Origin of the sequence: Fibrobacter sp. UWCM (genome assembly GCF_900129735.1) — a bacterium.
Classification (GTDB): Bacteria; Fibrobacterota; Fibrobacteria; order Fibrobacterales; family Fibrobacteraceae; genus Fibrobacter.
The window spans coordinates 57,672-115,342 of record NZ_FQWR01000006.1; the positions used below are offsets into that span (position 1 = coordinate 57,672).

51 protein-coding genes and 2 pseudogenes (2 of these 53 cut by a window edge) are annotated in these 57,671 nt (G+C 55.3%); 18 read left to right on the forward strand and 35 right to left on the reverse strand.

Going from position 1 to position 57,671, the window contains the following annotated elements; all coding sequences use genetic code 11:
• The 3 genes from BUB22_RS05620 to BUB22_RS05630 all read right to left on the reverse strand — a co-directional run.
• On the reverse strand, nt 1-888 hold the 5' portion of the coding sequence (locus BUB22_RS05620; protein ID WP_139258756.1) for a glycoside hydrolase family 9 protein. 867 nt of this gene lie to the left of the window's left edge; the window shows 888 of its 1,755 coding nt (coding positions 1-888); it begins with the start codon at nt 886-888; the stop codon falls past the left edge of the window.
• A gap of 80 nt (nt 889-968) precedes the next feature.
• Nucleotides 969-1,760 (reverse strand): inositol monophosphatase family protein, encoded by a 792-nt coding sequence (locus BUB22_RS05625; protein ID WP_073114291.1) that lies wholly within the window; start codon nt 1,758-1,760, stop codon nt 969-971.
• 38 nt (nt 1,761-1,798) lie between these two features.
• Nucleotides 1,799-4,123, reverse strand: a complete 2,325-nt coding sequence (locus tag BUB22_RS05630; RefSeq protein ID WP_073114292.1) for a hypothetical protein — start codon at nt 4,121-4,123, stop codon at nt 1,799-1,801.
• Nucleotides 4,124-4,320: 197 nt separating this feature from the next.
• On the opposite strand from BUB22_RS05630, the gene BUB22_RS05635 reads away from it, so the two are divergent.
• Nucleotides 4,321-4,548 (forward strand): hypothetical protein, encoded by a 228-nt coding sequence (locus tag BUB22_RS05635; protein ID WP_139258758.1) that lies wholly within the window; start codon nt 4,321-4,323, stop codon nt 4,546-4,548.
• 78 nt (nt 4,549-4,626) lie between these two features.
• Here the strand turns inward: BUB22_RS05635 and BUB22_RS05640 are convergent, their stop codons facing one another.
• The 8 genes from BUB22_RS05640 to BUB22_RS05675 form a co-directional block, all read right to left on the reverse strand.
• Nucleotides 4,627-5,307 (reverse strand): hypothetical protein, encoded by a 681-nt coding sequence (locus BUB22_RS05640; protein ID WP_073114366.1) that lies wholly within the window; start codon nt 5,305-5,307, stop codon nt 4,627-4,629.
• Nucleotides 5,308-5,456: 149 nt separating this feature from the next.
• Nucleotides 5,457-6,914 (reverse strand): IMP dehydrogenase, encoded by a 1,458-nt coding sequence (guaB, locus tag BUB22_RS05645; protein WP_073114294.1) that lies wholly within the window; start codon nt 6,912-6,914, stop codon nt 5,457-5,459.
• A 125-nt stretch (nt 6,915-7,039) separates the two neighbouring features.
• Nucleotides 7,040-7,594, reverse strand: a complete 555-nt coding sequence (gene pth, locus BUB22_RS05650) for an aminoacyl-tRNA hydrolase (protein WP_073114295.1) — start codon at nt 7,592-7,594, stop codon at nt 7,040-7,042.
• 2 nt (nt 7,595-7,596) lie between these two features.
• On the reverse strand, nt 7,597-7,878 hold the full coding sequence (locus BUB22_RS05655) for a DUF4160 domain-containing protein (RefSeq protein WP_073114296.1): 282 nt from the start codon (nt 7,876-7,878) through the stop codon (nt 7,597-7,599).
• Nucleotides 7,871-8,104 carry a DUF7723 family protein gene (locus BUB22_RS05660; protein WP_073114297.1) on the reverse strand — a complete coding sequence of 78 codons (234 nt, stop codon included), beginning with the start codon at nt 8,102-8,104 and terminating at the stop codon, nt 7,871-7,873. The genes BUB22_RS05655 and BUB22_RS05660 overlap by 8 nt, the downstream gene beginning before the upstream one ends.
• A complete protein-coding gene (locus tag BUB22_RS05665) occupies nt 8,097-8,396 on the reverse strand; it encodes a DUF7724 family protein (RefSeq protein WP_073114298.1) in 300 nt (99 codons plus the stop codon). Before BUB22_RS05665 ends, BUB22_RS05660 begins: the two co-directional genes overlap by 8 nt.
• Before the next feature lie 63 nt (nt 8,397-8,459).
• Nucleotides 8,460-10,046: an FISUMP domain-containing protein gene (locus BUB22_RS05670; protein WP_073114299.1), complete on the reverse strand. Its 1,587-nt coding sequence runs from the start codon at nt 10,044-10,046 to the stop codon at nt 8,460-8,462.
• A 194-nt stretch (nt 10,047-10,240) separates the two neighbouring features.
• Nucleotides 10,241-11,716: a PEGA domain-containing protein gene (locus BUB22_RS05675; protein ID WP_139258760.1), complete on the reverse strand. Its 1,476-nt coding sequence runs from the start codon at nt 11,714-11,716 to the stop codon at nt 10,241-10,243.
• 127 nt (nt 11,717-11,843) lie between these two features.
• Between BUB22_RS05675 and guaA the strand changes: the two genes are divergently transcribed.
• Nucleotides 11,844-13,679 (forward strand): glutamine-hydrolyzing GMP synthase, encoded by a 1,836-nt coding sequence (gene guaA, locus BUB22_RS05680; RefSeq protein WP_073114301.1) that lies wholly within the window; start codon nt 11,844-11,846, stop codon nt 13,677-13,679.
• A 198-nt stretch (nt 13,680-13,877) separates the two neighbouring features.
• Nucleotides 13,878-14,477: a TIGR01440 family protein gene (locus BUB22_RS05685; RefSeq protein WP_073114302.1), complete on the forward strand. Its 600-nt coding sequence runs from the start codon at nt 13,878-13,880 to the stop codon at nt 14,475-14,477.
• 139 nt (nt 14,478-14,616) lie between these two features.
• On the opposite strand, the gene BUB22_RS05690 is transcribed toward BUB22_RS05685, so the two are convergent.
• The 4 genes from BUB22_RS05690 to BUB22_RS05705 all read right to left on the reverse strand — a co-directional run bounded on the left by BUB22_RS05690 (nt 14,617) and on the right by BUB22_RS05705 (nt 21,022).
• The gene (locus BUB22_RS05690) at nt 14,617-15,774 is read right to left on the reverse strand and encodes a fibrobacter succinogenes major paralogous domain-containing protein (RefSeq protein ID WP_083535408.1); all 1,158 of its coding nucleotides are present in this window, start codon (nt 15,772-15,774) and stop codon (nt 14,617-14,619) included.
• Nucleotides 15,775-15,825: 51 nt separating this feature from the next.
• Nucleotides 15,826-19,701 (reverse strand): phosphoribosylformylglycinamidine synthase, encoded by a 3,876-nt coding sequence (gene purL, locus BUB22_RS05695; protein WP_073114304.1) that lies wholly within the window; start codon nt 19,699-19,701, stop codon nt 15,826-15,828.
• A gap of 262 nt (nt 19,702-19,963) precedes the next feature.
• A complete protein-coding gene (locus BUB22_RS05700; RefSeq protein ID WP_073114305.1) occupies nt 19,964-20,455 on the reverse strand; it encodes a hypothetical protein in 492 nt (163 codons plus the stop codon).
• Between the two features lie 12 nt (nt 20,456-20,467).
• Entirely contained in the window at nt 20,468-21,022 is a 555-nt protein-coding gene (locus tag BUB22_RS05705) for a hypothetical protein (RefSeq protein WP_072810893.1), read from the reverse strand.
• Between the two features lie 138 nt (nt 21,023-21,160).
• Between BUB22_RS05705 and BUB22_RS05710 the strand changes: the two genes are divergently transcribed.
• The 3 genes from BUB22_RS05710 to BUB22_RS16655 are packed head-to-tail and all read left to right on the forward strand — an operon-like array spanning nt 21,161 to nt 23,436.
• Nucleotides 21,161-21,661 (forward strand): hypothetical protein, encoded by a 501-nt coding sequence (locus BUB22_RS05710; RefSeq protein ID WP_073114306.1) that lies wholly within the window; start codon nt 21,161-21,163, stop codon nt 21,659-21,661.
• A gap of 6 nt (nt 21,662-21,667) precedes the next feature.
• Complete coding sequence (locus BUB22_RS05715) at nt 21,668-22,693, forward strand: glycosyltransferase family 2 protein (protein ID WP_073114307.1); 1,026 nt, start codon at nt 21,668-21,670, stop codon at nt 22,691-22,693.
• Nucleotides 22,690-23,436 (forward strand): glycosyltransferase family 32 protein, encoded by a 747-nt coding sequence (locus BUB22_RS16655; RefSeq protein ID WP_175547247.1) that lies wholly within the window; start codon nt 22,690-22,692, stop codon nt 23,434-23,436. The genes BUB22_RS05715 and BUB22_RS16655 overlap by 4 nt, the downstream gene beginning before the upstream one ends.
• Here BUB22_RS16655 and BUB22_RS05725 read toward each other — a convergent pair.
• Genes BUB22_RS05725 through BUB22_RS05750 form a run of 6 tightly spaced genes read right to left on the reverse strand, consistent with a single transcriptional unit; the run spans nt 23,433 to nt 28,250 of the window.
• Nucleotides 23,433-24,398, reverse strand: a complete 966-nt coding sequence (locus BUB22_RS05725) for a glycosyltransferase family 2 protein (protein WP_254794652.1) — start codon at nt 24,396-24,398, stop codon at nt 23,433-23,435. The genes BUB22_RS16655 and BUB22_RS05725 overlap by 4 nt on opposite strands.
• Nucleotides 24,383-25,651 (reverse strand): O-antigen translocase, encoded by a 1,269-nt coding sequence (locus BUB22_RS05730; protein ID WP_254794653.1) that lies wholly within the window; start codon nt 25,649-25,651, stop codon nt 24,383-24,385. The genes BUB22_RS05725 and BUB22_RS05730 overlap by 16 nt, the downstream gene beginning before the upstream one ends.
• Before the next feature lie 2 nt (nt 25,652-25,653).
• Nucleotides 25,654-26,229: an acyltransferase gene (locus BUB22_RS05735; protein WP_073114310.1), complete on the reverse strand. Its 576-nt coding sequence runs from the start codon at nt 26,227-26,229 to the stop codon at nt 25,654-25,656.
• Nucleotides 26,213-27,406, reverse strand: a complete 1,194-nt coding sequence (locus tag BUB22_RS05740; protein ID WP_073114311.1) for a DegT/DnrJ/EryC1/StrS family aminotransferase — start codon at nt 27,404-27,406, stop codon at nt 26,213-26,215. Before BUB22_RS05740 ends, BUB22_RS05735 begins: the two co-directional genes overlap by 17 nt.
• Nucleotides 27,406-27,840 (reverse strand): sugar 3,4-ketoisomerase, encoded by a 435-nt coding sequence (locus BUB22_RS05745; protein ID WP_073114312.1) that lies wholly within the window; start codon nt 27,838-27,840, stop codon nt 27,406-27,408. The genes BUB22_RS05740 and BUB22_RS05745 overlap by 1 nt, the downstream gene beginning before the upstream one ends.
• Complete coding sequence (locus BUB22_RS05750; RefSeq protein WP_072810907.1) at nt 27,837-28,250, reverse strand: sugar 3,4-ketoisomerase; 414 nt, start codon at nt 28,248-28,250, stop codon at nt 27,837-27,839. The genes BUB22_RS05745 and BUB22_RS05750 overlap by 4 nt, the downstream gene beginning before the upstream one ends.
• 61 nt (nt 28,251-28,311) lie before the next feature.
• Between BUB22_RS05750 and BUB22_RS05755 the strand changes: the two genes are divergently transcribed.
• Together BUB22_RS05755 and lexA are read left to right on the forward strand one after the other, a co-directional pair.
• Entirely contained in the window at nt 28,312-29,310 is a 999-nt protein-coding gene (locus BUB22_RS05755; protein ID WP_073114313.1) for a GNAT family N-acetyltransferase, read from the forward strand.
• A gap of 286 nt (nt 29,311-29,596) precedes the next feature.
• Nucleotides 29,597-30,244, forward strand: a complete 648-nt coding sequence (lexA, locus tag BUB22_RS05760; protein ID WP_072810912.1) for a transcriptional repressor LexA — start codon at nt 29,597-29,599, stop codon at nt 30,242-30,244.
• A gap of 114 nt (nt 30,245-30,358) precedes the next feature.
• Here the strand turns inward: lexA and BUB22_RS05765 are convergent, their stop codons facing one another.
• Together BUB22_RS05765 and BUB22_RS17290 are read right to left on the reverse strand one after the other, a co-directional pair.
• The gene (locus BUB22_RS05765) at nt 30,359-31,603 is read right to left on the reverse strand and encodes a DUF1015 domain-containing protein (RefSeq protein ID WP_366868209.1); all 1,245 of its coding nucleotides are present in this window, start codon (nt 31,601-31,603) and stop codon (nt 30,359-30,361) included.
• A 99-nt stretch (nt 31,604-31,702) separates the two neighbouring features.
• Nucleotides 31,703-32,200 (reverse strand): annotated as a pseudogene (locus BUB22_RS17290) (DUF2062 domain-containing protein); the annotation flags it as partial.
• A gap of 82 nt (nt 32,201-32,282) precedes the next feature.
• Here BUB22_RS17290 and greA point away from each other — a divergent pair.
• Both greA and BUB22_RS05775 read left to right on the forward strand, forming a co-directional pair.
• The gene (gene greA / locus BUB22_RS05770) at nt 32,283-32,750 is read left to right on the forward strand and encodes a transcription elongation factor GreA (protein WP_072810917.1); all 468 of its coding nucleotides are present in this window, start codon (nt 32,283-32,285) and stop codon (nt 32,748-32,750) included.
• A gap of 75 nt (nt 32,751-32,825) precedes the next feature.
• Entirely contained in the window at nt 32,826-33,620 is a 795-nt protein-coding gene (locus tag BUB22_RS05775; protein WP_073114314.1) for a TatD family hydrolase, read from the forward strand.
• Here the strand turns inward: BUB22_RS05775 and BUB22_RS05780 are convergent.
• The 8 genes from BUB22_RS05780 to BUB22_RS05815 form a co-directional block, all read right to left on the reverse strand.
• Nucleotides 33,617-35,611 (reverse strand): sensor domain-containing protein, encoded by a 1,995-nt coding sequence (locus BUB22_RS05780; RefSeq protein WP_073114315.1) that lies wholly within the window; start codon nt 35,609-35,611, stop codon nt 33,617-33,619. The two genes, BUB22_RS05775 and BUB22_RS05780, sit on opposite strands and share 4 nt — an antisense overlap.
• A 378-nt stretch (nt 35,612-35,989) precedes the next feature.
• Nucleotides 35,990-37,339: an NADP-specific glutamate dehydrogenase gene (gdhA, locus tag BUB22_RS05785; protein WP_073114316.1), complete on the reverse strand. Its 1,350-nt coding sequence runs from the start codon at nt 37,337-37,339 to the stop codon at nt 35,990-35,992.
• Nucleotides 37,340-37,586: 247 nt separating this feature from the next.
• Entirely contained in the window at nt 37,587-38,432 is an 846-nt protein-coding gene (locus BUB22_RS05790) for a patatin-like phospholipase family protein (protein ID WP_073114317.1), read from the reverse strand.
• Nucleotides 38,429-39,175, reverse strand: coding sequence for a lysophospholipid acyltransferase family protein (locus tag BUB22_RS05795; protein ID WP_083535410.1), 747 nt, complete (start codon nt 39,173-39,175; stop codon nt 38,429-38,431). The genes BUB22_RS05790 and BUB22_RS05795 overlap by 4 nt, the downstream gene beginning before the upstream one ends.
• Before the next feature lie 99 nt (nt 39,176-39,274).
• Entirely contained in the window at nt 39,275-39,721 is a 447-nt protein-coding gene (gene fabZ / locus BUB22_RS05800; protein ID WP_073114318.1) for a 3-hydroxyacyl-ACP dehydratase FabZ, read from the reverse strand.
• The gene (locus BUB22_RS05805; RefSeq protein WP_072810930.1) at nt 39,718-40,449 is read right to left on the reverse strand and encodes an SDR family NAD(P)-dependent oxidoreductase; all 732 of its coding nucleotides are present in this window, start codon (nt 40,447-40,449) and stop codon (nt 39,718-39,720) included. The genes fabZ and BUB22_RS05805 overlap by 4 nt, the downstream gene beginning before the upstream one ends.
• Nucleotides 40,450-40,465: 16 nt before the next feature.
• The gene (locus BUB22_RS05810) at nt 40,466-42,874 is read right to left on the reverse strand and encodes a beta-ketoacyl-[acyl-carrier-protein] synthase family protein (RefSeq protein WP_254794654.1); all 2,409 of its coding nucleotides are present in this window, start codon (nt 42,872-42,874) and stop codon (nt 40,466-40,468) included.
• Between the two features lie 121 nt (nt 42,875-42,995).
• Nucleotides 42,996-43,241 carry an acyl carrier protein gene (locus BUB22_RS05815; RefSeq protein ID WP_072810935.1) on the reverse strand — a complete coding sequence of 82 codons (246 nt, stop codon included), beginning with the start codon at nt 43,239-43,241 and terminating at the stop codon, nt 42,996-42,998.
• 229 nt (nt 43,242-43,470) lie between these two features.
• Between BUB22_RS05815 and BUB22_RS05820 the strand changes: the two genes are divergently transcribed.
• Complete coding sequence (locus BUB22_RS05820; protein ID WP_072810937.1) at nt 43,471-45,015, forward strand: acyl-CoA carboxylase subunit beta; 1,545 nt, start codon at nt 43,471-43,473, stop codon at nt 45,013-45,015.
• Nucleotides 45,016-45,170: 155 nt separating this feature from the next.
• Here the strand turns inward: BUB22_RS05820 and BUB22_RS05825 are convergent, their stop codons facing one another.
• The 3 genes from BUB22_RS05825 to BUB22_RS05835 form a co-directional block, all read right to left on the reverse strand.
• Nucleotides 45,171-46,736: a peptide chain release factor 3 gene (locus BUB22_RS05825; protein ID WP_073114319.1), complete on the reverse strand. Its 1,566-nt coding sequence runs from the start codon at nt 46,734-46,736 to the stop codon at nt 45,171-45,173.
• Nucleotides 46,737-47,124: 388 nt separating this feature from the next.
• Nucleotides 47,125-47,937, reverse strand: a complete 813-nt coding sequence (locus BUB22_RS05830) for a hypothetical protein (RefSeq protein WP_254794655.1) — start codon at nt 47,935-47,937, stop codon at nt 47,125-47,127.
• Complete coding sequence (locus BUB22_RS05835) at nt 47,934-48,686, reverse strand: YkgJ family cysteine cluster protein (protein WP_072810941.1); 753 nt, start codon at nt 48,684-48,686, stop codon at nt 47,934-47,936. The genes BUB22_RS05830 and BUB22_RS05835 overlap by 4 nt, the downstream gene beginning before the upstream one ends.
• Nucleotides 48,687-48,842: 156 nt before the next feature.
• On the opposite strand from BUB22_RS05835, the gene BUB22_RS05840 reads away from it, so the two are divergent.
• The 4 genes from BUB22_RS05840 to BUB22_RS05855 are packed head-to-tail and all read left to right on the forward strand — an operon-like array spanning nt 48,843 to nt 53,571.
• Entirely contained in the window at nt 48,843-50,129 is a 1,287-nt protein-coding gene (locus BUB22_RS05840; protein ID WP_073114320.1) for a tetratricopeptide repeat protein, read from the forward strand.
• The gene (locus tag BUB22_RS05845; protein ID WP_073114321.1) at nt 50,129-51,382 is read left to right on the forward strand and encodes a hypothetical protein; all 1,254 of its coding nucleotides are present in this window, start codon (nt 50,129-50,131) and stop codon (nt 51,380-51,382) included. The genes BUB22_RS05840 and BUB22_RS05845 overlap by 1 nt, the downstream gene beginning before the upstream one ends.
• A gap of 21 nt (nt 51,383-51,403) precedes the next feature.
• On the forward strand, nt 51,404-52,264 hold the full coding sequence (locus tag BUB22_RS05850; RefSeq protein ID WP_139258762.1) for a hypothetical protein: 861 nt from the start codon (nt 51,404-51,406) through the stop codon (nt 52,262-52,264).
• Nucleotides 52,261-53,571, forward strand: a complete 1,311-nt coding sequence (locus BUB22_RS05855) for a hypothetical protein (protein WP_073114323.1) — start codon at nt 52,261-52,263, stop codon at nt 53,569-53,571. Before BUB22_RS05850 ends, BUB22_RS05855 begins: the two co-directional genes overlap by 4 nt.
• Here the strand turns inward: BUB22_RS05855 and BUB22_RS05860 are convergent.
• Nucleotides 53,551-53,793: a hypothetical protein gene (locus BUB22_RS05860; RefSeq protein WP_139258764.1), complete on the reverse strand. Its 243-nt coding sequence runs from the start codon at nt 53,791-53,793 to the stop codon at nt 53,551-53,553. The two genes, BUB22_RS05855 and BUB22_RS05860, sit on opposite strands and share 21 nt — an antisense overlap.
• A 65-nt stretch (nt 53,794-53,858) precedes the next feature.
• Here BUB22_RS05860 and tilS point away from each other — a divergent pair, with 65 nt between their 5' ends.
• The 3 genes and pseudogenes from tilS to folP all read left to right on the forward strand — a co-directional run.
• Nucleotides 53,859-55,025, forward strand: coding sequence for a tRNA lysidine(34) synthetase TilS (gene tilS / locus BUB22_RS05865; RefSeq protein WP_073114325.1), 1,167 nt, complete (start codon nt 53,859-53,861; stop codon nt 55,023-55,025).
• 17 nt (nt 55,026-55,042) lie between these two features.
• A pseudogene (ftsH, locus tag BUB22_RS17225) lies at nt 55,043-57,166 on the forward strand (ATP-dependent zinc metalloprotease FtsH); the annotation flags it as partial.
• Between the two features lie 129 nt (nt 57,167-57,295).
• Nucleotides 57,296-57,671, forward strand: the 5' end (the start) of a protein-coding gene (gene folP, locus BUB22_RS17295; RefSeq protein ID WP_254794658.1) for a dihydropteroate synthase. It continues 452 nt past the right edge of the window; 376 of the gene's 828 nt are visible here — the first part of the coding sequence; the start codon lies at nt 57,296-57,298; the stop codon falls past the right edge of the window.

Genomic DNA, 57,671 nt, shown 5'->3' on the forward strand with positions numbered 1-57,671 from the left:
GCTGCCCGAACTAAAATCGAGGTCGAAGAACCATTCGTCGGCTTCGGTCTTGTATTTCTCATCTTCCGTCGTGCGGTACAGTTCGAGCGCGGCGAGGAACGGACCATCCTTCCAGCGACCATCCCACCAGCTGGATTCATAGAATCCGCCGGAGTTCGTGACACCCTTGTGCGACTTGGCGTAGGAATAGGCTGTCTTTGCCGCCTCAAGATACTTTTTCTTGTTGGCTTCGTCGGGGTCGACGCGCGCCATCACGGCAAGCATTGCTGCCGCCATACCCGGAGTAAAGCCGTCGTTGGCATCGCCCTTGACATAGCGGGGTTCACCGCCCTCGCCCTGGCCAAGCGTGCTCATCTTGCCCGCAGTGACCCACTTGGTGTGGTCGGCATTGCCGTCGCCCTTCACCGTAACAAAAGCAGAGCTGCTGATAGCGGCCTTCACCCAGAAGTCAGCCTCGTAGCGGAGTTCCTCGAGCAGGTCACGGACCTCGTTGGGCTTGCCGCCCTTGCGCGTGTAGTCCTTGCTTTCCTTGTAGTCGGAATAGTCGCCTGTATAAAGGTCGTAAAAGCCCTTGGTGAATTCGGCATAGCTGAGTGCCAGAATGTAGGAGGCATAGCCCTGCGACTGGCCATACATCACGTGGTCGCCACAGTCGAACCAGCCACCCGAAACATCCTTGCCGTTGTAGCTGTCCTTCGTGAAACTCTTCGTATAATTGGTGCCGTCGAGGATCCAGTTCGGGCCCTCACCAGAACGCTGTGCGCCAAAGAAACGCGTAGTCATCCAGGCCGCTTCGATGTAATCGTCTGTGCTGAGCGCCGCAAGACCGGCAGAGGGTATAAAGGCCATCAGGGAGAGGGCCGAAACAATAACTTTTCTACAATTCATGTGTTCTCCGGTAAGGTACACCCACACCCACCGGGCAACAATATAAGATTTTTTAGCGAAAAATCACACGAAAAGATTGTTTACACGGCCAAAGTCGTGACCAGCGTCTCATGAAGCAGGCCATTCGTGAAAATCGCCTGCTCGGCATCCACGAATTCAAGCGGTTTGCCGTCAATGCGGGTAGATTTCCCGCCCGCTTCCTCTACCAGCAGGGCAATCGCCCCGATATCCCACGGGTAACTCATGGTCATCACGAAGCAGTCTATGCGCCCGCAGGCCGTAAAACAGCCCTCGATGACGGCAGAACCCAGGCACTTGACGCGCTCGAAGGCAACCGCCTCGCGGGCAAAGTTGCGGGAATTCTGCTCGTTTATCTTTTGCACATCGCCCACATTGAAATCGCCGTTGCTCACGATTGCGTGAACGGAATCGCTCTCGCGACTCACGTGAATCGCCTTCCCGTTCATGAAGGCACCCCCGCCCTTGCTGGCCGTATAGAGCTCGCCCAGCTTGGGGAGGTTTACCGCCGCCACCAGAGGCTTGCCCTCAAAATGGAGCGCGATGGAGATACCCCAGAGCGGAATCCCGCGGCTAAAATTCACAGTGCCGTCCACCGGGTCGATAATCCACAGGTAGCGCGGGTCCGAGCCCTCGATGACGCCCGCCTCTTCCGTGCGAATAGAATGCGTGGGGAAAGCCTTCCGGATTCCCTCGACAATCAGCTTTTCGCTTGCAATATCGGCGCGGGTAACAACATCTTTCTTGGACTTGTAGTGAATTTCGCCCAAATCCTGCTGGATTTCAAGGCAGAGGTCGCCGGCGCGCCTGGCAAGCGTTTCGGCAACGGAAAGGAAATTTTGGGATTCTTGCATTTTAGTGGGCAAAACTTAGTTGGCTGTCGGCAGGCGCTCTACTCCGGGTAGGCGCAGCAGCGGAAGCCGATAGTCGGGGACTTGTAGAATGCAGCGGCCTCGCGGTAACGCACCTTCTCGCCCGTGAGGAACACCACCTTGACTTCGGAGGGAACATACTTCAGGCCGTTGCCCAGCGTGTCGAGCCACGCGTCGCCACCCTTCTTGTACTCGGAGTACAGCGCGTAGTCCTCGCCGATGGTATTGCCCGAAGAATCCTGCACGGTAAAGAACTGCAGGCTGTCCGTGAAATCCTTCTGCGAAAGCACCTTGTAGAGCGTGCGCGATGTATCGGCAGCAAACACGGTATCGACCTTCGAGCCCTCGCGGTACAGGTACACGGAATCGGTAGTGAAGGCGGGCCTCGTGAAATACGGGTACGAACGGTTCGTGCACAGCGCAAGCGATTCTCGGTCAAGCCCACTATAAATCTTGTAGCTAGAACCCTTCGCTACGGCAACCGTATCTTCGGACCTGCCAATGACCCATTCCTGGTACTGGCCCGGCATGTCGCGTACACCCATCGGGTTTACGCACCGGTAATCGCGCTTCGAGACATCCGCCGCAGAAGCAGAATCGTTCGTGCCCACGTTGCAGTAGCTGAACAGGTATTCGCTCGCATCTATGTCGAGTTCGTTCAGCACGCCGTACGAAAGCGAACCGCCCGAAAGGCAAACCAGTTCCCAGTCGCGTTCCTTGCACAGGCTGACGGTGAACCCGCTTGCCGAAACGCCCTCGCACGCGGCAACTGCCTCGGAATGGAGCACGTTGTAGACGAACTCGCCCGAATCGTTCCTGTGTTCAAACTTCTCCATGCAGAAGCTGGCCGAATCGCCCGTAGAAACAGGCACAAAGCCTTCGGGGCATTCCATCTCGGATGCAAGCTTGCCGGGAGAAACCGCAATGGTGTCGATAAGCGCCGTCGAGTAATACCCGGACTTGTCCTTCGCACGGATGCGGAAAATAATCGTATCGCCCGGGGAAACCCAGCGGATAGTATCGGTCACGAAAGTTCCCGTCGCGGACACCGTCATGGTATCGCCATCGACCGCGTAAAGCTTGTTGAAGCGGCCCGAACCACCCGCATAGCCATATTCCTTCCACTCCTTCAAGTTCACGTCGTAATGTTCCACGACATAGACCGCGACCGTATCGTAACACAGCGTGAACAGGCACGTATCCGGAATCAGCACGACCGTATCGGATTCAATCGGGTGGTCCACCTTGTAGGGGTCCACTCCCCTGCTCCAGAAAATACGCAGGCGGTTGTTGCTATCGAGCCGTGCCATTCCCGGGAACAGAGAATCCTCCATAAAGTAGAGGCGCGTAGGCATTACGGGCGCAACGGAATCCGTAGTCAGGAACAGCTGGTTCGTCTCGACCGTAGAAAGGCCTTCCGTTCCCGAGGAATTGCCCACGGAATCCCAGGCCGAAATGCCAATCGTGTATTCCGACATGGACTTGAGCCCCTCGATCACCATGCGGAACCGGTTCAGCGAATCGGCATCGAAATCAAAGCCCTTCCCGTCGGTAATGGAAATGCGCAGGTAGTTCTTCACGTTATCGCCGTGCGAAACGGAATCGAACCACACGGAATCAGAGCTTGCACGAATCCTGGAATGCCGCGTGTAGTAGGTCGAACCGGTAGAATCCACCCCGTCGGGGCCGGTCAGCGTAATCTTCAGGTCGCGCAGGTCCTCGTCCTTGTCCGAAGACCAGATAACCACGTTGTAACCGACAATCATCCCCGAAAGGAACATCGGCTTGTAGAAGTTGGTCTGGTCAGTCGGGCGGTACCATTCAAAAAGAGCGCCTGTCGTCCACACGGAATCGTACACCGTCACCCGCGAAGGCGGAATGTCGTCACCAAAATGCAGGAACACGCGCTGTACGGAACCGGGGTCGCCATCGGTGTACTCGCAGAACAGGGCCACCTGCACGCTATCGTACCCCTGGTCCACATAGTCCTTGACCAGCTCAGTCAAGTCAAGCGTATCGTAAACACGCTCGGTACCCGAAGAATAGTCTATGGACTTGGTCGCCTTGTCAATCTGCTTCGAAGAAACCGCCTTCGAGGTATCGTCCACGACGGTCGTATCTATCCAAACATGAATGTAGGCAAAGTCTTCCCTGTCGATGGGCAAACGGTAACGGACGCTAAAACACGCAGAAGTGTCGTTTTCGTCGGCACACCCCTGGATTACGCTCAGTTCCATGATTTCGCGGTCAAACAGGAATTCGGTCCCTTCATCCTCGTCGGAACACGACACCGCCAAAATACAGAACGCAAAAAGCAGGAGCAGTCTTGAAAAATACTGTTTCATCGTATATGAATTTAGCAAAATGCGCTTGATGAGCCCCAAAAGCACGCCAAGAAACGCGCCGAAAACCTCAGAAAAAAGGAATTTCTCGCATTATATGCTCCTAAAAGACGCTTTTTGAAGAATAAAGTAAATTTTTTCAGGAAAAAATGTACGCTACGTCACAATAAAATGTAAATTAGAGAAAAAAGAGGATGTTTATGAAGAGACTTATGATACCCGCACTCGCCATCGCAGCGCTCATGCTCGCCGCATGCGGTGACAGCAATTCCGCCAAGGCCTGCCAGAAACCCGCCTACTGCTATAGGACGACAGAAGACACCCAGAGGCATTGCGACCTCGACAAGGAAGTTACCGAAGTCAAGGTGCAGCAGGCGAAGGACGCAGGAATCTTCAAGGAAGAATTCGAGGACTGCTGGGACATGTAACCCGCACCTTCCCGTGTATTTGCAAAAAGGCCCGTCCGAATGGACAGGCCTTTTTTTGTTAATCCCGGAGCGCCCTTTTTACCAACTTACAATCGGAGTATTCCAGGCAAGGTTCACAACCATACTGCGCACCGCACCTTCCCAATCACCCTTAGAAACGGCAAACGTATACCCCATAGAGCCTTCGGCATGGCCATAGCCCAGAAGTTTCTTCGTCTTGGCATCGTAGAAGGCATACTTACATTTTGACATAAACACGTTGGTGGAATACGAGCCTCCCATTGGATTCATTCCCAAGGGGTCCATCGACCTCGCCTGCACAGTACCCGCCTCGTAGCGGTGTACCTCGGTATCGCGACCAAGCCAGATATCGGACACGACGATGTACAAATCGACATTGTCCTCCATATTCGCGAACGCAGGCGTATCGAAGTCCTCGTTACCCAATTTTTGCTTTGTGTAAGAGATATCCCCCGGCTGCACCTGCTTCATGGAGAACTTGATTTGATTTCGTGTTTCCGCATTCAGGTAATCTTTCATCTGCGGGCCGAACCACTTGGCAAAGTTATCCACGTATTCGGGCAAATCGTCTTTCAAGTCGTCGGGATTGGCAACCGTAGGCTTTGCAAATACAACCTTTGCCGTAGTGGCTTTCGGCATGCTTTTCCACTCCGCATCAATGTAATAGCGCGGGGCAGCACACGCCGTAAAGAGTACCCCCGCAAGTATAGACAAGAAAGCAAGCTTAATAAACCCCATAAAAATCTCCTTTTCGTTTATCCTCAATATAAAATTCGAACTATAGTTTGTCTACAAAAGTAATGCCCCCGGATATTTTCTGGAGGCCATTTTTAAAGGAGATCCATTCACTTCGGCTTACGCCTCCGTTCAGGATGACACAAGACAATTTAGTCGCCCGTATGGTAGTTCGGGGCTTCCTTCGTGATGGTCACATCGTGCGGATGAGATTCGCGGAGACCTGCGCCCGTAATACGGACAAACGTTGCCTTCTTGTAGAGTTCTTCGAGGTTAGCAGCACCGGCATAACCCATGGCAGAGTGGATACCGCCAATCAGCTGGTAAACGGTGTCGCGGAGCGGTCCCTTGTACGGAACACGGCCTTCGATGCCTTCCGGAACGAACTTGCGCGGTTCCTGGACGCCACCCTGGAAGTAACGGTCAGCAGAGCCAGCCTTCATGGCGCCGAGAGAGCCCATGCCACGGTAGCTCTTGTAGCTACGGCCATCAGCGAGGATGACTTCGCCCGGAGCTTCTTCGGTACCGGCAAAGAGAGAGCCCACCATCACAGCGTGACCGCCAGCAGCGAGAGCCTTCACGATGTCGCCAGAGAACTTGAGGCCACCGTCAGCGATAATCTTCACGCCGACCTTGCGGGCCATCTTGCCGCATTCCACGACAGCGGAGAACTGCGGGTAACCGACACCGGCCACGATACGAGTCGTGCAAATAGAACCAGGACCGATACCCACCTTGACGATGTTCGCACCGCACTTGGCGAGTTCTTCGACAGCTTCCGGCGTACAAACGTTACCGGCGCAAATCGTGAGCTTCGGATATTTCTTGCGAACGGTCTTTACCATGTTGCGCACACCGATGTGGTGGCCGTGAGCCGTATCGATAATCAACAGGTCAACGCCGGCATCCACGAGGGCGGCGACGCGTTCAAGCGTATTGGCGGAAGTGCTGACAGCGGCACCGACGAGCAACTGGCCGTTCTTGTCAAGGCTAGCGTTCGGGTTGTTTTCGCGCTTCAAGATGTCCGTCATCGTAATGAGGCCCTTCAAGGCACCGGAAGCGTCCACCAGCGGGAGCTTTTCGATACGCTTTTCGGCGAGGATTTCCTTCGCCTTGGCAAGGCTCACCTTCGGGCTAGCCGTCACCGGGTTCTTCGTCATCACGGAACTGATCTTCACGTTCATGTCGCTCACGGTACGGAGGTCGCGGCTCGTGAGCATGCCCACAAGCTTGCCCTTCGAAAGAATCGGGAAGCCGCTCACCTTGTTGCGGGCGCGGAGTTCAAAAGCAGCGGAGACCGGCTGGTCGGCATCGAGCGTCACCGGGTTCACAACGATACCGGACTGCCACCGCTTGACCTTGCGAACTTCTTCGGCCTGGTCTTCAATAGACATGTTCTTGTGGATGATGCCAAGACCACCCTGCAGGGCGAGCGAAATAGCCAAGGGAGCCGTCGTCACGGTATCCATGGCGGCACTGATGATAGGAATGTTCAGCTTGATATTCGGAGCGAGCTGTGTGCTCACGTCGGTCTGGGCCGGCAAGACAGAAGATTCAGCGGGAACAAGGAGGACGTCGTCAAACGTCAAAGCTTCTGGCAAAAGTTTCATAAATTACCTCTTTTGCGCATAGAATATAGCAAAAATGTCACGGGTCCGACAAAAAAAAGACGCATTTTGTAGCAAGAAAACGCCATTGGATCCCTCGGCTTTCAGCCTCAGGATGACTCTACGAGTCATTTCCCATTGTAGCGTTCCATGCACTTTTCGATGCCGAACTTGAAGTAGCATTCCACGAGAGCCGGAACTTTCGCGATAGCCTCTTCAAAGACCGGGCGGTCCTCGGGCGAGAACTTCGCCAAGACCCAGTTGGAGAGGTCAAATTTCGGGGGGCACTTGCCCACGCCAAAGCGGATGCGCGGGAACTTGTCGCCCACGTGCTCGATGATGTTCCTAAGCCCGTTCTGGCCTCCGTGACTGCCATCCTTGCGGCAACGGATGCGGCCTACGTCCAAATTAATGTCGTCGCTGAAAACCAGCAGGTGGTCCACTTTTACCTTGTACCAGGTCATCAGGGCCTGCACGGCCTCGCCAGAGAGGTTCATGTAGGTCTGCGGTTTAGCAAGCAGGCATTCCTCGCCCGCAATGTTCACCTTCATGGTGAGCGCCTTGTGTTCGCTCTTCCAGTCCTTGTTCGGGTCAGCAAGCTTTTCGACCGCCATAAAGCCCGCGTTGTGATGCGTATTAGAGTACTGAGTACCAGGATTTCCGAGACCTACGATAATGTACATGGCTAATTGCCTTTATAAAAATCTTCCCCGCCAAACTGTTTCCAAAGTAAATACATCTCTTTGTAATGTTCTTTGATAAACTTCTGTATTTTCAAAACGTCTCGATCATTCAAAACACCTTTATTCTGAACGATAGTATCTCCGTTCTCTCTAACAAAAAATTTTGCAGAGCCCGCTTCAGTGAGCTTACCGTCACTAGCATGTGCATGCATGCACTCAACAATACACATCGATGTAAAATAAAGAAAATATCCGGCTACCTTAAAGTTAAAGAATTTAGGCATAAGCCGCCTCATTCATATACTCAAGAGCATTTGACAGATAGCCACGCGCAATATTAAGTTCAATCGCATCCATATTCGTTTCAATCAAGGAGCCATCCTTTTTTAATACGGCAACTCCATGAGCATTATTCAAATCAACAATTTTAATAAACTCATCCTTCTTTAAAAAGGCGAATCCACAAATTATCACTTCAGCATCATTGGCAATAGATTCGACATCAACCATACTTCACCTCCACTTTCTTTATTGGCGCAAGAAACTTATCAGGGTCAATATACAAATCTTTTAACACAGGGACAAGGTCAATGTATTCCTCTATCAGATCTTCGCTATGTTTATACCTAGTCATAACAACTATGTAGCCATTATCCCAGGTGGTAACCTTTTCATATTTTACAAGCGAATAAGGCGCAATAAACTTGATTGTCTCAGAACCGAAACTAAACAAGGTATAAGCGCCCTCGTTATAGAGAAACGCTACATTGTTTAGAGATTTGTTTTCACATTGAGTATTCATCAAATGCTTCCGAGACCGACGATAATGTACATGGCTCAAAATTAGGAAATGTTTTTCCCAAAATCATCTATCAAAAACACAACGAACCGAGAATCCTGAATTTTTATCACTCAAATTCAAGTACGCATTTTCTTCCCCTAACAATGCCATCGAGTAGGCAACAGAAGAATTGTATTCTGTAGAAGTCCAAAAGTAAGCCCTCTCGCCTGCAAAAGAAAATGCGCCACCATCAAATAAACCGCCAGGTAACATAGTTAAGCCATATTCATCGGTACCATTGCCGTTTTTCCAGCCCTCTTGGGCCATCAATTTTGCTCCCGCAACATCAATTCCCCCGATTGATGACATAAGAGATTCAAAATCTTCCTTTGTCGGAAGACGCCATCCGGTGGGGCAACTCGTTACTGCATTTTTCCACGAATAAAGACTGCCGTACTCATCACACATTGAAGCGTTTTCACCGTAGCATCCCCCCGTTTTTTCGTACCTGAGGTTTTCTGCCATCCAAAGAGTTTTGCCAACAAGAACCATTTTATACGTTTGTCCATCGCGTTCATCAGTAAACGAATCATATAAGCACGAATCTTCTGTACCCGTTTTGCATGGGTCAATCAACACAGTTTCTGTGTTTTCTGAACTTTCTGATTCAAAGAATTTAATATCAAACGAGCCCGTTCTATCCATTTTTGAAGGATTAAGATACGAATAGACATTTATGAAAGGTTTATCAGCACTCGTTGCTTCAGTAGTCCAAACACCATATGAAGCATCAAGAACAACATCATAAACATTGCACGTTTTACCATCAGTAACAGCGGATGCAACATTCCCATCAAGCAAGTCGACCTTCTTTAAGCCATCTGAAGAACGAAGTTCAATACCGAAACCTCCTTTCAAATCGGAGCCGAAAACAACCGAGACAACTTCGCCTAATGCAAACGTCTCGCCGCCTTCGGGGTAAACAACCTTTACGCCGTCGGTCACGGAACAATCAAAGTCTTTTTCTACAGCATTTTGCTCCGAACTGGAAGGCACCACATTCGCTTCATCTGCATCCAGCACACAGCGCACGGCGAGTTTCCACTGTTCGTGGCAAGGTCCTGCAATTTGGAACGAGCCACTCTCCGGAGTGAACGAAACGCATTTCCTATAATGATTGCCGTCTTCCTCGTCATTGGTCCAGAAATAGGCTGCTTCTCCATCCTTGTTCAAGGACCGGTCTCCACTCATATACCCCTTATACACGTCATTGACAAGCGAATAGTTCCTAAAAGCCGAGGAATTGTAGAACTCTTCCCATTCTTCGTAGCTAGGCAAACGCCAGCCGTTCGGGCACACGTAATCCAGTTTTGTGCCAGGGTAAAGGAATCCCGTTTCAACGCAAGTCCTCTCGCTAGGTCTCGGGCAATCCGCCTTGTCCTCTTCGTCATGGTTGCGGTAGAACTTGTAGGCAACGTTGTCTAACATCCAGTAGAGGTTCCCTACCTTGACAACATTGTAGGTATGTTCATCGCGTAGATCCGTCAACGTCGTGCCGTTGAATTCATAGCCCTTGCTGCTCTTGCCGTAGCCATATTCATCCTCGAATTCCTCGTAGTAACTGGTACAGGCCGAGAGGAGGAATGCGACGAGAGCGAATACGAAAGGCATAGATCCTCGCCTACGCGAGGATGACGACGCGGGGATGGATCCTATCGTCGCGACGTTCCTCCAGGATGACGATGCAGGGGTAAATCCTCGCCTTGCTTCGGCAAAGCTCACTTCGACATAGCTCAGTGCAGGCAGCACAAGTCGCGAGGATGACGATGCGAAGTTTCTTCTATCAAACATCATATATCCCTCCCCTAGAACACGAACGTGAGGCCAAAGGCGACAAGTCCAACACCACCGAGAATCAAACCAGCACCACGCATTTTTTCAAACCCATCAATGGTATCAAGGCGATTTTTATACGATGTCTCGCCATCGGGTTCCTTGTCCCTGAAATGTTTCGCGCCGATTTCACCAGCGATAGCGGCGCCGAACCCCAACAGCGAGGCTACACCGAACGTAATCTTGAGCCCCAGATGCGAACTCTTCTCGGGCTGTTCCACGTTCGTGGGAACGCTTTCACCCGGCTGCGGAGAGTCTACTTCCGGCTGGGTCGCAACGGCATCCGCGACCGCAGTTTCCTTTGCGGGTTCCACATATTCAAACTGAGCTACCTGCCCCTGCTCGATTTTCACATCAAGGGGATGTTCGCCCGCATCGTCAACGACCGCAATCTTCGCGCAGACCGGGACGCTCCCCGTAAACGGAGTCATGCCGACCTTCTCGCCGTTCACGAGTACAGACAAACTATGTCCCTCGCCCGAGGCAGAACGCGCCTTGAGCGAAAGCCCGCCCATCAAGGGCTTCAGCGATTCCTTGAACACCTCTTCCTTGTCACGGAACACGCCTACCTTGAAAGACACCGGATTGTAGCAGCGGTGCGCAATTTCCACCGAGCGTGTTCCCGGGTCCATCAAAACCTTATTTGCCGCAGGCACCAGTTCACCGTCGACCTTGATTTTCAGTTCTTCGTAGGTACCGCCCGCCGGGAACGCGAGGTCAAGCGTGAGCGTACCATAACGCGGCACGAGGTCGAGCGAAACTTCCTGACCGTCCCCGCTAATCGAGAACAAGCCTTCCGCATCTTCGTGATGGTCCAAGACCGCAACAAAGCGGTGTTCGCCCGCATCTACCATGACCTGGCACGGAGTCGCCGTGCACTGCCGCACCGGACGGCCGTCTATACTCAAAGCCGCGCCTTGCGGGTTCGTCGTTACGTTCACGACAAACGTCTGGTTGCCCGCGCCGTCAAAACCCGTACGCACAATACCTGTCGCGCCGCCGCGCGCCTTGCGGAAAAATTCCGGAGACTTCGTCTTGATAACTTCCATAAGCGCATTCACGTCGGCACCGAGCCCGTTGAAACTCGCGACCAACTTGCTGCCCGCAGTCTCGTACAGTTCTGCGCTGATGGAAATATTCGAGCCCACCTTGCCGATGCGTGCCTGCGCCACATAGTCGGCGGCAATGTTCTTGCCCGTTTCGGCAAGGCAACTGCCCTCACAATCCTCGATGGACTTGCCCGGAGGGAGCATCATCATGATGTTCTCGCGGGTCATGATGGTAAAGTTGAGTTCGGCAGGGAGTTCCTGCACCGCCTGCTCGCGAAGCATGTTGGTGAGGTACTGGCGCTCCGAAAGGGTCAGGATATCCTTGCTGTCGGCCACGGTCTCAAGAACAGCGACAAACTTCGCAAAAGAAACGCCCGTCAGCAACAGAGCGAGAAACAAAATTTTTAAGACCCGGTTCACGATGTTAGGCTCCTGGCAAAAGGCGACACGGATAATATAAGCATATAAATAACTTTTTTTTACATCAAAAACAATACCCCCCTGCATTTTTCTATCTTTGCGGTGTATGAAGAACGTCGATACTATTGCAGTTTTGGACTTTGGCGGGCAGTACGCCCACCTGATTGCTAACCGCGTGCGCCGCCTGGGCGTGTTTACCGAAATCCATTCCCCCGCCGCTCCCGTCAGCGAACTCGAAGGCGTGAAGGGAATCATCTACAGTGGCGGCCCCAGTAGCGTGTACGCTGCCGACGCACCGGAATACAATCCCGAAATCTTGAACCTCCCGGTACCGAAGCTCGGCATCTGCTACGGTCACCAGCTCATCGCCCAGCAGCTGGGCGGTCACGTGGAACCGGGCAAGGTGAAGGAATACGGCATCGCCGACCTCATCGTGGGCGACGAGAACTGCCCGATTCTGAAGGGTCTCCCGAAGGCCAGCCCCATGTGGATGAGCCACGGCGACCAGGTCACCAAGCTCCCCGAAGGTTACAAGATTGTGGCCAGCACCAAGGACTGCGAAATAGCCGCCGTCGCCTTCGACAGCGACAAGCCCGAACGCCAGATTTTCGGCATCCAGTTCCACCCCGAAGTCACGCACAGCAAGTTCGGCATGAAGTTGCTCGAAAACTTCGTGGACTTCACCGGCGCAAAGAAGACTTGGAACATGAAGAGCTATTTGCCGCTCATCACGCAGAGAATCAAAGACCAGGTCAAGGACCGCAAGGTCTTCTTGCTCGTGTCTGGCGGCGTGGATTCCACCGTCGCATTCGTGCTCTTGAACCGCGTGCTCGGACCGGAAAAGGTCTTGGGCCTGCACGTGGATAACGGCATGATGCGCCTCGGCGAATCCCAGAAGATTATGGAATTCTTGAAGGCCGAGGGGATGAACAACCTCAAGGTCCGCGACGCCAGCGAACACTTCCTCGCTAAGCTCAAGGGCGTGACCGCGCCCGAAACCAAGCGCGGAATCATCGGTAAGGAATTCTTGACGGTGAAGGACGAGGAAATGGCGAAGCTCAACCTCGATCCGAACCAGTGGATGATGGCTCAGGGCACCATCTACCCCGACACCATCGAAAGCGGCGGCACCAAGAACGCTGACAAGATCAAGACGCACCACAACCGCGTGCAAGAAGTTTTGGACCTCATGGAAAAGGGCCTCGTCTTGGAACCCCTCGCCGACCTGTACAAGGACGAAGTCCGCGCCCTCGGCGAAGAACTGGGCATTCCCCACAACTTAGTGTGGCGTCACCCGTTCCCGGGTCCGGGCCTCGGCGTTCGCCTGCTCTGCAGCGAAGGCAAGCTCACCGACGATATGGTGAAGTTCGATGATGTTCGCGACACATCAGGCCAGTCCCTCGCCGACTACCTGAAGGCGAACAACATCGCTGGCCGCCTGCTCCCCATCAAGAGCGTGGGCGTGCAGGGCGACGGCCGTACCTACGCGCAGCCGTTCCTCATTACCACTCCGGGTCTCTCCTGGAAGGACTGCGAAAAGTTCTCCACCGAACTTGCGAACCGCTTCAAGGCCATCAACCGCGTGATTTACCAGATTGGTAGCGTGGCCGACGATGATCCGAAGCTCGTCGAGCAGTTCGCCACTCGCGAAAACTTCGATACGCTCCGCAAGTTCGACAACATCTGCACCGAATTCCTGCAGGCAAACGACCTGTACGAAAAGATTTGGCAGATGCCCGTGGTGCTCGTTCCGCTCCGCACGGCGGGCAAGCCCTGCATCGTGATGCGCCCGGTGAATTCCACCGAAGCCATGACGGCAAACTTCGCCGAAATCGACCAGGGAATGCTGGCCGGACTCTGGCGCAAGTTCGAAGCAGAAGGCGCCGGCTCGCTGTGGTACGACGTGACCCACAAGCCTCCTGGAACTATTGAGTGGGAATAAGGCGAGAGTCGCGACAAAAAGCTTGCTTTTTGTCATGACCGAGCCGCGTGAACACGCGCTTGAACAACGTGAAAGCGCCGTGGGAGTAAGCCCAACAGTCACCCTGGAGCGAGGCTGCAGGCCGATGCGATAGGGTCCATGGATTCTATCGCGCTACGCGCTCCAGAATGACAGATGGTAATGACAATGAGGTAAGATATGGCAGGCATTACATACGAGATAGACGACAAGAACGTTGTCGAACAGATTCGTAACGACGCGATGAACGCCGCCAAGGAACTTGTAGAAAAGGCTCACCTCACGGCGGGCAATATTGTGGTTATCGGTTGCAGCACGAGTTCCACGCTCGGAAACGACATCGGTAGCCATTCCGTGCCCGAAGTCGGCAAGGCGATTTTCGAAGGTTTACAGTCCGTTTTCAAGCCGCAGGGCATCTTCATCGCGGCGCAGTGCTGCGAACACCTGAACCGCGCCATCATCGTCGAGCACGCAGCTGTCCCGTTTGCCGAAATCGTGAACGTTGTTCCGCAACCCAAGGCGGGCGGTTCTTTTGCTACGGCCTGCTACAGCGCATTCGAGCATCCGGTCGCCATCGAGCATATCAAGGCCGACGCTGGCCTCGATATCGGCGGAACGCTCATCGGTATGCACCTGAAGGAAGTCGCCGTTCCTGTACACATGCAGCAGACGCATATCGGCAAGGCAATCCTGATTGCAGCACGCACGCGCCCGAAATTTATCGGCGGCGAACGCGCGCATTACGATGAGAGCCTAAAAGACGGGTATCCGAAATTTTAAAAGATCCCCGGTCATCCCCGTCAAGCGAGGACAGGCGCCGGGGATGACATACAGAGTGGACCCTATCGCCTCTTCGAGGCTCCAGGGTGACAGATTTCAAAATGACTATAAGGATCCCCGACTAAACCGGGGATGACAATTACTCGTCGGAGACGCAGCGGACGCTGAGTTCGTTCACCTTGTAATCTTCGTGATAGGTCATGCCGGCGTTGTTGAAATCGTCCGTCACTTCCCAGCTGACGGCCTCGACTGCGCCCAGGTCGGCAGTGGACCAGAAGCGAGCAGTTTTACCCAGATCCATGAAGTTGCCACTACCGAAACGATAGCCGGCAGGAACGGCATTGAACCTGGATTCGTTCGTGCCGTTATTCTTTTTCCAGCCGTAATCAGACTTGAGCACCAGCGAAGCGTTGCCCTTCGCCTTACCCTGTACATACTTGGAAAGGTTCTGCCATTCGATAATCGAGGGAATGTGCCACCCTGCCGGGCAAATGCCTTTGATAAACATGCTCTTCTTTACAGCGCACGTCTTGGAATTGCAATTCGGATCAATATTGAGCGCCTGGGCCCACGTGTAATAGCGGCCATACAGCCTGCAGGCTGCATCGTCGGAACTGTGACATTCGCTCCCGGGAGCATCGTAGCGGAGGTTTTCGGCCATCCACGCCTTCTTACCGATAACGACAACTTTGTACGTTCTCCCGTCGCGAGGATCCTTGATGTACTTCTTGACGAAAGGTTTCGAAGGGTCGCGCGGTTCAACGTCGCCGTTCTTCAGCGGGGACGTTTCCCATTCCGACTGGGGCTTTTCGGCGGCAGCAGCCGGCGCAGGCATAACGTTCTGCACCTTGGCAAACATCGACTTTGCATCAGCCTTGATGCTGTTCCACAGGTCAACTGCGGTAGTCTGCATGGCGGTAAAACTGCCGATGAGGTTGCCCGTACCCGTCGCGTAGAGTTCCACCGTGAGCGTAAGGCGGTCCTCGAACCTCCCCACGCGTGCCTGAGCCACATAGTCTGCAGCGATGTTCCTGCCCGTCTCCGCAATGCAGCTCCCTTCGCAATCCTCGATGGACTTGCCCGGAGGCAACATCACGTTGATGTTCTCGCGCGTCATGATGGTGTAGTTCATGTACGACGGCAGGGCAGCACCCGCCTGAGCGCGCAATTCATCGGTCAAGAAGCGGCATTCCGCGGGCGTAATCGCCTTGTCGATAGATACCGTCTCGAGGACGGCGACAAACGCCGCAAACGAATGAATGCTCAACAACAGGACAAATGATACTATCGCTCTCATAACGTCACAAATATAAGCACAAATTATCCGAAAAGGGCGCTTTGGGACAAATTAGCCGACAAAAATGCGTCCATTGCGGAACAACTGCATCCACGGGCCGTCTTCGCCCCATTCTGCCGGGTGCCAGGAGTACTGGCAGGTACGGAACACGCGTTCGGGGTGCGGCATCATCACGAGGGCGCGGCCGTCTTCGGAGCAGAGGCCGTTGATGCCGAACGGAGAGCCGTTGGGGTTCAGCGGATAGCGTTCGGTGTATTCGTGCTTGCCGTCCACGTAACGGAGCGCCACGAGACCGGTCTTCAGGCAGGCTTCGGCGGCTTCGCGGCTAGCGAATTCCGCGCGGCCTTCGCCGTGTGCGACCGCAATCGGGAGCACGGAGCCTGCCATGCCCTTGAGGAGCACGGCCGGAGTGTCTTCGACCTTGAGCGTGCAGAAGCGGGCCTCGAAGCGTTCGGAGAGGTTCTGCACAAAGCGCGGCCAGTGCTTGGCGCCCGGAATCAAGTCCTTGAGGTTAGAGACCATCTGGCAACCGTTGCAGACGCCGAGCGTGAAGGTGTCCTTGCGGTTGAAGTAAGCCTCGAATTCGGCACGGGCCTTCGGGTTGAAGAGGATGCTCTTGGCCCAGCCTTCGCCGGCACCGAGAACGTCACCGTAGCTGAAGCCACCGCAAGCCACGAGACCGTTGAAGTCCTTGAGGCTTACACGACCTTCGAGAATGTCGGTCATGTGGACGTCGATGGATTCGAAGCCGGCCTTCTGGAAGGCAGCAGCCATTTCAAGTTCGCCGTTGACGCCCTGTTCACGGAGGATTGCCATCTTCGGGCGGCTTGCGTAGTCCTTCACAATCTTGGCGGACGCCGCCACGTCGAAGGTGACCTTCGGCGTGATACCCGGATTGTCCTGTTCCAGCTTGAGCTTGTATTCGCTTTCGGCGCAATCCGGGTTATCGCGGAGGGCCGCGATGCGGCGGGTCGTGTCGCTCCAGATGGCGCGGAGATCCGAGAGGCCTTCGGCGTAGTCGCCGATGACCAGGTTGTAAGTATCGTTGAGCGTTGCAATTTCAGAAATCATGTCGCCCAGGCCGACGGCTTCGAAAGCAGCCTTAACAGCAGCGAGGTCGGCATTCTTCACCTGGAGCACGGCACCGAGTTCTTCGTTGAAGAGGGCGTCGATGAGGTTGCCCTTGAGGGCGTCGGCCTTCACCGTCACGCCCACGTGGCCTGCAAATGCCATTTCGGCAAGCGTCGTGTAGAGACCGCCATCGCTCTTGTCGTGGTAGGCCATAATCTTGCCTGCCGCATTGAGCTTCTGGATTGTTTCGAAGAAGGCGCGGAGTTCCTTAGCGGAATCAACATCCGGAGCCTTCTCACCGAGGTTGCAGTAAACCTGAGCGGCAATGGAAGCACCCATGCGGTTCTTACCGCGAGCGAGGTCCACGAGAACGAGGGTCGAATCCTTGCATTGCAAGAGCTGCGGGGTGAGCGTCTTGCGCACGTCAGCGCACGGAGCAAATGCACTAATCACCAGAGAAATCGGAGCGGTCACGCGGTGGCTACCCTGAGCATCTGACCACACGGTGCTCATGCTCATAGAGTCCTTGCCCACCGGAATCGTAATGCCGAGATCCGGGCAGAGTTCCATACCGATAGACTTCACGGCTTCGTAAAGGTCAGCGCCGTCGCCTTCGTAGTTCGGCGTAGCCATCCAGTTAGCAGACAAGTTCACGCGACCCATATCAGGCACGCAAGCGGCAGCCATGTTGGTGAGGGATTCAGCCACCGTCATGCGGGCAGCGGCAGCCGGAGAAATCAAGGCAACCGGAGCGCGTTCGCCCATGCTCATGACTTCACCTTCGTAAGTATCGAGCGTTGCACTGGTCACGGCGCAGTCGGCGACAGGCACCTGCCACGGGCCAACCATCTGGTCGCGGCAAATCATACCCGTCACGCTACGGTCACCGATAGAAATGAGGAACGTCTTGTCGGCGACGGTCGGGTTCGCAAGCACGCGGTGAGCCACGTCCTTGATAGTTGCATCGGCCGGAACCACCGTGGAATTGAGCGGACGCTTCTGGCTCTTTTCGTTACGGATCATGCGGGGCGGCTTGCCGAGGAGCACGCCGAGCGGCATGTCAATCGGAGTCGTACCGAAGTGCTTGTCGGTAAGGGTCAGGTGCTTTTCAGGGATAGCCTCGCCCACCACAGCGTACGGGCAGCGTTCACGCTTACAGATTGCATCGAACACATCGAGCTTGTCGCCGGCGATTGCAATCACATAGCGTTCCTGAGATTCGTTACTCCAGATTTCGAACGGGCTCATGCCCGGTTCGTCGTTGGGAACATTGCGCAGTTCAAACTTACCGCCGAGGCCGCCATCGTTCACCAGTTCCGGGAAGGCATTGGAAAGTCCACCTGCACCCACGTCGTGAATAAAGGTAATCGGGTTTTCTTCGTCCATCGCCCAGCAGCGGTCGATGACTTCCTGGCAGCGGCGTTCCATTTCGGGGTTTTCGCGCTGCACAGACGCGAAGTCCAAAGATTCATTACCGGCACCATTCTGCACGGAGCTGGCTGCACCGCCACCGAGACCAATGAGCATCGCCGGACCGCCGAGCACAATCAGGTGGTCACCCGGATCGATGTGGCCCTTTTCGATATGTTCATGCTTGATGTTGCCGAGACCGCCAGCCAACATAATCGGCTTATGGTAACCGCGGACTTCCTTGCCGTTCTGGGCATCGACTTCCTGTTCGAAAGTGCGGAAGTAACCGAGGATGTTCGGACGGCCGTATTCGTTGTTGAACGCAGCGCCACCGAGCGGGCCTTCGATCATGATGTCGAGGGCAGACGCAATGCGGGACGGGCTTCCGAAGTCCTTTTCCCAAGGTTGGACTGCACCCGGCAGTTTCAAGTTCGAAACGCTAAAGCCCGTGAGGCCGGCCTTCGGCTTACTACCCTTACCCGTGGCACCTTCGTCGCGGATTTCGCCACCACTACCAGTAGCGGCTCCCGGGAACGGAGAAATCGCCGTCGGGTGGTTGTGGGTCTCGACCTTCATCAGGATATCGACTTCTTCATTGTGGAAGTCGTACTTGTTCGTACGCGGGTCGGCGTAGTAGCGGCCAGCGACAGCGCCCTTCATCACGGCGGCGTTGTCCTTGTACGCGCTAAAAATGTTCGAGTTGTGGAGCTGGTAGGTGTTCTTGATCATCTGGAACAGGGACTTGTCCTGCTTCACGCCGTCGATGGTCCATTCGGCACCAAACACCTTGTGGCGGCAGTGCTCCGAGTTGGCCTGCGCGAACATGTAGAGTTCCACGTCGGTCGGGTTGCGCTTGAGCTCGGTGAAGTTCTTCACCAGGTAATCGATTTCATCCGGAGAGAGAGCGAGGCCCATTTCCTTGTCGGCCTTCACGAGGGCGTCGCGGCCCTGGTCGAGCACCGGAATCACGTTCAGCGGACGCGGTTCTTCCTTGCTAAAGAGGACTTCCAAGGAGGCGGTGTCGGCAAACACGGCCTGGGTCATGCGGTCGTGAATCTTGGCGGAGATTTTCTCACGGGCGCCAGCCGGAGCAGCACCTTCAAACTTTACATAGTAGGCAATAGCGCGTTCGATGCGCTTGATGGCCGGGAGGCCGCAGATGTGAGCGATATCGGTCGCCTTGGAGCTCCACGGGCTGATGGTACCCGGACGCGGGCACACCACAAAGAGTTCGCCTTCGAGAGCCTTGGGTTCGCGGGCCGGACCGTAGTGAAGCACCTTCTTGAGCGTTTCAGTTTCTGCATCGGTCAGGTCGGCGGACAGGTCCACCACATGCAGGAATTCAGCGTAAACGGAAGCGACAAAAAGGCCTGCGCTCTTGAAATCGGAAGAAAGTTTCTGGAGACGGAAATCCGACAGAGCCGGCGTACCACGAAGAATGAGCATTATAAACCTCGGTTTAAATTTTTACGCCGTAAAGATAGAAATTTCATGCGGGACGAACCCCGTGATTCTATCCTATCGCTTCGCTCCAGGACGGCTTCGCCCTCCAGAATGACACGCAAGGTTACGAAGCAGCAAAACTCGTTTTGATATTTCGTAACCGCAGCTGTCTTGCGCTTAGTGCAATGACAACAAGAAAAAAACGGCCCGGAGAGCGGGTCGTTTTAAGCTTTTTTCTAACTCGTTGAAAGTCAAAGAGTTAAGGTTATTCCTCGACTTCTTCCTCTTCTTCGCCTTCGGGCATTTCTTCGGCAGCGACAGCTTCACCGAGGAGCGCACTCACGTCAATAGACTTGAGGCCCGAAAGAGTCTTGAGGTCAGTCTTCTTGTCCACATCCACCTTGTCGAAGGAAGAGACAATGAAGTAGGCGCTGGTAGCCTCGAAACGGCGGGTCTTGTTCGCGATGCTGTTCGAGCCCTTCGTCGTCGGGAAGTACTTGGCTTCGAGCTTGGCCAAGTCCGGCGAAGTTTTGGCCGTCTGGCTTGCCTCGCAGGCCATCGCCCACACGAGCTTGTTCACGTCGGCCGAGTTGTTCACGTACTCGAGAATCTTCTTGCCACCGTTGAACGAGGCTTCGGTAGTCTTGGTGTAGTGTTCCGTCGCCTGGCTTACGTAGTTGCCCTTCTGCATAAGGACAGTCGCGGCGATAGCCACAAGGAGAATGGTGAGGACAATCGAAATGTTCTTGATATTCATTTTCACTTCTCCTTATTCAAACTTGAACGCCTTGGGGGCTTCGATGCTGAAGTTTTCGGCAAACTTGTATTCGACAAGAGCCTTGTAGTCGGAATCCTTGAGCTTGCCCTTCACGAACTTGAAGGTCGCCACGCAGTTCTTGCCGCAGGCAATTTCCTTCACGCCACCCTCGTTCTTGAGGAGGAACTGTTCGGCAAGGCCGACAGCGGCGATATCGTTCTGCACCTGGGCCGGAATGCTTGCGGCGGTGTACATGTACGAAATCTGCTTGAAGCGGGCATCCTTGTCGTCAAAAATCTTCTGGACGTTGGCATCGAAAGCGGCTTCGGTCTTGGGGCCGGTGAGCGTCGCATAAACGAGCTTCCACGCCATGCCGTACTGGTCCATGGACTTCCACTGGTCCTGCAGGGCAGCGTTCACAGTAGCCTTGTAGTTACCGACCTGTTCCTTGACGGATGCCTGCGCCTGGTCGTTGTACTTACCCTTGAGCGTAAACATCAAGACGACAAGAGCCACGATGAGCACAGCATCGACAATGGCCAAAATCTTGAATTTTTTCATGTTCATATAAAATCCTTCGAATGGAATGGTTTTAACAAGAAAATAATACTTAATTTGAAAAAAGCAAGCAAATTTATAGAAAAATTTGCACCTAAAACGGCAAAAAAAGGCAAAGAACGCGGTTTTTTGTATATTTTTTGCAGAATGAGTGATACAAACGAACAAAAAAAGCTGCCATCGCAGATTATTTTCGAAAACCTGAAGGAATTCCTGCGGGCAAAGAACGCCGCGCACGAATCCATTTTCAAGTTTCACTGGAAAAAGATGTGGCCGTTCAACCGCATTTGGCCGCAGGTCGACTACGAACGCATCGTGCGCCTGATGAGCGAAATCCGCAAGAACATCATCGCGCAGCAGAACCTGGTTATAGTGGCAAAGGAAAAGGCCGAAAGTTTCGAGAAATCTTTCCTGGATGCAGTACCCGCCTACCTCGAGGCGCTGGACAAGAGCTGCGTAGGGCTTGCAGACATCGCGCAGTGGAAGCAGGACATGCTCTACAAGAAAATCCACCACGAGGCAAAACTGGTGCGCGATTCGAAGGGCTACAACGAACTTTTGAAAACCTACGAGAAAGAACAAGCGGACTTGGTCCGGGCCGGAGCGTTCGTGCAGGCCGGCTGGATGGAAATTGCCAGTAAGGTCTAAGGCCATATGCCCGCAATCAGTGTAGTCATCCCGGTCTATAACACGGAGTCGTATATCGCGGACTGCCTTGCGAGCATTCACGGGCAGACCTGCCGGGATTTCGAGGCCATCATTGTCGATGACGGCTCTACGGACGGGAGTGCAGGCATTGCCAAGGAATTCGCCAGGGATGATTCTCGTTTCCGCATCGTAAGCCAGGAGAACAAGGGCCTTTCGGAAGCAAGGAACGCAGGAATCGATGTCGCCCAGGGCGACTGGATTACTTTCGTGGACAGCGACGACATGCTCGCCCCGAATTTTCTGCAGGCATTGCTCGATGCCGCAAGGTCAACAGGCGCAGACATCGTATGCTGTGCCAAGCATTTCTTTGGAGAAGGCAATCTAGTCGCAGGCAACGGGAAGTTCGCGGATTCCGGTATCGGGATGCCCGCCGGAAGCAAGATGCCCGCCGGAAGCGAGATGTCCGCCGGTATTAAACGGTGCGCGACGCTCTCCCCCGCCGAAGCGCTCGCGAACGCGCTGTACCAGAACGACAGGCCAGACTATTCTGCATGGAACAAGCTCTATGCGACACGCCTCTGGAAAACGCGCCGATTCCCCGCAGGCAAGTATTTCGAGGATATGGCAACCATCCCGCAGGTATTCCTGGATGCGGGGCGCATCGCATTCGTGCCCGAGCCGCTCTACATGAACCGCAGGCATTCCGCAAGCATTCTCGCAACCGCATACAGCCGCAAGAAGGCAGAACTTTTGGACATTGCAGAAGCGGTATGCAGCCTGGTCGCAGGCAAGGGCGCTCTGCTCGAAAGGGCGGCACGGAGCAACCTCTTCAGCGCAAGCTGCAGCATCTTGATGCGCACGGGCGATACGCCCGAATTCGCAGACTACCGCGACCGCGCGTGGAAGCACATCCGGGAATTACGACTGGGTGCATTGCTCAACCCGCGGACACGCTGCCGGAACAAGGCGGCCGCCCTAATTTCTTTTGCCGGCAGGGCAACGCTCGTGAAGGCGCTACGGAGGCACGGATGATCCCGAAGAAGATACACTTCTGCTGGTTTTCGGGAGAGCCCTTCCCGGAGAACATACAACGTTGTATAGACAGCTGGCGCAAGTACCTTCCCGACTTTGAGCTTGTCCACTGGGATGCAGAGAAGGCTCGCGCCACGGGAATCCCGTGGGTTACCGGAGCGCTCGAGCAAAAGCGCTGGGCATTTGCCGCCGATGCGGTACGACTGCACGCGCTCTACACGGAAGGCGGGTTCTACCTCGATACCGACGTAGAAGTCCTGCGCCCGATTGAACCGCTGTTGAACCGCCCGAACGCATTCGGGTACGAGAACGGTTCCCGCAGGATTGAAGCCGCCGTCATGGGATGCGAGGCAGGTTTTGCACCCGTAAAGGCGGCGCTGGATTACTACAGGTCACGCGAATTCACGTACTCGGAGAGCGACGTAGATGACATGGTGCTCCCGAAAATCCTTGCAGACGCTTTCGCGCCGTTTACCGGAATCGAGATTCTGCCCGAGAGCGCGTTCTCGCCCAAGAGCTACATCGACGGGAAGGTGAGCGCGACAGAAGAAACCTACTGCATCCACCACTTCGATAGCGCCTGGCGACCTGAATCCGTGCGCAAGGGAATCCGCCGCAGGCAATGGCTATTCGCCACCTTCCCCCGCCCGCTGGCAAAAGCACTCGCGTACCCACTTTCGCTGTGGACGAACCTCACGACACTCGGGTTAGCAGGAACCCTGAAAAAAATTTTTAGGCGCTAGCGCTTAAGCAAAAAGCGCGGGATAAACAGTTTGGGGAACCGCTTCAGGAACGGCAACGAGAACGACCATAGCTGCGGGAGCTTGCGGAGGGCATCCTTCTTGTCGCGATAGGCTAGCATCGAGAACCAGTGCGATTTCCAGATGTTCACCGCCTCCTTGTAGCGCGGGTGGTCGCTATAGCGGGCCAGCACCTTCAAGAAGGTTCCGTACATGAGCGTGTTGTCGAGCGACATGTTGTTGCCGTGCTGGCGATAATAGCAGCACTTTACGGGCAAGACGGGCAGCAAACCGCAAATCTTGAAGAATTTTAACCACTGCGGAAAGTCCTCGAACGGGAATTCCGCATCGTAAGCCCCGTGCTCGCGGAAAAAGTCGAGCCGAATCATCTCGGAACAGCCGTGCACCTCTTTCTTGCCCATAAAAAATTCGTCGAAGGTCACCCGCGGAATGGAGCGCGTGTACCGCGGGTCGCATTCCTCTCCGTGATTGCCGTCTTTGTCCATCAGCACAATCTGGCCAAAGCACAGCGGGTCTTCGGGGTGCGATTCCAGGTAGGCGCTCTGTTTCTCGAGCCTGCCTGCGGGCATCATGTCGTCGGAGGCAAACGAGCAGAAATACTTGCCCCGCGCCATCGAGACAAGTTCGTTCATCGTTGCCACCACGCCCTTGTTGGGGCGGTGCACGTAGGTAAAATGCAGTTCATCGCGCAGGCGTTCCAGAATCTCGGGAGAACTGTCCGTACTGCCGTCATCGACCACGATGAGTTCAAAAGCGACACCCTTCTGCGCCATCACCGAACGCACGGCCGCTTCCACGAACTTCTCGTGATTGTAACTAGCCATCAGCACCGACACGAGCGGCGGGAGTTCGCGCTGTTCTGTTTCGGAGCCCTGCACAAAGGCCTTCACGTACACGTTCTCGTCTATCTTTTCGGCAAACATGTTCGTTATGGAGTATTCCACTTGAGCCTCCTGACAGATACGGCAAGCGCGACAAAGGTCACGAAGTTTTCGAACGCGTAGGCAAACATCGGGCCGTGCATTTCGAACAGGCGAATACCCACAAAGGTACCGCCCGCAAACAGCAGGTTCGCGCCAACTTCAATTACAAGAAACAGTTTTGTTTCGCGGCGGGCAATCAGAACCATCCCGAGGCACCACGCGCCCGAGCGGAAGAAATCGCCCAGCAACTGCACCGGCATGTAGTCGGCCGCAGGGGCGTACGTGCCCGAAAGGAGAATCGCCACCACGAGGCCGCGCCCGAAGTAGAGCGCAATGCAGAACAACAGCGTAAAGCCCACCATGCGGGCAAATATCGGGTAGAATTCCTTGCGGAACGCTTCGCGCGTCATTTCCCGGCTGATGCGCGGCAGTATGAGCACCCCGAGGATAGCCGAAAAAATGGAGGCAAAGAAGTCCGAAATCTTGTAGACGCCCTGCCAAATGCCCGCAGCGTTCCAGCCGAGTTCCGCCCCAACGAGCGAACGCACGAACATGAGTACCAGCGGGGCAATTATCATCGGCACGAGGCCCATCACAGCATAAGACATCCACGGCCCGCGCGTATCGAGAACGGACTGCCGGAACTTTGCCAGGCTAAAGCCTGCATGCGACGCCACGCGGGCGGCAAAGACTCCCGCAACAATCGACTGCGTCGCGATGATGCTCAGCACCGAAAGGCGACCCGTGTACAAGAAGAACGCGACCCACAGCATCTGGAAAAGCGAGGCGGCAATCTGGATTAAAGCCCAGCGTTTCACTAGTCCGAGGCCGTTCATTACCGCAGAGCAGATAGTGACGATGTTGGCGGCAAGCATTCCCGGGAGCGCAAAGAGTATGGCCGCTTGGGCCAGGCGCGGATGTACCCCCGGCAGTAGCTTCTCGAGCGGGGCGGCGAAACAAAATATTGCCGCCAGAGCGCAGGTTATCACGGTAGCGAAAGTCGTGAGTCGAAAACCGCCACGCCAAATGCCGTGCAAGTTTTTGAGATTATCCTTGTTCTGTGCGGTAAGGCTTACCCAACCGTTCTGCATGGCAAGGCTCGATGTCGCCTGCCCGATGCTCATCCAGTTCATGAACTGGCCCACGCACGCGAATGCAGTAGGCGGCAAGAAAACGGCAAGCAACTTGTTGATAACGAAGGCACGGAGCGTGTTGAAGAGCGTCACCGAACCCGAGCCGAAAAACAGCCGCCAAATTTTAGAGGAGCGATCCACCGTCAGCCACCTATCTCACGTATTACGCGCGCGGGCACACCGCCAATGACGACATTCGCCGGGAACTCGCCCGATACCACGGCACCAGCCGCGACAACGGAATTCTTGCCGATGGCAGTACCCTTCAGAATCATCACGCGGTCACCAATCCAGGCATTATCTCCAATAACGACCTTCCCCGTTTTCGGGTTTCCATCGATGCGTCTCGACGGGTCAATCTCGTGGAAATCGCTATCGAGGACAGTCACCGAGGAACCTACAAGCACGTTGTCGCCAATCTCGATTCCCTCGCCTTCAGATACGGCGGTGAACCGGTTGCAAATCTGGCAGTTCTTGCCGATAGAAATTCTCGAATCTGCGTTGCGCGGGTTCAAAAACTCGTACGATGTCCAGAAACCAGCATCTTCCATAAAGCCGAATACCGTGCCCTCGCCCACAGACACACGGCCCTTGCCTTCGCAGAGCACAGGCGCAACGGAACGGAACTTTCCTTCGGGTTTCGCGGTCGAGATGCACTTATAGAAGCTCACGCGCGAGGTTCGCACCAGCTTGCGGATGATTCTAGCAAACAAACTCATTCAGCGCTCCTATAATTTCGGTGACTTCCTCATCCGTAAGCACCTGCGACACGGGGATGCTCAACACGGTCTCGGCCATCGCCTCTGCAATCGGGAACTTGGGATTCGCGGGCAAAAGAACGTCCATTGCGCCGTTTATTGCGCCGCCCTCCGGCCCTGCCGCATAGGCCTGCTGCAAATGCGGAGGAATCGGGTAAAAGATGAGCGTCCCGATACCGCGTGCCTCGAGATACTTTTGCAGAGCATCGCGCACCCGCCGGTCAGGCGTGCGCACCGTAAACACGTGCCACACGTGCTCCCGCGGGTCTGCCGGGATTTCGGGCAATCGCACCAGCGGGTTATGCACCTCGCGCACGTAGCGGGCAGCAATCGCTCTGCGGCGCTCATTCCACGCATCGAGATGCGGGAGTTTCGCAAGCAAGAAGGCCGCCTGAATTTCGTCCAGGCGGGAATTCACACCGCGGTAACGGTTCACGTACTTCTGTTCAGAACCGTAGTTGCCGAGCATCCGCACCACGCGGGCAAGTTCGGCATCGTCAGTCAGGACCATGCCCGCATCGCCGAGCGCCCCGAGGTTTTTCGTCGGATAGAAACTGTAAGCGACCGCAGCGCTTTTCATACCCGCTTCAGCGCTTTTCGAACCGGCGGGCATCTCCACGCAGGCATTAAACCGCGCACCGTGCGACTGCGCAGCATCCTCGAAAACAAGGAGGTCGCGCGTCTTGGCAAACTCGCCAATAGCCTTCATGTCAGCCAGGCGCCCATACAGGTGCACCGCAAGAATCCCGCGCGTCTTTTCCGTGCAGGCATCCGCAAGCCGTTGCGGGTCGATATTAAAAGTCCTTTCGTCAGGTTCCACGAGCACGGGCACGAGCCCCGCCGCATTTACCGCAAGCACCGTCGCGATGTATGTATTCGCGGGCACAAGAATTTCGCTACCCGGAGCCAGGCGGCCAAGTTCAATGGATGCACGAAGCATCAGTGTGAGGGCATCGAGCCCGTTCCCGACACCTACCCCATGCGCAAAACCGGAGTAGGCGGCAAATTCCTTCTCGAAGCGTTCGCAATAGGAACCGCGGATGTACCAGCCCGATTCCACGACCGCCGAGGCAGCGTCCTTCAAAGCGTCCATGTAGGGAGCATTCACCTGTTTCAGGTCAAGGAAAGGAATCTTCATTACCGCTCCTTCTTGAACTTGAGGTATTCGCCGTAATCGCGCCAGTAGTCGCTCTCGTCAAACTCGTGCGAAGTGAGCACCAGGCAAATGGAACCCGAAGAGAACCCGAGTTCCTCGGCCCACACTCCGGGCGGAATATGCAGCCCAAAATACGGGCGGTCCAGGCGATAAACTTTCTCGCTCTCGCCGTCAGAAACCTTGATATCGAAAGCACCGCTCGCCGCGACCAGCAGCTGGTGGCATTCCTTGTGGGCATGCCCACCGCGCGTCACGCCGCCGGGAATATCGTACAGGTAAAAAACACGCTTGATATCGAAGGGAATCTCCTTCGAATTCTGGATAGGCGTAAGGCTACCCGAACGCTCACTTATCCTCGGGAGTTCAATGAGCGAGCACATGTCGATGCGGGCATTCTTCAAATCCTGCTCGTTCATTTGCGTACCTCGCGGATAAACTCGTCAAAGTCGCGGATGTAGTCCTCCTCGGAAAAATCCGCCGAAGAGACGACCAGCGCAAGCGAATTGGTCGAGAAGTTATCGAGGGTCCTGAAGTGCATCGGGGGCAGGTAGAGCCCGTAGTACGAGCGCGAAAGGGAATAGCGCTTTTCTTCTACACCGTCGTGCACCACCACATCGAAGCTGCCCGAAAGCGCGACGATGAATTCCTTCTCCGTCCTGAAAGCATGGCTCCCGCGCAGGCAGCCACCTGGCACATCGTAAATCCAGTAGGTGCGCCGGATTTCGAACGGGACATGCTTCCCCGATTCCAAAAAGCTCAAGTTCCCGCGTTCGTCGAGGAACTTGGGCAACTGGATTATCTGCGCTTTTTCTTCAAAATTCGGCATATTACGAAAGTAATATACAAATTTTGGTGTTTTGGAGGCGGTAGATTTGTATCTTTAAGGCATGTTCAGCGTTTTGCCATACGATTCGCACCTCGAGGCGCGATGGGACCGGTTCGTGATGAGCGAATCGGTGAACGGCACCTTTTTGCAGACAAGGCGATTCCTGAACTACCACCCGCAGGGGCGATTCAAGGACGCCTCCTTCATGCTGGAATCGAGCGGCACGATTGTCGCCGCATTTCCCGGGATTCTTACCGATGCAGGGCAGTGGATTTCGCACCAGGGTTCCACCTTCGGCGGGCCCGTAATTTCCAGGAACTTCTATACCGCAGAGCGCGTCATGCACATCATGGAATGTGCGGAAAATTACCTGAAGGGCTTCTGCAGGAGCGTGAAGATGCGGCCCACATCGAGCCTGTTCTCGCAGGAACCGACAGCACTCCTAGAATACGTGCTGGAGCACCGCGGGTACACGCGCAATTCCGAACTGAGCGCCGTGTGCACGCTGGAGGCAGGCAAGGACCCGCTCGAGAACTGTGAAAAGACATGCCGCTCGGTATTCCGCAAGTCGCAAAACTTCAATCTCGAATACCGCGAAATGACCGACGCGGAACTGCCCGAATTCTACAGGCACCTGAACAACCTGGAATCAAAGTTCGGCACGAAGCCCGTGCACACGCTTGAGGAACTGCTTGACCTGCGCCACAACCGCATTGCAGACGAAGTAAAGTTCCGAGCCCTGTGGATGCGCGACAAGGACCATGCAAATGGAGAAAAGTTCGTTGCTGGCATGATGCTATTTGACTTTAAACAAACTAACGTACGCCACGCGCAGTACATCGCCCCGAACGAGGAAATCCGCGAGTTCCAGCCCACGACCGCCATGTACATAAACGTAATGCGCGAGGCAGCCCAAGACGGCATCAGCAAGTTTTCGTGGGGAACATCCAACGGCATGGCCGGGGGCGCTTTGAACCTGCCCCTGTTCAAGTTCAAGGAATCCCTCGGTGCAAAGCCCTCGCTGAACCTGATTTACAGCAAGGAAGAACTGCTGGGATAACCCCCAAATCGTCATCCCCGCGACCTTAGTTGTCATCCTGGAGGGAGCAACGCGACCGATAGGATCCAAAAGCATCAAACGCCGAGTGATGCTCGGCGTTTTTCATAACTAAGCGCTAGTTGTCTTGAACACAGCGGACTCTCGCGCAGACAGCGCGAAGAACCCGAAAAACAAGCCCAAAAGGCAAATATTTGTAAAAAGTTGCATTTTTGTGCAGTGAACCTATTGACAATTGCCCAATTGTGCATTATATTTAGGAATATAAATTCATAATGCGAGGTTTATCATGGATAACAGCAAACGCAAGGAACTGACCACCCGTCAGGAAGAAATCTACGAATACATCAAGAAGTATTCCCGCGAAAACCACATGCCGCCCACCGTCCGCGAAATCGGCAACCATTTTGAGATTTCCTCGACAAACGGCGTGCGCTCTATCCTCGCCGCCCTCATCAAGAAGGGCTACATCAACCGCTCCCCGCGCCTCAGCCGCGGCATCGAGATTGTGGACACCGACGGTTCCGCCGCCGATTCCGCACCGAGCAACACCATCGAGATTCCCATTATCGGCCGTGTGGCCGCGGGTACGCCCATCCTCGCCGTACAAAACCTCGAAGGAACGGTCACCATCGACCGCGACTTCCTCGCCTGCCGTTCCGACGTATTTGCCCTGCGCGTCAAGGGCGATTCCATGATCAATGCCGGCATCTTCGACGGCGACCTCATCTTCGCCCGCCAGCAGCGCTCTGCCGAACGCGGCGAAATCATCGTGGCGCAGGTCAACAACGAGGCCACCGTCAAATACTACCAGCCGCAGCACGACCACATCGAGCTCAAGCCTGCCAACCCGAAGTACCGCCCCATCATCGTGAACAAGGGCAGCGACTTCTCCATCGCGGGCCGCGTCATCGGCGTGATGCGCAAGGTGAACTAAGCGCGAAATTCATTTATACAGAAAACCCTGCCGGTGCGGCAGGGTTTTTCGCTTTTTAAGACCCTCGCCTTTGCGAGGGTGACGAAATAGGCTTTGCGAGGGTGACGAAGCGGGCTAGTCGAGGGTATGGACCAGCAAGCCGTCACGCAGCTTGGGTTCGAACCAGGTGCTCTTCGGCGGCATGATTTCGCCTGCATCGGCGATGTTCATGAGCTGGTCGAGCGTAGTCGGGTACATCGCGAACGCGCAGGCGCATTCACCGCTGTCGACGCGCTTCACCAGTTCGCCGAGACCGCGGATGCCACCGACGAAGTCGATGCGCTTGGAGGTACGCGGGTCGTCGATGTCGAAAATCGGCTTCAGCACGAGCTTCTGGAGCAAGGCCACGTCGAGGCTGTCGACCGGGCCCAGGTTCTTGAGGAACTTGTCCTTGAACGTGCAGGCGTACCATTTGCCCTGCAGGTACATATTCACCTGGTTCTGCTTTGCCGGGTGCTGCATCTCAGCGAGCGGCTCGATATCGAACACCTGCTTCAGCTCTTCCATGAGCTGCTCCGGCGTGCGGCCGTTCAGGTCCTTCAGCACGCGGTTGTAGTCCAGAATCTTGAGCTGCGTGCTCGGGAACAGGATGGCCAGGTAGCGGTTGTATTCTTCCTCGCCCGTGTTCTTCGGGTTCTGTTCCGCGCGGTAGCTTGCAGCGCGGGCTCCGGCGGCACTGCGGTGGTGACCGTCGGCAATGTAGCTCACCGGAATCTGTTCAAAGCTCTTGCGGATGGCGGCAATCTCGGCATCGTCATCGATAATCCAGACCGTGTGGCCAAAGCCGTCGCCGTCGCTCACGAAGTCATAGACGGGCTTGCGCTTGGTAACGGCACCGAAAAGGTCGAACTGGCCGTTGTCGCGATAAGTGAGGAACACCGGACCGGTATTGGCGTTGGTGTCGAGCACGTGGCGCAGGCGGTCTTCTTCCTTGTCGGCGCGGGTAAGTTCGTGTTTCTTGATAATGCCGTTGAAGTAGTCGGCGGCGGGCACGGTGCACACCAGGCCGTACTGTTCGCGGCCGTTCATCGTCTGGCGGTAAACGTACAGGCAGTCCTTCTTGTCGTGCGCAATGACGCCATCGGCAATCATCTTGTCGAGGTTCGCACGGGCATGCGCATAGACCTTCGGGTCGTACGGGTCGACGCTGTCGTCAAGTTCGATTTCGGCACGGGTCACGCGCAGGTAGGAATGCGGGAGCCCTTCGGCCATGGCCTTGGCTTCGGCGCGGTTCATCACGTCGTAAGGGAGAGCGGAAATGTCCTTGGCCTCGGCGGGGTTCACCGGGCGAAGGGCCTTGAACGGATAGATGTGCATCATGGGCTTCTTTCCTTTGTGAGATTCCTTGATTAAAACTTCGTCCTCGGAAATGAGGTTGTGGATATAGCCGGTCTTGCCTTCAATCCACTTCTTCTTGCGGTAACTGACAACGAAATACGCAATGAAGAAGAAAATGAATCCGGTGATAGCGGCAACGATGGTAATGCCTATCATGAACGCAAGCAGGTGCCCCGCGGCGTTTTCCCAGAGGTTCTTGACAATATCCAGGCAGTTGCGGATGGACATGCGCTCGAACTCGCCCAGAAAATCGAACTTGATCGGGTCGGGGTCGACAATCTTGCAACCGATGTAATAGCCCGAGGGATAGAATATGCCGAACTGGGTCACGGGGTTTGCCACGAAGTCGGCCACGACACCCGGAACCTTCGGCAGGCGGAACAGCGCACAGATAGCCACGGTAAGGATGATGGCAAAACCGATGGTAGGCCACACGCCAATAAACACGCCAATAAATACAGACCACGCGACCTTCAAGGAATCCTGGCGACGAGGAAACATGCGATTGTAGTAAATACGGCTCAACCGCTTGTACTTGGATTCCTGCTTGCGCGCAGGTTGATGGTGACGAAGTTTCATAAGCGCGCACAAAGATAGAAATTAGACGAAAGATGCGAGGCGAAAGACGAAAGAAAATCACGGAAATTCTATTTTTTATGGTATGAAGCACGTTATTTCAAAGGAAGGATTCGAAAAGTACAAGGCAGAATGGGAACAGCTCAAGTACGTGGAGCGCCCCGCCATGATAAATCAGGTACAGGCGGCCGCCGCAGAAGGCGACCGGAGCGAAAATGCGGCCTATACCTATGGGCGCATGCGCGTACGCGAAATCGACCGCAGGCTGCGCGAACTTGACCGCATCCTCGACGGAGCAAAAATCGTGGAAATTTCTGCACCCGAGGACGGCTCCATCCGGTTCGGCGCGACAGTGAAGCTGCTCGACAAGAAGACCAAGCGCGAAAAGGCGTACAGCATCGTCGGCGAAAAGGAAATCGACCCGCTGCAGGGCAGAATCAGCCTCAAGTCACCCATCGGTGAAGCCCTCGTCGGCAAAAAAAAGGGCGAAACCGTGCAGGTTCAGGCCCCCCGCGGAACCATCACGTACGAGATACTTGAGGTAACCTACTAACAATGTGAAATGTGGAGTGTGTAATGTGAAATGATTAGTCACTCACCACTCACTCACCACTCCACACTTGTCATTATGTTCGTCGACACGCATTGCCACATAGATTCCTACGAGCGCCACGCCGGAGAAAGTTTCGACGCGCTACTCGCCCGCCTGCGCGACGACGGCGACCCGAATATCGAGCTGCCCGAGGCGTTTATCCACGTGGCATGCGACCCGGCAGACTTCGAACGTGCACGCGAGCTCTCCGAAAAACACCCGAACGTCTACGCCGCATACGGAATCCACCCGGAATACGTCGACACCGAAACTCCCGATGACGAAGCACGCATGCTCGAATACCTGAAGCACCCCAAGTGTGTCGCCTGCGGGGAGTTCGGGCTCGACTACCATTACGACCCGGAATCACGCCCGCGGCAGATAGCCCTCTTCGAGCGCCACCTGCAACTGGCGCTCACAAGCGGAAAACCCATCGTGCTTCACCTGCGCGAAGCGGACGACGACGCGCTCGCCGTACTGCGCGGCGCCGACATCCGCAACAAGAACATTCACGTGCACTGCTTTACCGGCACACCCGGATTCGCGGAAGCGCTACTCGCCCTCGACGCGAACATCTACATCGGGTTTACCGGCATCATCACGTTCAAGAACGCACAGAACGTGCGCGACGCCGCGGCCATCGTACCCGATAGCCGCATGCTCCTCGAAACGGACTCCCCCTACATGGCGCCCATCCCTTACCGGGGCAAGCCCTGCCATTCAGGCTACATTCCCTACATTGCAAACAAACTTGCAGAAGTAAAAGAAAAGCCCGTAGAAGAAATCTACAGGCAAGTCCGCGAAAATACTCGCTGCTGTTACGGAATCTAGGCTATCTGCGCAGCCGCACCTGCAGGCACTGCACCGCCCGCGTAGTGCGCCTCCATGTACTTAAGCGCATCTTCGGGCGAAAGCGGAACGCTAAAGTAGAATCCCTGAATGTTACGGCAGCCCTCGCTCCGCAGGAATTCCAGCTGTTCCTCAGTTTCTACGCCCTCGGCAATCAGTTCCAGATTTAGGGACTTCGCAATCCCGATAACCATCTTCGCGAATGCCGCATCTTCCTCGTCGTCGGCGACGTGGTCCACGAACGACTTGTCCATCTTGAGCGTATGCACCGGCAAGTGCTTGAGGTAAGAAAGGCTGCTGTAGCCCGTGCCGAAGTCGTCGATAGAAATCTGCACGCCCATGCACGAAAGTTTGCGCATGATGTCCGCCGCCTTCTCCACCTCGCAGGTCGCCGTGTACTCGGTAATCTCGAGTTTCAGGTTACGCGGGTTCAGGTTCGTCTCGGCGAGCACGCGCTTCACGTCGTCGACCATCGATTCCATCGCAAACTGCTTCGCGGAGAAGTTCACCGCAACGCGGATGTCCTTGAACCCCAGGTCCACCCACTTCTTGGTCTGGATGCACGCCATCTTCAGGATAAGCGCGCCCATCGGCACAATGAGCCCGGTCTCTTCGGCCAGCGGGATGAATTCTGCCGGAGAAACAATCCCGTGCTCGGAATTGTTCCAGCGGACAAGCGCCTCGAAACCGACAATCCGGTCCCCGCTAGCGATATCTATAATGGGCTGGTACATCAGCACGAATTCCTGCGCCTGGATGGCTCGGCGAATCTCGTACTCGAGCTTGTATAGCTTCATCGCCTTCTCGCGGATGCCGCCCGTCACGAACTGGATTCCGCCATGCTGCCCGCTCTTCTTCAGGTTGCGAAGCACTGCATTCGCACTCGCGAGTATATCCTCGACACAGTCCACATCACTATTCAAGACAACCGCCATCGACGCACTCACAAACAATTCGCTACCGTCCAGCTGGATAGGCGCCTTGATTTTCGTGTGAATCTGCTTCACCTTCGCAAGCAGGTCCTCGCGCACTTCGCTACCCTGGATATCGTGCAAAATGACCGCGAAAACATCGGGCCCGATACGCGCCAGAACGTCGTTCTTGCCGCAGGTCGCCTTGATGCGCTCGGCAACCACGCGCAACACGTTATCGCCAAAGTTGATGGAATAGGATGCGTTTATCGCCCCGAAACTGTCGATGTCGAGGAGCGCCACGCCAAAGGTGTATCCCGTTTTCTGGGCGGCCATGTCCACGTCGACCTTGAGCTTTTCAAGGAAGAACTTGCGATTATAAACACCCGTAAGCGCATCCTGGTAGGCGTAGTAGTACTTTTCGCGGGCAATAGCAGAGGTGTCACTTGCGGTTATGGAGCCAATAACGCGGATGGGCCTGTTCTCGGAATCCATCTGCAGGCGCCCCGCAATCATAATCTCTTCGGGCTTGCCCTTCATCGGCGAAGAAAGCCGGAGCACCTCGGAAAAGTCCTCGCCCGTCTCGAGCGCCTTCATGAACTTTTCCCTGAACGCGACCCAGTCACTCTCCATCACGTAAGACTCGAGCGCCGAGAACGAGTCCTCGAGAAGTTCCTTCGCGCCAATCAGTTCCGCCACGCGGTTGGACCAGTACACCTTCCCCGTCGAAACGTTAAATGTCCAGAAGCCCTCGTGCGACACGTCGATCATCATCTGGTGGAGTTCGCTCTGCTCGTGCAGGTCCTTCTGGAAATCGCGAACGGGCTCGGTATCCACCTTCGTCGGGATTTCCACGTCGGTACGCATCTTCTTGCGGTTACCTACCGTCGGGAACGAGTAGAACAGGGACAGATACGCAATAAAGATAATTGCAACAAAATAGGGGACAAACGCCATCACATGCCCCGAAAAATGCAGAATATCGGGAACAAACGCCGCGAACATAAAGCACGCGAACAGGAGCGCAAAACGGAGGATTTTGTGTTCGTCAAAAAGTTTCATCTATATGACACCCAATGTGCATAAAATAACTCAAAAACCGCAATTTAGATTATTCCCAATTGAATTAAAGCAATTTTGTAAGTAAAAAACCGCTCCAAAAGCGAGTATTCCACTTTGGAATAAGCCTTTCTTTTATTCCATAAAGAGATATTTCTGGTATAAAAGACATGCGGGAGGGGCCCCAGCTCAGAGTTGCGAAGGCCGCACGGGCCCCTCCCTGCACCCTCCCCATCCTTGGCCGACGCAGCAAAGGCATAATCGACATAGGAACAACATCCCAATTTTATTAGTTATCCCCTTATAACCATCGCAGTTATGAAATGCAAAAAGCGACTGGTACAACCAGTCGCTTTTTAAAGTGGTAATTTTCTTCGAAAATTACACTGCGCCCTGCCACTTCATGGCATCGGCAACCTTGAGGAAGCCAGCGATGTTTGCACCCATGACGAGGTTGCCCTTCTGGCCGTACTTGACAGCGGCAGAGGAAGCAGCGGCGTAGATGCTCTTCATGATGCCTTCGAGCTTCTTGTCCACTTCTTCGAAGGTCCAGGAGAGACGTTCGGAGTTCTGAGACATTTCGAGGCCGGAGGTAGCAACGCCACCAGCGTTAGCAGCCTTGGCAGGTCCAAAGAGAACGCCAGCCTTCTGGAAGGCTTCGATAGCTTCCGGAGTAGAAGGCATGTTAGCACCTTCGGCAACGGCCTTCACGCCGTTAGCGATAAGGGCCTTGGCACCGTCGAGGTCGAGTTCGTTCTGGGTAGCGCACGGAAGAGCGATGTCGCACTTGACCGTCCAAACACCCTTAGAACCTTCGTGGTATTCAGAACCCGGAACGAGCTTGGCGTATTCGCTAATGCGGGCGCGCTTCACATTCTTGAGGTCGAGAACGATGTCGAGGTTGATGCCGTTCGGGTCGTAGACGTAGCCGTTGGAGTCGGACATGGTCACGACCTTGCCACCGAGCTGAGTAGCCTTCTGGCATGCGAACTGAGCGACGTTACCGGAACCGGAAATCACGACGGTCTTGCCTTCGAAGGAGTCGTTAGCGAGGTCCTTGAGCATTTCGCGAGTGAAGTAGCAGAGGCCGTAACCGGTAGCTTCGGTACGGGCGAGAGAACCACCGTAGGAGAGGCCCTTACCGGTGAGAACGCCCACAAATTCGTTGCGGATGCGCTTGTACTGACCGAACATGTAACCGATTTCGCGAGCGCCAGTACCCTGGTCACCAGCCGGAACGTCCGTGTCGGCACCGACGTGCTTGCAGAGCTCAGTCATGAAGGACTGGCAGAAACGCATCACTTCGTTGTCGCTCTTGCCCTTGGGGTCGAAGTCGGAACCGCCCTTGCCGCCGCCCATGGGGAGCGTGGTGAGGCTGTTCTTGAAGATCTGTTCGAAGCCGAGGAACTTCAGCATGGAAAGCGTAACTTCGTTACGGAGACGGATACCGCCCTTGTACGGGCCGATGGCGGAGTTGAACTGCACGCGGTAGCCACGGTTCACCTGAACGTTACCCTTGTCATCGAGCCAAGGCACGCGGAAGGTAATCACGCGTTCCGGTTCGACGAGGCGGTCGATCACGCCGTTGGTTTCCCAGGACTTGTCCTGTTCGAGGACGGGGTCGAGGGATTCGAGGAATTCACGGACAGCCTGATGGAAGAGGGCCTGGTCCGGATCGCGGGCGACGACCTTGTCATAGACTTTCTGAAGGTAAGCATTCTTGATTGCCATTTTATATATCTCCGTTGAGAGTTTTGATTGTTAAAGTTTTTAACGTCTGTAAAGATAGCAAAGGGGCATGACAAATAGTGAAAAACGGGCAAAAATCTTCAAAAACTTACATTTTTGTAAGTTAGTTTTTTATCAGTTTTAAAAAGTTTGAATTTTCGTTAAATTTCACGGCATAGAAATACAAAAACCTACATTTTTGTAAGTTTCCACTTTTCGTTACCATTTGTAAGTAAAATTTTACAAGAAGCTACAGTTCCAGAAAAGCCTTCAGGTCGTCCATGCGGCGCTTCGCCATCTCGACTCCGTGCTCGTAGGACTCGTTCATCTTGTCCATGTCGGTATCGAACTGGTCGCACAGTTCTATGAGGGGGCGAACCAGGAACAGCCTCCCCTCCTTCTCGAGTTTCTCCATCTGCACGAACATCTTCTCGTAACGCTTGAGACGCACCATCAGGGCGCGGAAAAGTTCGGGGAACTTGCGCTTGTACATCGGGTTGAGGATTGCGCGGTACTTGCGGAAATCCGTCACGGCCTCGCCCGGGTAATGCGTCGAAACAGCCACCACCTTGTCGCAGCCCTTCTCGAAGGCACGCTCATACGGGATAGGGACCGTAATGCAGCCGTCGGCGTAGTGCTTGCCGTCGAGAGATGCCATCGGGAAAATCATCGGGAGGGCGCAGCTCGCGCTAATCAGGTCCAGAAGGCGCTTCTTGTCTTGCCTTTCGGACTTGAACTCGGCGCGGCCGGTCTCACAGCAGGTGAGACCGATTTCGAATTCAATCTTGGAATTCCGGTAGGCCTCGAAATCGAGCGGCATCTTGCCGTCGGCCGCGAGGTAATTCAATGCGTGAAATTCCTTCTGGATTCCGATAAACTTGCTCGCCCATTTTTTGCCCTCTTGCAGGCGGGTCGGGAGAACGATAAACTTGAGCCTTCCCTGCTGGCGGGTAATGAAGTTCACCGCCGCGTGCGCACCGGCGGAAACGCCCGCAACGTAATTGAAGTCTATACCCTCGTCGAACCAGGTGTCCAGCACTCCTGCGCTGAACATCGTCTGGCGCGAGCCTCCTTCTAGCACCAACCCCGTCTTCACGCATTCCCCCTATTGTCATCCCCGGCCTGACCGGGCGGACAGCACTTAGAGCTTTGCTCTTTAGTGCGCATGGCCACCAAGGTGGGGATCTGTTCGGACGGAGTTTCTGCCGCAATGGGCAAAACCGGCGGTTCGGCAACGCCGAGCGCACGCTGCTTGAGCGTCCAAACCTTCTGGCGGAAATACTCACTGCGTTCGGCCAGATGCTTCGAAGAAGGTATGCCCTTCACGCGCTCGATTTTTTCGGGCTCGCCCACGACTATGCGGGTGCGGCGCCCTATCTTGTACACACCTTCAAGGCCCACCGAAAGCACGGGAGCGCCCGTACTGCGCGCAAGGAAAGCAAAGCCCGTCTTGAATTCGTTCAGCAGACCATCGTAACGGCACTTGCCCTCGGGGAAAATAATGACGTTGTTCCCCTTTTCGAGTTCGCGCTTCGCTAGCAAGGCCCATTCGGTATCCAGGTTAAAACGGTCGCAGGGAATCACGCACTTGACGCGCGTCAAAGCCCAGCTAAAATGCGGGTCTTCCACCTGGTCCTTCGCCACCACGATGCTCTTCTTGTGGAAAAAGATGGCAAGCATCATGAGGGGGTCCCACATGCTGGTATGGTTCGCGATAATAACCGAGGGCGTCTTGAGCCGCGGGGACTTTACCGAACCCGCAAAAGTAATCTTCGGGCGGTACGCCACCAGCAGGTAAACGCGCACGGTGTATATCACGACCACCATGACGAACTGCATAAAAAGTTCAAACAGAAAATTTTTCTTCTTTACTTTCACTTTACTTACAGATCCTTCGACTACGGGCTTCGCCCTGCGCTCAGAATGACAGCGGGAAAACTACTTACCCAAAGATTCCTTGGGAATGCTCGTAAACGTCAGCGCACCCTTCGCATGCACGTTGCCGTTCACCTTCACGATGCAGTCAAAACCGACGAGAACGCCACCGCCCTTCGTCTTGTTCACGGTAATTTCGAGCTGGTCGCCGGGAATTACCGGCTTCACAAACTTGAACCCGTCTATCTTCAAAAGCACGTAGAGGTTCTTTTCCAAATCCTCTGCGGGCTTCTCGATAACGAGGGAGCAGAGCTGCGCGCAACTTTCCACAATAAGCACGCCCGGCATAATGGGCGTCTGCGGGAAGTGCCCCATGAAGTACGGCTCGTTCACGCTCACGTTCTTGATGCCGGTCGCAGATTCGTTCGGCACGAGTTCCGTGACCTTCTCAATCATCTGGAACGGCGGGCGCTGTGCAATCTTTTCGCTGATTTCAAAAATGTTCATCATAGAGAAAGGCCTCCATCGAGCACGAACACCTGGCCCGTCACGTAGGCGAACTGGTCAGACGCGAGCGCAGACACGATGTTCGCGACTTCGTCTGCGGTACCGAAGCGCTTGAGAGGAATCTTTTCCACATAGCCCTTGCGGGTCTCTTCGGGAATGGCCTCGATCATCTCGGTCGCAATAAAGCCGGGAGCCACGGCATTCACGCGGATACCGAAACCGCCGAGTTCCTTCGCGAGGGTCTGCGTGAGGGAGTTTACCGCACCCTTCGTGGCGCTATAGACAGCCTGACCGGCGAGCGCGAACTTGGAGGAGACGGAGCTCATGTTGATAATCACACCGGACTTCTGCTTGTACATCTTCACCGCAACCTGCTGGGCGCAGTAGAAGTAGCCCTTCACGTTCAGGTCGAAGCACTTGTCGAGCGTTTCGGGGTTCATCATCATCAGGTATTCGTCGCGCACGATGCCCGCATTGTTCACGAGCACGTCGATGCGGCCGTAGGCCTTGAACACCTCGCGCACCATGACCTTCACCTGCGAGAGGTCGGCCACGTTCGCCTTGTAAATCATGCCGTCACCACCCTCGGCCTTAATCTGGTCGAGCGTCTGCTGCGCGGCCTCGTCGGAACTGGAGTAGTTCACCACGACCGTGTAGCCGTCACGGGCAAGGCGCAAAGCACAAGCCTTGCCGATTCCCTTCGAAGCACCTGTAACGAGAGCAACTTTCATTTTTGAGCCTCCCTATTTAAGGATTTTTTCCAAACACGACTGCGCTGTAAGAGCCACCCGCCGCAAAAGAGATGATTAGAATTTTCTTGAGGTTCGTCGCATCGGCAGACTTGCTTGTCACGGAACCATCGCCCGCAATAAAATAGGCGTTGTCGCAAGCAAGTTCGCCGTTCAACAGGAGCGCAGCTTCTGCGGCGGCGAGCGCGGCAGACCCCGCACGGCCTTCGCCGACACGTTCCTTGACCTCGAACAGCGGCATCGTAGCGAGCTTGTCGCCGAACACACGCTGGAGGGCACCCTTCTCGATATCGTCGATACGCTTGCAGCCGTTCGCGAATCCGCAGACCGCATCGATATCGGCGGCAGAGAGACCCGCATCGGCGAGGGCGTCGTTGATAGCCTTGTCGAGCGCCTCGTCAGAACCAGCGAGCTTGCCGAACTTCACGTTCTTGCGGCCATGGCCAAACCCGAGCGCATAGCAATAGACCTTCGCACCGCGGGCCTTCGCGTAATCCTCTTCCTCGAGCATTATCGACACAGAGCCGTCGCCCACCACGAAGCCTTCGTTTTCGGCAAAGGGTGCGACCACATCGCCTGCGGCAACACCGAGCTTCTGGGCGAATTCGGTAATAATCGGCAAATTCTCGTCGGTACCGGTCGCCATCATCGCCTTTTCCTGGCCGTCGTGGATGACGTTCATGGAGTAGCCGATGCTGTCGAGACCGGAAAGCGGGCCCGTCGTAATCGTGACGCCGTAACCCTTGATGCCGGAGCAAATCGAGAGGTAACCACCGGCGGCGTTGTAAACCGTGTGCGGGAACTTGAACGCGGAACCGCCCGCGTTGCCCGCCTCGGCAATCAGTTCCTCGAAATCGTAGGTGGCACCGAGACCGCCCTCGCTGGTCCCCACGATAATGCCGATATCCTTCGCGTTATCGTCGGTCACCTGGAATGCGGAATCCTGCAGGGCGCGCATGCCCGAAACCGTCTGGAGCTGGCCCAGGTTATCGAGCTTGCGGTAGAACGCCATCTTGATGCCGAGTTCCTTGTAATCCTCGAGCGCGATGGTCGAATGCACCGAAGCGCTCTCGGGCTTCTTGCCCGCCTTTACGGCATCCAAGTAGGCGGCCTTGCTGTTGCCGAGCGGAGACACGATTCCAAGACCGGTCACCGCAATTTTCTTCGCCTTGGCGGACTGGGCGGAAACTTCGCCCGGCACCTTCGAGAACACGATGGCGGCGTTCGTGCCGCCGAATGCCACGTTGTTGCTCAAGACGCACTTGAGTTCCTTGTGGCGGGCCTTGTTCTGCACAAAGTCGAGAGCGCCCACCTTCTCCTTGAGGGCGGCGGACTGTTCCTCGGTATAGGGGAACGTCGGGAGCACCGTATCGGTCGTAAGCGCCTTGATGCTGAAAACCGCCTCGATGGCACCCGCGGCGCCCAGGCAGTGGCCCGTCATCACCTTCGTCGAACTCACGCTCACGTTCGCGTTGTCTTCGCCAAAGAAATTCTTGAAAGCCGTAATTTCGGCATTGTCGTTCTTGCCCGTACCCGTACCGTGAGCGTTCACGTAGCCGATATCGGACTTGTCGATGCCGGAGTTCTTGACGGCGCGGTTGATGGCCTCCATCAGGCACACGCCATCTTCGCGCGGGGCGGTAATGTGGTTCGCGTCGCTCGTAACGCCGGAGCCAAGCACCTCGCAATAAGTCTTCGCGCTGCGCTTCTGGGCATGTTCGTAGGATTCCACGATGACGATACCCGCACCTTCACCGAGCGTAATGCCATTGCAGCGGTTAAACGGGGAGCAGCCGTTCTCGTCGAGCGCATGGAGCGAAAGGAATCCGGAATACGGCACGGAAGCGAAGGAATCCGCACCGCCCGCAATCACCACGTCGGCCTTGCCCGCGCGGATGAGGTCGCAGGCGACCGCGATGGAAATCGTACCCGCCGCACACGCGTTCGCCACGTTCGTCACGATGCCGCCCGCGCCACAGGTTTCAGCCACCTGGCTTGCAATGGATGCAATCGGCATCTTCGCAATTTCTGCGGCATCGCGCCCGTGCTGGTGATACTGTTCAATGGAAAGCACGCCACCCACGCAACTGCCAATGACCACGCTCACGCGCTGGTCGTCACCAAAATTAGAAAGCCCCGCATCGGCGAGGGCCTCGTTCGCGGCCTTGATGCAGAGCTTCGAGACGCGGTCCTTCTCTTCGGGTGCGTCAATCTGGTCGAGCGTGTCACACTTGACTTCGGCAGCCAAGTCCGCGTAGCAATTCTTTGTATCTAGGGAAGTCGTCTTGTGGATTCCCGAAACGGATTCCAAAGCACTCTTCCAGGTTTCTTCGACATTGTTACCGACGGCGCAAATTACGCCCAGGCCAGTAACTACACAGCGACGTTCATCAGGTGTCATATCCATTCCAAAAAAAACAGGTTAGTGGTAGCCACGTCACCTTTAATATCTACGCAAGCGCTGGTGATCCCATCGCCTACGGCTCCAGGATAACAGCACCGAAGAATGCGCTTGATAAGGCGACGAATTAAGCCTTGTGGCTTTCGATGTAAGCGGCGATGGTATCGATGCTCTGGAAGTTTTCCTTCGCGACACCGGTCATGGACACGCCGAAGTTGGAATCCACGAAGGAAATGATTTCGAGGGAATCGACGGAATCGAGACCGATTTCTTCGCCAAAGAGCGGGGTGTCGAACTGGAGAACGTCGCCATCTACGCCGAGATCGGACATAAAGAAGGCCTTGAGCTTGCTTTTCATTTCTTCGTTTGCCATTGTTTCCTCTCTAAAAAAAGATGAATTTTCCGCACAAAGATAGAAAAAAAATGCCTTTTACTTAAAAAATCAAGAAATTTTCGGATAAAAAGCAAAATACATAGATTAAAGGGAAGTCCCCATACGTATGTTTACGACTTATTTTTATGAAACATTGATATAAGTTTGAATAATGCAAAATTTTTTCTACATTTTCGCTCGAAATAATCAAAAAAAGGACAAAATAACCATGTGGGATAAGTCTTATCTCGAGAAACTCAACGAATACAAGGAAAAATCCATTGCGGGCGGCGGAGCCGCACGTGTCGAAAAGCAGCACTCGCAAGGCAAGCTTACCGCCCGCGAACGCCTCGAAATTCTCTTTGACAAGGGCACGTTCCGCGAAATCGGCGCCCTCCGCGTTTCTACGAGCCTCGATTTGCCCGAATCCAAGCGCATTTTTGGCGACGGCGTCGTGACCGGCTACGGCAAGGTGAACGGCAGGACCGTCTACGTGGCATCGCAGGACTTTACCGTTAGCGGCGGCTCCCTCGGCTCTGCCCACGCGAAGAAGATTTGCCAGGCGATGGACCTCGCTCTCGAATCCATGTCCCCGTTCGTGTGCATCAACGACGGCGGTGGCGCCCGCATCGAAGAAGGCGTGAATTCCCTCGACGGCTACAGCGGCATCTTTACCCGCAACACGCTCGCCTCGGGCATCATCCCGCAGATTTCCGTAATCCTCGGACCCTGTGCCGGTGGCGCCTGCTACTCCCCCGCCATTACCGACTTTATCTTCATGACCGAAAAGACGAGCCAGATGTTCATCACGGGCCCGGGCGTCGTGAAGGCCGTGACCGCAGAGACGGTCTCCCCCGAAGGCCTCGGCGGTGCAGGCGTGCACTCCACCAAGTCCGGTGTTTCGCACTTTGTATGTAAGGACGACAAGGAAACCCTCGAAGCCGTGCGCAACCTGCTCAGCTACCTGCCGCAGTCGAACCTCGAGAAGCCTCCCGTCGCCGAAAAGTCGAAGGCCGTCGACAAGTCGAAGGAAATCGAGGAAATCGTCCCCGACAACTTCAAGAAGGGCTACGATGTTCGCGAAGTCATCGCGACTTTCGCCGACAAGGAAAGCTTCCTTGAAATCCAGAAGGACTTCGCCCGCAACGTGGTCATCGGTTTCGCCCGTATGGACGGTAACGTCGTGGGCATCGTCGCGAACCAGCCGAACTTCATCGCGGGTTCGCTCGACGTGGATGCTAGCGACAAGGCAAGCCGTTTCGTGCGCTTCTGCGACTGCTTCAACATTCCTATCCTCACGCTGGAAGACGTTCCGGGCTACATGCCGGGCACCAAGCAGGAACACAACGGCATCATCCGTCACGGCGCAAAGCTCTTGTACGCCTACGCCGAAGCGACCGTGCCGAAGGTGACGCTTATCCTCCGCAAGGCATACGGTGGCGCCTATATCGCCATGAACAGCAAGAACCTGGGTGCCGACTACGTGTTCGCACTCCCGATTGCACAGCTCGCCGTGATGGGCGCTGAAGGTGCCGTCGACATTCTTCATAGGAAGGAAATCGCCGCCTCCGCCACCCCGCAGGAAACGCGCAAGCAGCTCATTGCCGAATACGAGGCGAAGTACCTCAACCCGTATATCGCCGCGAAGAACGGCTACATCGACGAGGTGATTTCGCCCGCGAACGTGCGCGACCGCCTGGCCACCGCCTTCGACTACCTCAAGAACAAGAAGAAGGCAAGGCTCTGGAGGAAGCACGGGAACATCCCGCTGTAGATTCTATCGCGTGGCCATGCCACGCTCCAGAATGACAGCAAGATAGTCGCTCCTGAATGACAAATAGCCCCGCGAAAGCGGGGCCTTTTTTTTGCAAATAGAGCAATGCTTATATGCAAATGGAGCGATGCGCCACCTTGCTCTTAAGGACTTGTCTAGCCCTGCGACGTTTCCGCGAACTTGAGGTTCTCGTAGTTCTTCATCGCGAGGTTCAGGCGGTACTCGTTCGGGAAAAGGCACACGAGGTTTCGTTCCTTGTCCATCATGCAGTCCATCGCGTATTCCTCGGCAAACTTGCCCATGTCCTTCTCGGGGCCAGACACCCAGCGGATTCCGTGGGCAGGAACACGGTCCAGCGAAACATCGGCGCCGTATTCGCTCTGCAGGCGGAACTTGAGCACGTCGAACTGCAACTCGCCCACCACGCCAATCACCGGAATTGCCGACTTGAGCGGCTCGTACAGCTGCGTTGCGCCTTCTTCGCTAAGTTCGGCAAGGCCCTTCGCCATCTGCTTACTCTTAAGCGGGTTCAGAAGCGTCACGCGGGCAAAGTGTTCCGGAGCGAAGTCAGGAATGCCCGTGAAGTTCATCTTCTCGCCGTCAGTCAGCGTATCGCCGATGCGGAAAAGTCCCGGGTCATTGATACCCACGATGTCGCCCGCCCAGGCGTGGTCAATGACTTCCTTGTCCTTCGCAAGGAACGCCGTCGGGGCGGCCAGGCGAATTTCACGACCCGTACGCACATGGAAAACCTTCTCGCCACGGGTAAAGCTGCCCGAGCAGATGCGCAGGAAGGCCGTGCGGTCTCGGTGCTTAGGGTCCATGTTGGCCTGAATCTTGAACACGAACGCGCTGAAGTCGTTTTCGTCGGGATTCACCGGACGCTTGTCGGTCTCGCGCACCATCGGAGGCGGCGCAAGCTTGGCAAATGCGTTCAAGAGCTGACGCACGCCAAAGTTGTTCACCGCAGAACCGAAGAACACGGGGCACATCTCCCCCTTCAGGAATTTCTCGTGGTCGAACGGGTCCATGCCGCCCGTAACCATCTCGTATTCTTCCTTGAACTGTTCCACCCAGTTCTCGCCGCACATTTCCACGAGGCGCGGGTCATCCGGGCCTTCCATTTGGATGATTTCCTGGCGGCCTTCTTCCTTGTTGAAGGTATGGAACGTATTCTCGGCGATGGAATATACACCCTTGAAAAGTTTGCCCACGCCAATCGGGAGCGTAAACGGGGCAGTCTTGATGTGGAGCACGTTTTCAATCTGGTCGAGCAGGTCGAGCACATGGCGGCCATCGAGGTCCATCTTGTTGATGAACGTGATAATCGGGGTGTGGCGCATGCGGCACACGTCCATGAGCTTTATAGTCTGCTTTTCCACGCCGTTCACGCTATCGATAAGCACGAGGGCAGCATCCACGGCAGTCAGGGCGCGGTAGGTATCTTCACAGAAGTCCTGGTGCCCCGGGGTATCGACGAGGTTGAACATGCAACCTTCGAACGGGAAATTCAAAACGGAAGAGGAAACCGAAATACCGCGCTGCTGTTCAATCTTCATCCAGTCACTCACGGTATAACTGCGGTTCGCCTTCGCGCGCACGTGGCCCGCCTCGCGGATGACGTTCCCGTACCACAGGAACTTCTCGGTGATGGTGGTCTTACCCGCGTCGGGGTGGCTAACGATGGCGAAAGTGCGGCGTTTCTCGATTTCTGCGTTCATAAAGAATCTCGTTTTTTACGCCGCCAAAGATAGAAAAAATGTGAAGTGTGAAGTGTGAAGTGTGAAATTAATCATCACACATTACACACCCCACATTACTCATCCGTGAGCCACAAGCTCCATGCGTTAAGCTGGAGCGGTGGCGAGAGCACGGGCAAACCGGAGGTTTCAATACCCGAACTTAGCCCGTGCGGTCACCTGTGAGCCACAAGCTCCATGCGTTAAGCTGGAGCGGTGGCGAGAGCGAGTGAGAAACCGGAGGTTTTATCACCCGAAACGACGAACGAGCGGTCACCTGTGAGCCACAAGCTCCATGCGTTAAGCTGGAGCGGTGGCGAGAGCGAGTGAGAAACCGGAGGTTTTATCACCCGAAACGACGAACGAGCGGTCACAAATCTTTGTGCCGGTGCATGGCGCGGATGTTTTTCGGGAGCACTTCCTTGTGCCAGCGAATCCACTCGTCATAATAAATATACTGACGTTCGCGCTGCCTAAAAATTCTTCCGTGAACCACGCGACGCCCGTTCTTTTCTTCCACCGGGATAACAATATGCAGGCATTCGTGATAGACAACTCCCGCCACTGCATACAACGGGCAGTTCGCCGCATCGTAGCCCCTGCTGATGCTTATCAGGTGGAACTCCTCGCCCGTTATCGGGTCCTTGCGCAGGGAATGGAAACTTAAGCCCCCCACGCGGTTGCTCCAGGTAATGCGACACTTGAGCTGCTCGTCGAAATACGTATGGTTTATCGCTTCTAGAACCTGATTGAGGTTGAAGTAACGCCCCCTGGGGTTAATGGGCGGGAGCCTTCCCGTACTTTCGAGCGGAGCCTTCCCCTTGTCTACAAGCACCTGGTCCACCGCTTCCCAGAAGCGCGTCACCAAATCCTTGATAATAGCCTTGTTCTTCTGCGTCTTGCGGCGAATCGCATGCTCTGCCCATTCGGCGGCAAGCTCGCGCGCATCGGCAAACTCGGGCGCCTCCATGTACGAAGGGAGCAATACCTCGGGGTGGCCGAACAGGAAGTTCGCCTTGCACCGGATGCTCCTTTTCAAACGTGAATTGTACTTGAAGTGCACGAGCCCGTTCGCAGAGCACTTCGACTTGCGGATAGGCGGCGCAGGAGCGATATCCGGAGCGGGAGCCCCGAACAAGTCCATCTGCCCGAACAGGTCGAGCTGTCCGTTCTCGTCTATCACCCGAGCACTCCTTCATACGCATTCAAGGACAGGAGCCCCCCGAAATAGCTTTCCGGGAGTTCCAGCCCCGCATAGTGTTCCGAGAGGTCCACCAGCGACTGTTCGATGTTGTCGGGCAAGTAGACGATGTAGCTTTCGTTCCTTTCCGTCTGCAAGTGTTCCGGAGTGCAATAGCACGGGTCCGTCTGGCTAAAGTACATGCGGCACGAAACCGGGCGCGAAGCATACACGCCGCAGTCGCCCTTCCTGTCCGAAAACGGGCACGGGCGCCACTGTTCAAAATAATCGTGCAGGGCGTGGTCTTCCGCATCGTCCTCGGAACCAATCGTTTCAAGCCGGTTTTCAAACAAACTATTAAACAGGTCGGAACGGGACTGGCACATTTCCATTACAGAAATAAAGTCTTCGCGTTCGCGCAGTTCCGTGTAGAGCGAAATCAGTTCAAACGGTTCTACCGACATGGGGTAATGATGGCAGCAGTTGCCGCACGCGGGCCTGCACTGGATAGGCTTTTCCTGTTGCGGGAGAACCGCCTTCAGGTAAAGGTCGTAGGCCCTGTGGTACTCCCCTGCAAACGAGATAATGTTCGGCAGTTCGTCTTTTAAGTTGTCTGGACCGATGGCGTACGTCCGGCCAAATTTTGCAGCGACCTTGTCGAGACGGTCGATTTCTGAGCCCAAAAGGGAGCCCATCCGCATCTCGGCGATCTTGTAGGAGCGCGTGGGTAAATAGTCTCTGCAAAGTTCCATTGAGCACAAATATATCTACTATGAGCCCTTTTTGGCAATTTTTTACCGAAAAAAGCGAATTTACTACCAAAAAAAGCCACCCCAAGGCACCCCCGCGTTTTTTTTAGAACAAAGAAAGTTATTTTTTGCTTATTGAATTCCCTAGGGAACCGATCTATGAAACGTATTAAAAAACTTTGTCTGTACGCGGCCATCGCACTCTCGACAGGGATTGTTGGCTGCAACCTGTTCAATCCGACTGAATCGGCGAACATCGACTCGACCGACACGGATGCACTGACCTACGAAGGCTACATCCACTTCCGCAATGCGGAGTACACCCTCGCCAGGGAATACTTCGAACGCACGCTTGCCGTGGACTCCACCATCTCCGAGGCGTGGTACGGACTTGCAAAGAGCGTCCTGAACCAGCAGAAGCTGAACGTGTTCGAAATGCTCAAGTACGCAAACAGCAAGGACGGTCAAAGTGCGTTTATGACCATGGACGATTCCACCGCCAACCACTACAAGTCCGGTATCGATTCCGTGATGAAGGTCCTTATCCCGTTTATCGAGAGGGATACCACGGGCCGTACCGACGGCAAGGTGACGTTCAAGACCATCTCGGCCAGTTACACGGTTCTCCACCTCACCAAGGCCGCCCTCTTGCTCAGGAGCAACGCTCAGGACCTGACCAAGCTGTTCAGTGTTTCCGGAACGTCAATCAACGTGGACTGGGCCTCCCTGAAGGATGTCGGCGAGAAGTCTGTTGAACTGTTCGAGACCCTCGGCGACATCGGCGGCGCCATCAAGGCCGACCCGACCATCGCGACCGAGGTCATCCGCTCTTACGTACCCGAGGCGGCCCTCCTCAGCGACAGCGGCCTTACCGTCGCTACCGAGGCAATGGCCAGCTACATGGTCACGGCAAGCGAAGCCGTTACGAGCAACGAAGACGCCATTCTCGCTTACACGAGCATCGGCGACATGATTGACAGTGACGGCGACGGCTGCATCGACGAAGAAATTACGGACGGCTTCGACAACGACGGCGACGGCCTGGTTGACGAAGACATGCGCACGAACAAGGCTCTCGTTTACGAAACGAACTTCTTGCACCACAAGCCCGGCCAGGTGGCATCCATCAAGACCGGCGAAGGCTACGAATACGTGGATATCGACGGGAACGGCACCCCCAACGACGATGCCGAAAGGACGTTCTTCAACCCGAACTCCAACGACCGCGACGCCGCTGGCGACCATAGGATAGCCGCATTCGTCACCGGGTTTACCTGGAGCGCAACGGGCGAACAGCTCAAGAACGCCATGGACCTCGCCGCAAAGGATACCGACGTGAGCAACATCCAGTATCCTCTCCAGTGGCGCAAGGAAAACATCGGCGGATGCTGGAACAATTATACGGAGGAGGCCTTCCTCAAGTGGTTTGAAGGGAGGAACAAGTAATGAAACGAGTTATTGCAGCACTTCTTTCCCTCGGACTGGGAGCGGCGGTCTTTGCCGCAAAAGCACCGACCCACCATTCGCTCCGCGGCGAATCCATGGGTAACGCCCACGTGGCAGTGGTCGACGACAAGGAAGCCATCTATTATAACTACGCAGGCTTGAGCCAGATTAACCGCCTCGGTAACTACGACAAGCGCCCCGAACAGGGCTACTACCCGCGCAACTTCCTCGGTGATGCCCGCTTGAACATCGGCGGCGCGGGCCCGTTCGAAACCTACTTCTCCACCTACAACGTGGCGAAGGACCTCCAGAAGCTCTACCAGAACGTGAGCGATGCAGCAGCGGAAACCGGCATAGCCCAGAACACGCTCCTCATGGACACGCTCTCTAGCCACCCCGAGCTCATCCACAAGATTAACTCCTACGACCACAAGTACCTCACCATGAAGGTCAAGTTCGACGCGGAACTCGCCATCCACGGGTTCGGCGGTGCAGTCTGGGTCGACGGTAGTGTTGCCCCGTACCTGGACGGCGGCCTTATCCTCCCCTTCCTCGGCGTTGACACGTTCTACGTGGACGGCGTGGTGCAGGGCGGTTTCGCCTACGGGTTTACAGACAAGTTCTCCGCCGGTATCGGCGCGAAGGCTGCAAAGCGCCACAAGGTGGAAGTCATTACGATTGACATTCTCAACTACGGCTCCCTGCAGGACACCCTCGAGGACCGCTACGACGACGCAACCCACAACATCTTTGACTTCAGCTCGATTTCCTTCGGTCTCGATTTCGGCGTGCTCTACCAGCTGACACGTGAATTCCGCGTGGGTGCATCGCTGCGCGACGTGTACTTCAAGGAACTCGCCGGCGACAAGATTACCCCGAACCTGAGCGTGGGCTTCAACTACAGCCCGAGATTCTTCAACAAGAACACTGCCTATGCCCGCAAGTTCAACTTCGCCTGCGACTTCGTAGATGCGATAAACGCCGACAAGAACTACAAGGCGCTATCACACCTGAACTTCGGCCTGGAAGTGGAACAGACGCTCCTTGCCTGGCCCGGCTACAACAACGAGCTCCGCGCACTGAGCCTGCGACTTGCCGGCGGTTTCAAGGGCGGTTACCCTTCTGCGGGCGTGAGCCTCGAACTGTTGCGCGTCGTGACCCTCGAATTCGCGACCTGGGCAGAGGAACTCGGTTACTACACCGGCCAGGACGAAGAACGTATCTACATGGGCCAGATCAGCCTCGGATTCTAACCCCCGAGCTACATCGTGAGAGTGCTTAGGTCAATACGTATTGCGCTATTGCTTGCCGCAAGCGTTTTTGCCGACGACCTGATAATGGCGCCGCTATTTACCCCGCAGGCACTAATCGCAAAGCAAATCGCTCCGGGAACATCGAAGATTTTCTCCATCTCGAGCACGTTCGGCGGTTGCGATTCCTGCAACGTGAGCGGTAGGACCGTGCAGAATACAGACCCGCCGGTACTTGTCGACGACGACATTTCGGGCAGTTCGTATTTTCGCATGGATATAACGCCCGTGAGTTACACGTGGCCCTCGACGGCAAATCCCGAAGGGGCGGAAAACTGGTCCGGGCATACCTTCGGGGGCGGGTTTTTCCTGAACTTCCACTATGCCCTCCCCATCGAAGCGGGCGTTGCGCCTTCTGTTGTACAATGGTTTGGCCCCATCTACGTGGGCGCGTCTTACGAACTTTCCTTCGGGCGCTACTACGGCAAGGATAGCGACGGCGATACCGACTTCGACAAGACAAGGCACCTGTTTACCGGAGCCGCCAATTTCGGTGCGGGTTCGATGACGTTCATGAAATTCCACGGGCTCGGATTCGGCCTACACGGCGGCCTGCGACAGTTCCACATCGTGAGTGCGGGTTGTTCCGACTCCGAATCAGACGTTGTCGGAGCACCCGAATGCACCGCCGATGGCAAGCAGTACCACATCCAGGACTGGGTGTTCTATTACGGGATTGACTTTATCGGGTACACGAGCCTCCCCCTGCTGAAGGAGACAAACAGCAAGGGACACGCGGCATACTCCTTCACAATCGAGTCGGGCATTCGCACCGATGACCAACGCCTGATGTACTGGTCACTGCAATGGAGCATTATGCTATGATGTACCGACTGCTCACATTGCTTGCCGTAGTCTCGCTCCTTTCGGGTTGCAGTTCCATAATGCGTCCGCCTCCGGCCGCAGCCTTCATGGACACCTACAAGAGCGAAAAGTCGCTCAACATGGTTGGCGCATCGGGCTATGGCGGCGATATGCAGAACCGGAAAGAAGATATCGACAGCTACCACCAGATTAGCGAAGAGGAATGGTGGGTCGACGGGCATTTCGCGCGATTCCTCAACGGAGGCTATTTTACGCTCGGGCTCGGCATGCAGAGCTTGACCGCCTTCATGCAAGGAGGTTTCGTTTCTCCCTACTTCGGGTTTAACGCGTGGAGCAACATGAATGCGCTGTTCATCCCGATGATAAAGGACGAAGACCGCGGATTCTGGAGCCACTATTCCGGCGGCGCGATGACTATCGAGCAGATTCCCGTAACGCAGAAATGGGCCTTCGGCCTTACGCAGCATGTATCGCGCAACGGCCGCGAAGTCTACCGCGTTTCCGATGACGAAGGGGAAGGGTTCCTTTTTGACAAGCCCCGTCCCAAGTTCTACAAGGAAATGGGCGCAGGTCTCTACGGGCGATACAAGGGCGAAAAAGCAGCATTCTCGCTCGAATTCCGCTACGGCCGCGACATTGATAACGACAACAACCGCTTTGCGCTCACCCTGAGTGTCTGGGGCTTCAGCAAGCCGTTCTTCTCGCCTCACGACTACATGAGAACGCAAGCCGAAGCGTATAACGAAAAGAGCGAAGGCATAAAGATTGGTTCTGTTTCCGATACCGTCGTCTACAATGTGAAGACAATGGATTCCGTCTACAAGTCACCTTCAAGACTCATGCACAAGATACCCAACCGCTGGTTCAGTGTCCTGGATACCTCGAAGGTCATCTCCAAGGTTTACCCGCTTTCGCCCATTGAACACAGCATTTATTCTAACGGGATATGCTACGACGAATACGAACGTGAAGTTTGGCTCAGAAAAGACACAGACAACACCATTTTCGCAACCCCGATAGACAACATCGATTACTGCGAAGAGGCCGTGTTGAAATTCCCGTGGTCAACCGTGATTTTCGAAGGCCTGCTGTTTGGCGGGGCGTCCGGCTTGCTGCTCCACAGTTTCGACGCGTTCCTTATCGGCGACCTCGTCGGCTCTACCGCATTCTGGGCTATTTTCAAGGCGGCAGACGTGAAGGTTCCGAAAAATCTCAAGGGTATATGCAAGTTGCAGCATTCCCCCGAAGAACTGGAAGAGTGGCTAAAGCAATACCCCTGCTACGATTCAGACGTCAACGAATTCTAGGGCATTTCCCCAAACGACTTGAACAGCAAAAGGAAAATCCCCCGCGTCGGCGAGGGATTTCTTGTGTTTAAGGGTTCTCGAGTACTTTGTCTTGTCGCGGACAACCCTTGTCCGTAACGTGGCTCCGTTCTGGGAGCCGTCTATGCGTAGCGCTCGCATTCTTGCGCTTTCTGTTGCGGCATCGGCAACCTTGCCCGCCGCTTTCGCTCTGTTTTTAGCCATAGGGGCCTCCTTAAGGGGCAAATATAAATTATTATCTTTAGACAGTAAAGGGTTCAAGGTTTCCTTTGAAAGATTCCATTACAGATAGTATTCGCCGTCATGGTTTCAAGCGCCTGCTGATTGCAGTTTCGGGCGGTCTGGATTCCATTTGCCTCGCGCATTATTTCATTTGCAATAAAGAGGCGTTGGGCATTGAATGGCTGGGGATTGCACATGTGCATCACGGGCTGCGCGAAGGAACGGCGGACCGCGATGCCGCTTTTGTGGAGGCTTTCGCGCGCAAGTATAACGTTCCATTTTTCTTGAAACGATTGGATGGCGAGGTGCTCAAGGCCGCCGAAGGTTCGCTCGAAGAGAATGCGAGAGATGCCAGGTACAAGGCACTGGTGGAAGTATTCAACGAGACAGAAGATCCCCGCCTGCGCGGGGATGACAATAAGGACGTCATCGTAACCGCGCACCATGCAGGCGACCAGGCGGAAACGATGTACATGCGGCTCAAGCGCGGAACGACACTTGCGGGACTCCGGGGAATTCAATCGCTGCGGGCGTTAGACTCTATTGGACACACTTGCGCTTCGCGCTGCGGTGTGACGCAACAGGCCTCACTTCTCATCATCCATCATCCATCATCAATCATCCATCATCAATCAAAATTCATCTACCGTCCTTTCCTGAACGTGACGCGCAAGGAACTGCTCGCCTACGCCCGCGAAAACAACCTCACCTGGTGCGAGGACGAGAGCAATACCGACGTGAAATTTGCCCGCAACAAGGTACGGCACGAACTGTTGCCCCAGCTGGAACGGGAATGCCCCGGCGCGGCAGAACAACTCTGCCGGATTGCGGAAATTGCAGACCGGGCATACGCTAAGGTCATTGCCAAGGGCGAGGCAGTTTTCGACTCGGTCTTGGTTAAGCAAGATCCTTCGACTCCGCTACGCTTCGCTCAGGATGACACTCCCGCACTCACCCTGGACAAGAAAAAACTCAACAAAATCTTGCGGGAACATGCCAACGCCGACCTTTCGGAGATGTTCCGCCTGTGGCTCGCCGAGCAGGGTTTCCGCTTCCCCATCGGGTTCTTCTACGGCCCGAAAGAGCCCGCTCACGTCAAAATCCCGCACCGGGCCGCCTACCGCAAGCGTTCCATCGCCAAAATCGGCCATACCATCAAGATTTGCGAGTTTTGCACCCCCGAAGAAGCCCAGAAATTTGTATCTTGCGAGTGAATATATAAAGGATTATAATGAGCCAAATCAAGAAGCCCGCCTCCCCGTTCAAGAATCGGAACTTTATCATTGTTCTTATTATGCTTGTCATGCTGTTCGTAATGTTCCCGCTTACCGGGCAGGACAAGGAACAGAACCTGACACGCACCGAATTTTTGGCCATGATGGGAGATTCCACCAAGGTCATTACCGAACTTTCGCTCCAGAAGACCCCCGACGGCATCATCATCGAGGGAGCCTACAAGCTTACCCCCGAAGAAATTGCTGAAGCCGCCAAGAACAAGAGCCCCATCGCGCGCTTTACGCGTTCCGACAATGCAGGCGACACCCGCCACTTCACAAGCCACATGCTCGAAATCTCTAACGAGCAGATTACAGCATGGGAAATGTTCAAGGGCGTGAAGGTGAAGGTCATCCACGAATCGACTACGTGGATAGACACCATCATGGCATTCCTCCCGGTCATTATCCTCATTGCGTTCTTCTGGATAATGACGAGCCGCCAAATGGGCGGTGGCGGCAAGAACCCGTTCAGCTTTGGCAAGAGCCAGGCAAAGATTATCGGTAACGACCCGAAGAAGAAGACCACGTTCAACGACGTGGCGGGTTGCGACGAGGCCAAGCAGGACTTGCAGGAACTCGTGGAGTTCCTGAAGGACCCGAAAAAATACGATGCGCTCGGTGGACGAATCCCGAAGGGGGCACTTCTCGTCGGGCCTCCGGGTACCGGCAAGACGCTCCTCGCACGCGCTGTCGCCGGCGAAGCGGGAGTGCCGTTCTTCAGCATGTCGGGTTCGGACTTCGTGGAAATGTTCGTGGGCGTGGGCGCAAGCCGCGTGCGCGACCTGTTCGAGACCGGCAAGAAGAACGCTCCGTGTATATTGTTTATTGACGAAATCGATGCAGTGGGTCGCCAGCGTGGCGCAGGTCTCGGTGGCGGGCACGATGAACGCGAACAGACTCTGAACCAGCTTCTCGTGGAGATGGACGGCTTCGCTGCAAACGAAGGCGTCATCTTGATTGCGGCAACAAACCGCCCCGACGTGCTCGACAAGGCGCTGCTCCGTCCGGGACGCTTCGACCGCCAGATCGTGGTGGGACTCCCCGACCTGAAGGGTCGCGAAGAAATCCTGAAGGGGCATTTGAAAAAGCGCAAGGTCCCGCTCGACAAGGATGTGGACGTGAGTGCCATCGCGAAGGGAACACCTGGCCTCGCCGGTGCCGACCTCGAGAACCTCGTGAACGAAGCGGCCCTCCTGGCCGCACGGTTCAACAACAAGAAGGTAACGATGCTCGACTTCGAGGAAGCACGCGACAAGCTCAGCATGGGTGCCGAGCGCCGCACGCTCCTGATGACCGACGAAGAGAAGCGCCACACCGCCTACCACGAAGCGGGCCACGCCCTCATGACGCTCCTGTGCAAGCACAGCGACCCGCTCCACAAGATTACGATTATCCCGCGCGGCCGCGCTCTCGGCGTCACGATGAGCCTCCCGGAACGCGACCAGGTGAGCTACAGCCGCGAGTACGCCGAAGAACGCATCATGATTATGATGTCGGGCCGCCTTGCAGAACTCATATTCTTCAACCACCAGAGCACGGGTGCAAGCAACGACATCCAGCGCGCCACCGAACTTGCACGCAAGATGGTCACAGAATGGGGCTTCGACGACGAAATCGGGCCGGTATGCTACAGCCGCACCGACGGCGAAGTGTTCCTGGGCCGCGAAATAAGCAAACCGAAGGAAATGTCCGAGATGATGGCCGAGAAGATCGACAACGCGGTCAACAGCCTCATCAAGCGTCTGGATGCAGCCGCACGCAAGCTCATCGAAGAACACAAGGACAAGCTCGTGGACCTCGCCGAAGCGCTGTTCGAGTTCGAAGTTCTCGACCGCGAAGAAATCGACAAGGTCATGGCGGGCGAAAAGCTCACCGGTACCAAGAAGAGCCGCCAGTACCAGGCTCTCGAAGAGATGGCCGAAAAGAAGAAGCGCGAAGAGACTCCCCCGCCCGACCCGGGCAAGCAGCCGCCGGTAGCCCCGGTCGCCGATGCGCCCGTTGCTGAAATCAAGCCCGCCCCCGCTGGCGGTGGTTCGGCAGGCTCACCAACCGTTACGCCGTCAGTGAGCGACGGCGAAGCACATTCAACTACAGTCGAACCGCACGAACAGGAAAACTCGTATATGCTGAAGCCTGTCCTGGAACAAAGTCGCGCCCTCCCCTGGAAAGTCGGGAACAAGGTAATCCCCTGTTCTACACCTCTCGTGATGGGAATCGTGAACGTGACTCCGGACAGTTTCTTTGACGGCGGCAAGCACAACTCGCCCGAGGCGGCATACGAACATGCGGTATCGCTCCTGCAGCAGGGCGCGGACATTCTCGATATCGGCGGGGAAAGCAGCAGGCCCGGTAGCGCCCCCGTAAGCGAGCAGGAAGAAATGGACCGCGTCTGCCCCGTAGTGGAGGCGCTCGCCCAGCTCGCAAACATTTCGGGCGACCTGGAGAATCCGGGTTTCCGCGAGTTCTACATCTCGGTCGATACCGTAAAGTCACGTGTCGCGCGCGAATGTATGAAACTCGGAGCGCACATCATAAACGACATCAGCGCCTGCGCGATGGACCCCGAAATGGCGGGAGTCGTCG

Coding starts and splice junctions, on each gene's coding strand:
- BUB22_RS05750 (WP_072810907.1), bottom strand. CDS start 28,250: ATGCCGAATTTTGAAGAAAAAGCGCAGATAATCCAGTTGCCCAAGTTC.
- BUB22_RS05630 (WP_073114292.1), bottom strand. CDS start 4,123: ATGAAACAGTATTTTTCAAGACTGCTCCTGCTTTTTGCGTTCTGTATT.
- greA (WP_072810917.1), top strand. CDS start 32,283: ATGAAGCACGTTATTTCAAAGGAAGGATTCGAAAAGTACAAGGCAGAA.
- gdhA (WP_073114316.1), bottom strand. CDS start 37,339: ATGGCAATCAAGAATGCTTACCTTCAGAAAGTCTATGACAAGGTCGTC.
- BUB22_RS05705 (WP_072810893.1), bottom strand. CDS start 21,022: ATGAACATGAAAAAATTCAAGATTTTGGCCATTGTCGATGCTGTGCTC.
- BUB22_RS05815 (WP_072810935.1), bottom strand. CDS start 43,241: ATGGCAAACGAAGAAATGAAAAGCAAGCTCAAGGCCTTCTTTATGTCC.
- BUB22_RS05745 (WP_073114312.1), bottom strand. CDS start 27,840: ATGAACGAGCAGGATTTGAAGAATGCCCGCATCGACATGTGCTCGCTC.
- BUB22_RS05715 (WP_073114307.1), top strand. CDS start 21,668: ATGCCCGCAATCAGTGTAGTCATCCCGGTCTATAACACGGAGTCGTAT.
- BUB22_RS05820 (WP_072810937.1), top strand. CDS start 43,471: ATGTGGGATAAGTCTTATCTCGAGAAACTCAACGAATACAAGGAAAAA.
- BUB22_RS05740 (WP_073114311.1), bottom strand. CDS start 27,406: ATGAAGATTCCTTTCCTTGACCTGAAACAGGTGAATGCTCCCTACATG.
- BUB22_RS05845 (WP_073114321.1), top strand. CDS start 50,129: ATGAAACGAGTTATTGCAGCACTTCTTTCCCTCGGACTGGGAGCGGCG.
- BUB22_RS05765 (WP_366868209.1), bottom strand. CDS start 31,603: ATGATGCACATCTATCCGTTCAAGGCCCTTCGCCCGGTGAACCCCGCC.
- fabZ (WP_073114318.1), bottom strand. CDS start 39,721: ATGATGAACATTTTTGAAATCAGCGAAAAGATTGCACAGCGCCCGCCG.
- BUB22_RS05860 (WP_139258764.1), bottom strand. CDS start 53,793: ATGGCTAAAAACAGAGCGAAAGCGGCGGGCAAGGTTGCCGATGCCGCA.
- BUB22_RS05855 (WP_073114323.1), top strand. CDS start 52,261: ATGATGTACCGACTGCTCACATTGCTTGCCGTAGTCTCGCTCCTTTCG.
- BUB22_RS16655 (WP_175547247.1), top strand. CDS start 22,690: ATGATCCCGAAGAAGATACACTTCTGCTGGTTTTCGGGAGAGCCCTTC.
- BUB22_RS05805 (WP_072810930.1), bottom strand. CDS start 40,449: ATGAAAGTTGCTCTCGTTACAGGTGCTTCGAAGGGAATCGGCAAGGCT.
- guaA (WP_073114301.1), top strand. CDS start 11,844: ATGAAGAACGTCGATACTATTGCAGTTTTGGACTTTGGCGGGCAGTAC.
- BUB22_RS05700 (WP_073114305.1), bottom strand. CDS start 20,455: ATGAATATCAAGAACATTTCGATTGTCCTCACCATTCTCCTTGTGGCT.
- BUB22_RS05655 (WP_073114296.1), bottom strand. CDS start 7,878: ATGCCTAAATTCTTTAACTTTAAGGTAGCCGGATATTTTCTTTATTTT.
- BUB22_RS05625 (WP_073114291.1), bottom strand. CDS start 1,760: ATGCAAGAATCCCAAAATTTCCTTTCCGTTGCCGAAACGCTTGCCAGG.
- BUB22_RS05690 (WP_083535408.1), bottom strand. CDS start 15,774: ATGAGAGCGATAGTATCATTTGTCCTGTTGTTGAGCATTCATTCGTTT.
- purL (WP_073114304.1), bottom strand. CDS start 19,701: ATGCTCATTCTTCGTGGTACGCCGGCTCTGTCGGATTTCCGTCTCCAG.
- BUB22_RS05735 (WP_073114310.1), bottom strand. CDS start 26,229: ATGAGTTTGTTTGCTAGAATCATCCGCAAGCTGGTGCGAACCTCGCGC.
- BUB22_RS05775 (WP_073114314.1), top strand. CDS start 32,826: ATGTTCGTCGACACGCATTGCCACATAGATTCCTACGAGCGCCACGCC.
- BUB22_RS05780 (WP_073114315.1), bottom strand. CDS start 35,611: ATGAAACTTTTTGACGAACACAAAATCCTCCGTTTTGCGCTCCTGTTC.
- guaB (WP_073114294.1), bottom strand. CDS start 6,914: ATGAAACTTTTGCCAGAAGCTTTGACGTTTGACGACGTCCTCCTTGTT.
- BUB22_RS05755 (WP_073114313.1), top strand. CDS start 28,312: ATGTTCAGCGTTTTGCCATACGATTCGCACCTCGAGGCGCGATGGGAC.
- BUB22_RS05640 (WP_073114366.1), bottom strand. CDS start 5,307: ATGGGGTTTATTAAGCTTGCTTTCTTGTCTATACTTGCGGGGGTACTC.
- pth (WP_073114295.1), bottom strand. CDS start 7,594: ATGTACATTATCGTAGGTCTCGGAAATCCTGGTACTCAGTACTCTAAT.
- lexA (WP_072810912.1), top strand. CDS start 29,597: ATGGATAACAGCAAACGCAAGGAACTGACCACCCGTCAGGAAGAAATC.
- BUB22_RS05810 (WP_254794654.1), bottom strand. CDS start 42,874: ATGGATATGACACCTGATGAACGTCGCTGTGTAGTTACTGGCCTGGGC.
- BUB22_RS05685 (WP_073114302.1), top strand. CDS start 13,878: ATGGCAGGCATTACATACGAGATAGACGACAAGAACGTTGTCGAACAG.
- BUB22_RS05710 (WP_073114306.1), top strand. CDS start 21,161: ATGAGTGATACAAACGAACAAAAAAAGCTGCCATCGCAGATTATTTTC.
- BUB22_RS05670 (WP_073114299.1), bottom strand. CDS start 10,046: ATGCCTTTCGTATTCGCTCTCGTCGCATTCCTCCTCTCGGCCTGTACC.
- BUB22_RS05665 (WP_073114298.1), bottom strand. CDS start 8,396: ATGAATACTCAATGTGAAAACAAATCTCTAAACAATGTAGCGTTTCTC.
- BUB22_RS05840 (WP_073114320.1), top strand. CDS start 48,843: ATGAAACGTATTAAAAAACTTTGTCTGTACGCGGCCATCGCACTCTCG.
- BUB22_RS05795 (WP_083535410.1), bottom strand. CDS start 39,175: ATGCAGTTCGTCATGGTGGTCGTGATATACACCGTGCGCGTTTACCTG.
- BUB22_RS05825 (WP_073114319.1), bottom strand. CDS start 46,736: ATGAACGCAGAAATCGAGAAACGCCGCACTTTCGCCATCGTTAGCCAC.
- BUB22_RS05835 (WP_072810941.1), bottom strand. CDS start 48,686: ATGGAACTTTGCAGAGACTATTTACCCACGCGCTCCTACAAGATCGCC.
- BUB22_RS05660 (WP_073114297.1), bottom strand. CDS start 8,104: ATGGTTGATGTCGAATCTATTGCCAATGATGCTGAAGTGATAATTTGT.
- BUB22_RS05635 (WP_139258758.1), top strand. CDS start 4,321: ATGAAGAGACTTATGATACCCGCACTCGCCATCGCAGCGCTCATGCTC.